We start from the raw sequence: 55,820 nt of genomic DNA on the forward strand, positions 1-55,820 counted from the left end.
ACCACCGGCCCCACTCAGCAATCGGGAAGCAGGCACCCATCACCAGGTTGGACAACCTGGCTGGGCATCACACCTAGAAGTCCGGTCAGGCCGGCGGCGGCGGGCCGGCGTGCACCTCGTCCAGCGACCTGAGGATGCAGAACTCGTTGCCCTCCGGGTCGGCCAGGACCACCCAGCCGGTACCGGGGCCGTACTTCCCGCGCATGTCGCCGACCTGGCGCGCGCCCAGGGCGAGCACCCGCTCGAGCTCCTCGTCGCGACTGCCCTCGCGGGGGCGTACGTCGAAGTGGATCCGCTTGGCGGGGAGCTCCTCGTCGGGCACCTCGATGAAGAGGATGCGATGACCCGACTCCGGGTCGCGGATCAGGCACTCCTCGTGCCCCGGCTCGTTGGGGTCACCGTCGATGTCGACGTAGCCGAGCAGCGCCTTCCACCACTCGGAGAGCTCGTAGGCGTTGCGGCAGTCGACGGTGGTGTGAGCGATGAAGGAGGTCATGGCGCCACGCTGGCAAGGTCTGCGCGTGGCCGCAAGCCGAATTGTCGGTCAGACCGTGCCGTGGCGGCGTACGAAGTCGACGATCGCCTCGGCCAGCTCGGGCCGGCACACGATGAGGTCGGGCAGCGACGTGTCGTCCTCGTTGTAGACGATCGGCGAGCCGTCGACGCGGCTGCAGTAGAGGCCAGCGGCGCGGGCCACTACGACAGGGGCCGCGTTGTCCCACTGGTACTGGCCGCCGGCGTGGACGTACGCGTCGGCGACGTCGCGCACCACGCTCATCACCTTGACGCCGGCGCTGCCCATCGGCACGAGCTCGGCGTCGAGCTCGGCGGCCAGCGCCTCGACGAACGCGGGCGGGCGGCTGCGCGAGACGGCGATGCGCGGACGCGTCGACGTACGCGCGGGCAGCACGCTGGGCCGGCCGGTGCTGAAGGTCTCGCCGAGGGCGGGCTGCGCGACGGCGCCGGCGACGAGGTCGCCGTCCTCCCACAGCGCGACGTGGACGGCCCAGTCGTCGCGCGGCGGCTCGGAGAACTCACGGGTGCCGTCGAGCGGGTCGATGATCCAGACGCGGCGGGCGGTGAGGCGCGACTTGTCGTCGGCGGCCTCCTCGGAGAGCACGGAGTCGCCGGGCCGGTGCTGGGTCAGGATCCGGTCGAGCTCGGCCTGCGCGGCGGCATCGCCGGCGTCCTTGAGGGCCTTGCCCTCGAGGCCGTTGGCCTCGGCCCCGGCGCGTACGTCGAGCAGGACCGTGCCGGCGCGCTCGGCCGCCCAGACGGCGAAGGCGTGGTCGTCGAGCGTGGTGGGATCCATCATGGCGCCAGCCTATCGACGCCCCGGGTCACGAGTTGAAGCGCTGCTGGGTCTTCTCGAGGCCGTCGGTGATGAGCGACTCGATCGCGTCGGCCGCGTCGCCGACCTGGAACGGCAGCTCCTTGCGCTCGACGGTGGAGTAGTTGGACAGCACGAAGTCGGCGACGTCCTGACGACCGGGCGGGCGACCGATCCCGGCGCGGACGCGGTAGAAGTCGCCCGTGCCGAGCGAGGACCGCATCGACTTGAGCCCGTTGTGGCCGTTGTCGCCGCCACCGAGCTTGATCCGCAGCGTGCCGAACGCGATGTCGAGCTCGTCGTGGATGGCGACGATGTGGTCGGGGGCGACCTTGTAGAACGTCGCGAGCGCCTTGACCGGTCCGCCCGACTCGTTCATGTAGCCGCGACCGCGGGCCAGCACGACGCGAGGACCGCCGAGCGCGAGCCGGCCCTCGACGACGTCGGCGCGTCCGGTCTTGTGCGACCGGAAGCCCGACCCCATCCGCGAGGCCAGCTCGTCGGCGACGAGGTAGCCGATGTTGTGGCGGTGCCCGGCATAGCCCGGTCCGGGGTTGCCGAGGCCGACCACCAGCCAGACGTCGGAGGTGGGGGCGTCGCTCACGGCGTACATCCTTCCATTGGTGACCGGGCGACTCCTCGCGCTGAAATGGGCTGACCGGGCGATTCCTCGCGGTGCAGCGCGAGGAATCGCCCGGTCGGTGCGCCCCAGGGCGAGGAATCGCCCGCTGAGCGTGGTGCGGTCACTCGGAGTCAGTGGACTCCTGGTCGCCGGACTCGATGGCAGCGTCCACGGCAGCGGCCTCGACCTGCGCGTCGGCGATCTCGGCGTCGGAGACGTCGTGCTCGATGCCGGCCTCGGCCTCGGCCTCCTCCAGCTCGGCCTCGAGGGCCTCGGCGGAGATCTGCTCGGTCACGTTGACGATGAGGAGCTCCTCGTCGGCGAGCAGCGTCGTGCCCGACGGGAGGTTGAGGTCCTTGGCGTGGATCATGGTGCCGGCGGGGGCGCCCTCGACGGAGACCTCGAAGAACTCCGGGATGTGCGTGGCCTCGGCCTCGACGGAGACGACCGAGTTCTCGGTGACGACGAGCGTGTCCGGACCGGCCTCGCCCACGACGTGGATCGGGACGTCGACGGTGACCTTCTCGCCGCGGCGGACGGCGACGAAGTCGAGGTGCTCGATGACGCGGCGGATCGGGTCGACCTGGACGTCCTTGGTCAGCGCGAGCTGCTCGGTGCCGTCGAGGTCGAGCGCCAGGAGCGCGTTGGCGCCACCGTGCTTGAGGGCCATCATCGTCTGGTGGCCGGGCAGGATCACGTGGATCGGGTCGTTGCCGTGGCCGTAGATGACGGCGGGGATCTTGTTGTCGCGGCGGATCCGGCGGGCAGCGCCCTTGCCGAACTCGGTGCGCGTCTCGGTGGCGATCTTCTCGGGGGCAGACATGTGTACTCCTCAGTCGGTTTCTCTGCAGGCTGTGCGTTGTCGGTGGGGCCTGGCGCTCCGGAGACGACGAACGCCGCGCTCCGGATCGTGAGCGCGGCGCAGGGGAACTGACCGGCCCAGTCGATCACGGAGTCCCGATTCGTTCGTGGCTCCCTCGCCGAGGCAACCCGGGAACTCTACGCCGGGGCGGGCGGTGGGGTCGAATCCCGGGTGAGCGGGTCGCGGCCCTCCCCCTAGGGTGGCCGGGTGCCCCTGATGCTCCCCGAGGCGCGCGAGCGCGCCCTCCTGCTGACCGACGTCCACACCGTGCTCCACCTCGACCTCACCTCGACCGAGGACTTCGGCGTCGAGGCGACGATCTCCTTCCGCTGCACCGAGCCGGGCTCCTCGAGCTTCCTCGAGCTCAACGGCGGTACGGACGTGACGCTCGACGGGCAGCCGGCGCCTTACGCCGACGGGCGCATCGCGCTGACCGACCTGGCCGAGACCAACGAGGTCCGGGTGACCGCGCGGATGCCGTACGTCCATGACGGCGACGGGATGACGGAGACGATCGACCCCGCCGACGGCGAGCGCTACGTCTGCGCGCACACCTCGATGGACATCACCCAGAAGGTGATCCCCTGTTTCGACCAGCCCGACATCAAGACGACGTTCTCCCTGTCGGTGACGGCGCCGTCGCACTGGACGGTCGTCGCCAACGGCCAACTGGACTCGCGTACGTCGGGTGACGGGGCGGACACCTGGACGTTCGGGAAGACCCCGCCCTTCTCGTCGTACCTCTTCACCCTCGTCGGCGGCCCGTGGGTGTCGGTGACGTGGGACGAGCCGTACGCCCCGGCACCGGGCGGCACCCTGCCCTTCGGCTGGCACGCCCGGGCGTCGCAGGGCCGCGAGCTGGAGCGCGACGCCGAGGAGCTGCAGCGGATCACCAGCTCCTGCTTCCAGCACTACACCAAGATCTTCGAGCCGGAGTACCCCTACGCCGACTACCAGCAGGTCTTCGCGCCCGGGCTCAACTGGGGCGCGATGGAGTTCCCCGGCTGCGTGGTCTTCCGCGACTCCTACCTCACCCAAGGCGCACCGACCGAGCTCGAGAAGGAATGGGTGGCCTCGACGATCGCCCACGAGATGGCCCACATGTGGTTCGGCGACCTCGTCACGATGAAGTGGTGGGAGGACTCGTGGCTCAACGAGTCGTTCGCCGACTTCATGGGCTTCGACGTCGCCGGGGTCGCCGCGGGCTACACCGATGCGTGGACGTCGGCCGCGATCACCCGCAAGCCGACCGGCTACCGCGCCGACCGCCGTCGCTCGACGCACCCGATCGCCGAGGACACCGACAAGATCGTCGACGTCGACACGGCCTTCGCGAACTTCGACATGATCACCTACGCCAAGGGCAACGCCACGCTCGCCCAGCTCGGCCACTGGCTCGGCGAGGAGGACTTCCTCGCCGGCGTGAACCGCCACCTCACCGCGCACGCCTTCGGCAATGCCGACCTGGCCGACTTCCTCGACTCGCTCGACTCCGCGACCGAGCACGACGTACGAGCGTGGGCGGAGGCGTGGCTGCGCACGACCGGCTTCGACACCCTGGTCGTGACGCGGGACGGGGACATCCCAGTCCTCACCCGCGAGGGTTCGCGTCTGCACCGCCTCACCGTGTCGGCGTACGACGACGCGATGCGGCTCGTCGGCTCCCGCGACGTGCAGCTCGGCGACGAGCCCGTCCGGCTGGAGGAGTTCGCCGGCCGGGTCGTGGTGCCCAACTCCGGCGACGAGACCTTCGCCGTCATCCGTCCCGACGAGCAGTCGTGGGCGGCGATCACGGCCGGCCTGTCGTCGGTGGAGTCCCAGCTGACCCGGGCCCTGCTGTGGTGGACGGCGATCGACCTCTGCGAGTCGCAGGTGATCGGCGTCGACGAGCTCATCGCCCTGGCCGACCAGCACCTGCGGCCGGAGACGCACCCGCTGGTGTTCGAGGGCGTGATGCGCAACCTCCAGGCGATCACCCGCCGCTACGCCGCTCCCGGCGAGGTGGCCGACCACCTCGCGGTCATCGCCGACATCGCCCGGGGCGCGACCGAGGGCGACCCGCGGCTGGCGCCCGGCGCCTCACGGGTGCTGGCCCGGCTCAGCTCCGACCGCGACCACCTCGTCGACTGGCTGGCCCAGGACGACGTCGACCCGAGCGTGCGCTGGGCGGCCGTCCAGCGGCTCGCCGAGCTCGGCGACCCCTCGCACATCGACGTCGAGTCCCAGCGCGACCAGTCGGTGTCGGGCCACCACGCCGCCCTCACTGCGCAGGCCCTGGTGCCGACCGAGGCCGCCAAGGCCGAGATCTGGGAGCGGCTGATGGGTGGCGAGCTGGGCAGCCACGAGTACGACGCCGTCGCTGCCGGGTTCTGGGGCTGGGAGCAGGCCGACCTGCTGCGGCCCTACCTCGACCGCTACGTCACCGACGGCCTTGCCCTGGCCCGCCGGTCAGGTCAGGCGATGGCCGACGTGATCGGCGACGCCTTCCCGCGGCTGCCGCTCAGCCCGGCCGTACGCCGCGAGCTGCGCGCCGCCGTCGCGTCCGCGCTCGAGGCCGGCGAGGTGCCGACGGTCCTGGCGCGAGCCTGGAACGACGCCCTCGACGACCTCGACCGGACGCTGTAGGACTTGGCCTACTCGCGTGGGAGTCACCGCCTAAGCGGTGACTCATGCGCGGATCGGCTGAAGTCTCGGCACATCCGCGCGGTGGTCAGCGGTTCGCACCCGGAGGCCGCGGCTCGGCAGCCCGGACGCAGCCCCCTCCGGGTAGTCCACCGGGATACGGCTGTCCAGAGGCTGCCGCAACGACCAGAACCCGGTGGACTACCGACCAGAACCCGGTGGACTACCGACCAGAACCCGGTGGACTACCCCGGGAGTGGGAGCCGCCGCCCCCACGTCCTCAATGGCGGCAACTGCACCCACTTCGACACGTCTGAGAGGCGCTGCACAAGGTCGCGGCCGAGGTGGCGCGCCGCCCCTCGTCGTCCACCAGGCCGAGCCATGGTGGCGCCAGCAGCTGGAGCTCCGGCGCTCGGGTCACGCTTGAGTGATCCCACGCGGATCTCGATACGCCCGTCATCGCTTCGCAGGCTCAGCGGTGGGGCTACTCGATCTCCCGCGACGCGGCACCCGGCTCGTTCCTCGCAGGGTGACTACGCGTGACCGTCGAACATCGAGGTGACCGACCCGTCCTCGAAGACCTCGCGGATCGCGCGGCCGAGGAGCGGGGCGATCGACAGCACAGTAAGCTTGTCGAACTGCTTGTCCTGCGCGATCGGGAGCGTGTTGGTGACCACGACCTCCATCGCGGTGGAGTTCTTCAGCCGGTCGACGGCGGGGTCGGAGAGGATCGCGTGGGTCGCGGCGATGATCACGCCCGCGGCGCCGGCGTCCATGCACGCCTCGGCGGCCTTCACGATGGTGCCGCCGGTGTCGATCATGTCGTCGGTGAGGATGCAGATCTTCCCGGCGACGTCACCCACGACGCGGTTCGCGACGACCTCGTTGGCCACGTCGGTGCGACGGGTCTTGTGGATGAAGGCCAGCGGCGCACCGCCGAGACGGGCGGACCAGCGCTCGGCGACCTTGATCCGGCCGGCGTCCGGGGAGACGACGGCGAGCTGCTGGTCGCCGTACTTGCGCTTGACGTACTCCGTGAGGATCGGCAGCGCCATCAGGTGGTCGACGGGGCCGTCGAAGAAGCCCTGGATCTGGTCGGCGTGCAGGTCGACGGTGATTAGCCGGTCGGCGCCGGCGGTCTTGAACAGGTCGGCCATCAGCCGGGCGGAGATCGGCTCGCGGCCGCGGTGCTTCTTGTCCTGACGGGCGTAGCCGTAGAACGGCATGACCACCGTGATCCGCTTCGCCGAGGCGCGCTTGAGCGCGTCGACCATGATCAGGTGCTCCATGATCCACTCGTTGATCGGAGCCGTGTGGCTCTGGATCACGAAGGCGTCGCACCCCCGCACGGACTCCTCGTAGCGGACGTAGAGCTCGCCGTTGGCGAAGGCCCGTGCGACCTGGGGCACGAGGCCGCACTCGAGGAGCTCGACGACCTCCTCGGCGAGCTCGGGATAGGCCCGGCCACTGAAGACCATCAGGTTCTTCTCGGTCGTCCGCTTCATTCCGGTCACGCGACGCGACTCCTCTTGTGCTGGTCGGCCTCGGGGGTGGCTCGTTCGGAGGTGCTGCACAGGATTCTCACCCACGACGGGCTCATCCCCAACCCCGGGTCACCCCTCGGTCTTCTCCTGCTGTTCACGAGCCTCGCGGGCCGCCTCGCCCTGGGCGGTGCCGGACCGCTTCGACTCCGTCCAGCCCTCCAGGTTGCGCTGCGGGGCGCTGCTCACGGCGAGCGCGCCGGCCGGCACGTTGCGGCGTACGACGGTGCCGCCCGCGGTGCCCGCGCCGTCCCCGATCGTGACCGGCGCGACGAAGGTGTTGTTCGAGCCGGTCTTGGCGTGGCGACCGATGACGGTGCGGTGCTTGGCGACGCCGTCGTAGTTGGCGAAGATCGTGCCGGCGCCGATGTTGGTGCCCTCGCCGATCTCGGCGTCACCGACGTACGACAGGTGCGGCACCTTGGCGCCGTCGCCGATCTGGGCGTTCTTGGTCTCGACGAACGTGCCGATCTTGCCGCCGACACCGAGCTGGGTGCCGGGCCGGAGGTAGGCGAACGGGCCGACGGTCGCGCCGTCACCGATGACGGCGAGCTCGCCGTGGGTGCGTACGACGCGGGCGCCGGCGCCGACCTCGCAGTCCTTCAGCGTGGTGTCGGGGCCGATGACGGCGTCCTCGCGCACGACGGTCGCGCCGAGGAGCTGGGTGCCGGGGAGGATCGTGGCGTCGGGCTCGATCACCACGTCGGCCTCGATCCACGTGGTGGCCGGGTCCATGACGGTCACGCCGTCCTTCATCCAGCGGGTCACGATGCGGCGGTTGAGCTCCTTGCCGAGCTCGGCGAGCTGGGCGCGGTCGTTGGCGCCCTCGGTCTGCGCGACGTCGTCGATCAGGTGGGCGCCGACGGTGAGGCCGTCCTGGCGAGCGAGGTGGACGGCGTCGGTGAGGTAGTACTCGCCCTTCGCGTTGTCGTTGGTGATCCGCGGCAGCGCGGAGACCAGGAACTCGGCGTCGAAGGCGAGGATGCCGGAGTTGATCTCGTCGATCGCCTGCTGCTCCGGGGTCGCCTCCTTCTCCTCCACGATCGCCTCGACGTCACCCTCGTCGTTGCGGATGATCCGGCCGTAGCCGAAGGGGTTCGCCACCCGCCCGCTGAGGATGCTCACCGCGCGCTGCGCCGCCTCGTGCTCGGTGGCGAACGCCAGCAGCGACTCACCCTCCAGCAGCGGGGTGTCGCCGGCGGCGACGATGACGGTGCCGGTGGTGGTGCCGACCGCCTCCATCGCGATGCGTACGGCGTGGCCGGTGCCCTCCTGCTTCTCCTGGACGGCCAGCACCGCGTCGGGCAGCAGCGCGATGATGTGCGGGCCGACCTGCTCGCGCTGGTGGCCTACCACCGCGACCACGGCGGTGGGCTCGACGGCCTGTACGGCGCGGAGGACGTGGCCGATCATGGAGCGCCCGGCGATCGGGTGGAGCACCTTCATGGTCTTCGACTTCATGCGGGTGCCGCCGCCGGCAGCGAGGACGATGACGGTGAGGTTCTCCATGGGTCGCAGTCTGTCACTGCCGGCGCCGGCCCAAACCTGCGCGCCCCTGTGGTCGAATGGCGGCGTGAGCGGGCGCAGCTACGGCGGGGAGTCGGCGACCGACCGCCTCGCCCGTCGGCGCCGGCAGCTGCTCGACGCCGGCCTGGAGCTCTTCGGGACCACGGGCTACCGCGCGACGACGGTGCGCCAGCTCTGCCGCGAGGCGAAGGTCAGCGATCGCTACTTCTACGAGCAGTTCGACTCCACCGAGGACCTGCTGCTGGCGGTGTACGACGAGTGCACCGCCCGGCTCGAGGAGGCCGCCGTCGCCGCCCTCGGCGACCCGGGCGACGCCGTGCAGGACCTGGCTCGCCGCGGCCTCGATGCCTTCCTGTCCGTCGTGGAGTCGGACCCGCGCCTGGCCCGGGTGGTGTGGTTCGAGGTGCTCGGCGTGAGCCCCCGCGTCGAGACGGCGTACCTCGCCCGGATGCAGTCCTTCGGCCACCTCATGGTCGCGGTCGTCGCCGGCCGGGCCGAGGCCGAGGACGTGCCCGAGGTGACCCGCGAGCTGATGGCCACCACGGCCGTCGGAGCGGTCAGCTACACCGTGATGACCTGGGCCAACGCCGCCTTCTCCCCCGCGCGCGACGAGGTCGCCGAGACGCTGGCCCGATTCCTGGCCGGGGCGGCGACGGCCGTGCTGGAGTCGCCCCGGTCGACGTGACCTGCGTCACGCACCGATGCGGAATCGACTGTCATCACTCTAATGTGATGACAACAGATTCCAGATTGGAGGAACGATGGACACCACGACCGTGCTGATCATCGGCAGCGGCTTCGGCGGCCAGGTGACGGCGATCAACCTGCTGCGCCGCGGCATCACCGACTTCCGCATCCTCGAGCGCCGCGACTTCATGGGCGGCACCTGGTGCCAGAACTCCTACCCCGGCGCCGCGGTCGACGTCCCGTCGCCGCTCTACTCGATCGCCTCCGAGCCCTACCCCTGGACCCGGATGTACGCCGAGCAGGCCGAGCTGCGCGACTACACCGAGCACGTCGTCGACCGCCACCGGCTCCGCGAGCGCACCGTGCTCGGTGCCGAGGTCGTGGCCGCCGAGTGGGACGGCGAGGCCTGGGACGTGCGGACCAGTGACGGCGAGACGCACCGTGGCCAGTTCCTGGTCAACGCTTCCGGCCCGCTCAGCACCCCCGTCGTACCTCCCTTCCCCGGCCTCGACGACTTCGAGGGCCACGCCTTCCACACCAACGGCTGGGACCACGACGTCGACCTGGCCGGCAAGCGCGTGGCCGTCATCGGCTCGGGCGCGAGCGCCGCGCAGGTGATCCCCGCGATCCAGCCCGAGGTGGACGCGCTGCACGTCTTCCAGCGCAGCCCCCACTGGGTGCTGCCCCGCCCCGACCGGGTCTTCACCCGGCTCCAACGGCGCGCGCTGCGGCTGCGTCCCCTGCAGCGGGCCCTGCGCACCGCGATCTACTGGAAGCTCGAGACCCGGGTCATCGGGTTCAAGCACAGCCGCTGGCTGCTGAAGCGCATCGCCCAGCGCGAGGCGCTCGGCCACATCGCCGCGCAGGTGCCGGACGCCGACCTGCGCGCGAAGCTCACCCCCGACTACACGATCGGGTGCAAGCGGATCATCCTGTCCGACACGCTCTACCCCGCCCTGGGATCGCCCAACGCGACGCTCCACGACCGCCACGACGGCATCGACCACTTCGACGCGACCGGCATCGTCACCGCGAGCGGTGAGCACCTCGACCTCGACGTCGTCGTCTTCTCGACCGGCTACGACGCGACCGACGGCGTCATCGCGTACGACGTCCGCGGGCGCGACGGCGTCGCACTGGCGGACGTCTGGGACGACTTCCCCCGCGCCTACCTCGGCACGACCGTCCCCGGGTTCCCCAACTTCTTCGTCGTGACGGGCCCCAACACCGGCATCGGCCACACCAGCGCGATCTTCGTGATCGAGGCGCAGATGGAGTACCTGATGCGGGCGATCGGCACCGTGCTCGACACCGACGCGACCAGCATCGAGGTGCGCGCCGACGCCGAGGCGGCGTACACCGACTGGGTCCATGAGGAGATGGCGAAGACGGTGTGGCACGACGGCGGGTGCACGTCCTGGTACCGCTCGCGCTCGGGCCGCGTCGTCGCGATGTTCCCCGGCTTCTCGTTCTCCTTCCGCCGGCTCGCCCGGCGCTTCCGGCCCGAGCACCACGTGCTGGAGCCGCTCCCGACCACCACGCCCGTTCCCGAGAGGATCTCCGCATGAAGCACCTGGATGAGAAGGTCGCCGCCGTCACGGGGGCCGGCTCCGGCATCGGCCGCGCGCTCGCCCTGCGCCTCGCCGACCACGGCTGCCGCCTCGCGCTCTCCGACGTCGATGCGACCGGACTGGCCGAGACCGAGCGCCTCCTCGAGGGTCGCGCCCGCGCCGTCACCACGGCCGTCGTCGACGTGGCCGACGAGGCCGCCGTGCTGGCCTGGGCAGACGCGGTGGTGGCCGACCACGGCCGCGCCAACCTCGTCGTCAACAACGCCGGCGTCGCCCTGTCCGGCACCGTCGGGTCGCTCTCGACCGAGGACTACCGCTGGATCATGGGCATCAACTTCTGGGGCGTCGTCCACGGCACCAAGGCGTTCCTCCCCCACCTCGAAGCCTCCGGCGAGGGCCACGTCGTCAACATCTCCAGCGTCTTCGGGCTCACGGCCCAGCCGCTGATGAGCGGTTACAACGCCAGCAAGTACGCCGTCCGCGGCTTCACCGAGTCGCTGCGCCAGGACCTCGAGCTCACCCGGTCGTGCGTGAGCGCGACGTGCATCCACCCGGGCGGCATCAAGACCAACATCGCGCGGTCGGCGCGGTTGGACTCCAGCGTCGCCACGGCCACCGGCAAGCCCACGGAGGTCGCCAACAAGGAGTTCGAGAAGTCCTTCATCACCTCCCCCGACAAGGCCGCCGCGGTCATCATCGACGCCGTGCGCAAGAACAAGCGCCGGGCGCTGATCGGGCCGGACGCCCGGGTCTTCGACGCGATGGTCCGCATCGCGCCGACGGGCTACCAGCGGCTCATCACCGGCGTCGTCCGCTCGCGGAGCGCTTCGTGAACCGGCGTACGGCGCTCGGCGCACGCGTGCTCGCGACCGCGACCCGCGCCGAGGCGAGGGCGTACGGCCTGCGCGAGCGCCGCGTCGACGCCGGCGACACGACCCTGGCCGTGCTCGAGGGCGGCCCGGCCGACGCGCCCGCCGTCGTCCTGCTGCACGGCTACACCGCCGACCGCGTCGTGTGGATGCGGTTCGCGAAGCACCTCGTGCGCGACCACCGGGTCGTCGTTCCCGAGCTCGCCGGCCACGGTGCGTCGGGGTTCACCAGCGGCACCGGCTTCTCGGCGCCCGCGCAGGCCGATCGCGTGGCAGCCGTGATGGACGCGCTCGGGATAAAGCGCGCCCACGTCGCCGGCAACTCGATGGGCGGCTTCGTGGCCGCGACGCTCGCGGTGGCGCACCCCGAACGCGTCGCCTCCCTGCTGCTCAGTGACGCGGTGGGTGTTGCGTCTCCGGAGCCGAGCGAGGCCGCGCTGCTGATCGAGCAGGGCATGAACCCGTTCTTCCTCGACGACGTGGCCGACTTCCCGGCGTTCTACGCGCTGACGATGGCCCGTCCGCCCTACGTCCCGGGCTTCGTCCGTGCGGCGATCGCCACGGACTACGTGGCCCGCCGCGACGACTACGAGGAGATCTTCACCGACCTCTTCGACGTCGCGACCCTCGACGAGCGACTCGGCGAGATCACCGCGCCGACCCTGGTGATGTGGGGCGAGCAGGACCGGCTCGTGCATCCCAGCACCGCGCAGGTGTGGGCCGACGGCATCGCCGGTGCCCGCATCGTGCGCTACCCCGACGCCGGCCACATGCCGATGCTCGAGCTGCCTGGTCGTACGGCCTCGGACTACCGATCGTTCCTGTCCCGCGTCACCGCGGACACGGTCACATCGGGGCGCTGAGGACGACCTCGGCCCGCTCCCGTGGCCGCTCCGCGCGCTCGTAGTCGTGGCCCTCGGGGATCCACTTGGTGTCCCAGAGGTCCAGCTCCGCCTGGTCGTCGCCCTGCAGCAGGTTGCGGGCCTTGGCCCGCTCCCCCGCCGTCTCCGGGTCGAGGTCGATCCACACCGCCAGGTCGAACCAGTCCCGCGTGCGGTCGTTGAACAGCCGGATGCCCTCGACGATCAGCACCGCCGGCATCGGGTGGTCCTCGACGCCCGTCTCGCCCGACCACCAGCGGTAGCCGTAGCGCAGCCGCTCCGGCTTCGGCACCGCGCGAACGCCCGTCACGACCGCCTCGAGCAGCGCCCAGTCGCACTGCTCCCACAGGCCCGCCTCCGGCCCGCACGTCACGGCGTAGAACGCGTCGGTCGCGACGACCTGCTCGGGCGCGAGGCCCAGGTCCGCCGCCAGCCGCTCGGCGAGCGTCGACTTGCCCGCCCCGCCGTGTCCGCTGACCCCGACGACCGGCGCCCGGTCCTCGGTGGTCGCGACCAGGTCGCGCACCCGCGCCAGCAGGTCGTCGTACGTGAGTCTCATGGCTCCCCGGGATGGAGTCGAACCATCGTCGCTAGTCCTGATTCAAAGTCAGGCGGGCCCTGCCGGCAGACCAACCGGGGATTGTGGGACAAGCCTAGAGCCCCGTCCGGGACGTGTGACGAAGCGGCGGCCCGGACGACCGCTTCGCAACACGTCCGGGTGGAGACAACCGACACGGACGTGGTGTTCCATCGACGAGGTGAAGGGACCCGTCGTGGCCGCAGTGGCGTCCTTCGCCCTCGCCCTCGCGCTCGTGGCCTGGGTGACCATCCAGACCGAGATCACCGGTGAGAACCCGCTGGGACACACCGAGCCAGGCGAGCGGTCGCGGGTCTACCACCTCGACAGGGGCGACTGCTTCGACGCCGGACCCGCGTACGACGAGCGGAGCGATGTCACGGTGCTCGACTGCGACGAGCCGCACGACTCGGAGGTCGTCTGGAGCGACAAGTTCGATGCGTACGTCGACCTGCTCCCCGCGGGATCGGACGTGGAGCTGCGGGCGTACCTGGATGGCGGCATCAGCAAGATGCGGGACTTCGGCGCGGACGAGGAGAAGTGGACCGTGGCGTGCGTCGCGTGGAGCGGCTGACCTTCACCACACCTCCACACGCCTCGGGGGCATCCCTGATGCAGGAGGTCGGTCCGGGCCGCTAGCGTGGCGGGCGTGACGGGGGAACAGATGGGTCGACCACCGGTGATCACGACCGCGGGCCTGACCAAGCACTACGGCGCGGTGCACGCGCTGACCGACCTGACGGTCGCGGTCGGCGCGGGCGTGACCGGCCTGGTCGGCGCCAATGGTGCCGGCAAGTCGACGCTGATCAAGATCCTGCTCGGCCTGCTCGAACCGACCGGTGGGCACGCCCACGTCCTCGGTCACGACATCGAGCACGAGGGCCAGGAGATCCGCCGCGTCGTCGGCTACATGCCCGAGCACGACTGCCTGCCGCCCGACGTGAGCGCGAGCGACTTCGTGGTGCACATGGCCCGGATGTCCGGGCTCGGCGCGTCGGCCGCGCGCGAGCGGTCGGCCGACGTACTCCGCCACGTCGGGCTCGACGAGGAGCGCTACCGGCCGATGGGCGGCTACTCGACCGGCATGAAGCAGCGCGCCAAGCTCGCCCAGGCGCTCGCCCACGACCCCCAGCTGGTCTTCCTCGACGAGCCGACCAACGGCCTCGACCCGGCCGCGCGCAACGACATGCTGAGCCTCGTCCAGCGCATCGGCAGCGAGTTCGGCATCGCCGTGCTCGTCACCTCCCACCTGCTCGGCGAGCTCGAGCAGGTCAGTGACCACGTGATCGTGCTCGACGGCGGCCACCTGCTCCGCTCCAGCGCCACCGGCGACTTCCTCGAGCAGACCGGCAGCCTGCTGGTCGAGGTGGTCGGCACCGAGGCCGAGCGTGACCGGCTCGGCGAGGCGCTCGCACTGCGCGGCCTCACCTGCCGCCCGCGCGGCGCGATGGTCGCGATCGACCCGCCACCGCCCGAGCTGGCCCACGAGGGCGCCGCCCACGACCTGATCCGCGACGTCGCCGCCGAGCTCGGCCTGGGCCTGATGCGGCTGCAGCCCGACCGCCGCCACCTCGAGGACGTCTTCCTGGACGGAGATGCCCGTGTCTGACCTCAGCCGCCCGGGCGTGATCCACGACCTCGGCTACCGCCACTTCGACGGCGTACGCGAGGGCACCGGCACCATCGCGCGCACCCTCTTCGTCACCGGCCTGCGCCACGTCTTCGGCCTCGGACGGTCCGGCAAGTCGAAGATCATGCCGTTCGTCCTGCTGGCGATGTCGGTGCTGCCGGCGCTGATCGTCGTCGGTGTCGTGGTCCTCACCGGGCTCGACAGCCTTCCGGTCTCGTACGCCGACTACACCAACCAGACCCAGCTGCTCGTCAGCCTCTTCGCCGCCTCGCAGGCGCCCGTGCTCTTCTCCCGCGACCTGCGCCACCGCTCGATCGTGCTCTACCTCGCCCGCCCGCTCCCCGGCGCGGTCTTCGCGCTGGTGAGGTGGGTCTCGCTGACGGTCGCCCTCTGGCTCTTCATGGCGGTCCCGACGATCCTGCTGTTCGCCGGCGCGATGCTCTCGGGCCTCGACAAGAGCGACCAGGTCACCGCCGTGCTCAAGGCGGTGGTGCTCCAGGCGCTGCTCGCCATGATGCTCGCCGGTATCGCCGGTCTCATCTCGTCGGTGTCGTTGCGCCGTGGGTTCGCCGTCGTGGGCTCGGTGATGGCGCTGATCGTCCTCGCGGGCGTGGTCACTGCCGTCCAGGCGATCTCGGCCGATCAGGACGCCGACTCTGTCTCCGTCGCGGCCGGCCTCTTCTCCCCCTGGACCCTCTACAGCGGCATCGCCGACGCCTGGGACGCCGGGATCGACGAGCTCGTCCCGGTCGACGGCGCCTGGCCGCTGGCGTACGTCCTGGTGGCGCTGCTGCTGGTCGCGGGCTGTCTCCTGGGCCTGGTCGCCCGCTTCCGGAAGGTGGGCTCGCGATGAGCAACCTCGTCCTCGACTCGGCCTCGCGCTGGTTCGGCAACGTCGTCGCCGTCAACGACGTCTCGCTCAACATCGGGCCCGGCGTCACCGGCCTACTCGGACCCAACGGGGCGGGCAAGACGACGCTCATGGCGATGATGGCGGGCTTCCTCGCGCCGTCCGCCGGGCACGTCACCCTCGACGGCAGGCCGGTCTGGCGCAACACCGAGATCTACCGCCAGATCGGGCTGGTGCCCGAGCGCGAGCTGAGCTTCGGCTACCTCACCGGCCGCCAGTTCGTCCGCGCCAACGCCGACCTGCACCGGCTGCCCGACGCGGCCCAGGCGACCGAGCGGATCCTGGCCGAGGTCGACATGGTCGAGCCGGCCGCGCGCCGTCTCGACACGTACTCCAAGGGCATGCGGCAGCGCGTGAAGATCGCGGCGGCGCTGGTCCACGAGCCGTCGGTGCTGCTGCTCGACGAGCCGTTCAACGGCGTCGACCCCCGGCAGCGGATGCACCTGATGGACCTGCTGCGCCGCCTCGGCGACGACGGCCGCACGGTGCTCTTCAGCTCCCACATCCTCGAGGAGGTCGAGCGGCTGGCCCGCCACATCGAGGTCGTGGTCTCGGGCCGGCATGCCGCCTCGGGCGACTTCGGCGCGATCCGCCGGCTGATGACCGACCGGCCGGTGCGCTACGCCGTCCAGTCGAGCGACAACCGCACCCTCGGCGCCGCGCTGATGGCGCAGGACTCCGTACGCTCGGTCAGCCTGCGCGGTGACCACCTCGACGTCCAGGTCGACGACCTGGGCAGCTTCGCGGTGAGCCTGCCCGGACTGGCCAAGCAGCACGACGTGACCCTCTTCGAGCTCTCCCCCAGCGACGAGTCGCTGGAGAGCGTCTTCGCCTACCTGGTGGCCCGATGATGAACACCACAATCGCCAAGCTCGCCCTCCAGGCACTCCTGGGACGCCGGCGCTTCTACCTCCTGCTGGCCTTCCCCGTGCTCCTGATCGGCCTGGTAGGGCTGGTCACCGCGCTCGCCGACGGCGACGCCGCGTGGGAGATCGTGCCCGGCCTGGGCTACACGCTGGTCCTGCCACTGGTCGCGATCCTCTCCACCTCGTCGGTGCTCGGCCCGGAGGTCGACGACGGCTCGATCGTCTACCTGCTGTCCAAGCCGGTCAGCCGCTACGGCATCGCGATCAGCAAGTGGGTCGTGGCGCTCGGCGCGACTCTCGCCGCCGGCTCGTTGCCGATCCTCGTCGCGGCGCTCATCACCGGCGACAGCACCCGTGCGCTCGCACTCTTCGTCGGCGCTGCCGTCGCGGGGACGACGTACTCCGCGCTCTTCCTCGCGATCTCCGCCGTCACCCGCCACGCGGTCATCGCGTCGCTGATGTTCGTGCTGATCTGGGAGAGCCTGCTCGGCAACCTCTTCTCCGGCATCGCCTGGCTGAGCATCAGCCAGTGGGGCATCCGGATCGGCCACGAGATCTCCGACCAGCTGCCCGACCCCGCCAACCTGGGGTGGGCGATCGGCGCCAGCCTGGTCGTGACGGCGGTCGGTGTGTGGTTCGCCGGCGACCGGCTGCGGTCGTTCTCCCTGCGCGGCGAGGACTGAGCGCAGCAGGACTAGGATTTGGGTGTGGACCTCCCCGTGATGCCGCCCGTGCAGCCGATGCTCGCCAAGAGCGTCAGCGGGGTGCCGGACCCGGCGAAGCACGGAGGGCTGAGCTTCGAGCCCAAGTGGGACGGATTCCGCTGCCTGGTCTTCAAGGACGGCGACGAGGTCGAGCTCGCGAGCCGCAACACCAAGCCGCTCACCCGCTACTTCCCCGAGGTCGTCGAGGCCTGCCGCCGCCAGCTGCCCGACCGCATCGTGCTCGACGGGGAGATCTTCGTCGGCCTCCAGGGCGCCGAGGGCTGGCGGCTGGAGTTCGAGACGCTGCAGGAGCGGATCCACCCCGCGGCCAGTCGTGTCGACAAGCTGTCGGTCGAGACGCCGGCCGGCTTTGTCGCCTTCGACCTGCTCGCGCTCGGTGACGAGTCCTTCATGGACCGTCCGCTCTCCGAGCGGCGGGCCGCGCTCGTCGAGGCGCTCGGCCACCTCGACGGCACCGGGCCCTGCTTCCTGACCCGCACCACCGAGGACCCGGCCGAGGCCGAGCGGTGGTTCGAGGCGTTCGAGGGCGCCGGGCTGGACGGTGTCGTCGCGAAGCCTCTCGGGGCGGCGTACGAGCCCAACAAGCGCACGATGCTCAAGATCAAGCACGAGCGCACCGCCGACGTCGTGCTCGCCGGCTACCGCGAGCACAAGACGTCGACGCCGGAGGAGCCGCTGATCGGCTCGCTGCTGCTCGGCCTGTACGACGACGACGGCGAGCTCCAGCACATCGGCGTCTCGGCCAGCTTCACCGCGGCGAAGCGCGCCGAGCTGTGGCACGAGCTGCAGCCGCTGGTCTGCGACATCGCCGACCACCCGTGGGGCCGGTGGAACGAGTTCCTCACCGCCAACCCCGACCGCGTCCCCGGCACCCAGAGCCGGTGGAGCGCCGGCAAGGACCTCGGGTTCACCGCCCTGCGTCCCGAGCGCGTGCTGGAGGTGAAGTACGACCACATGGAGGGCCGTCGCTTCCGGCACACCGCGCACTTCAAACGGTGGCGTGGCGACCGTGACCCCGAGAGCTGCGGATACGGTCAGCTCTACGAGCCGGCCGGCTACGACCTCACCCGAATCCTGAGCACCGACACCGGAGGCGCATCATGAGCGAGACCCCCACCCCGACCGACGACTCCATCCACGACGGGCGGGGCACGTACGACGTGGTGCTGCTCGTCGAGCAGGCCCTGACCTCCGTCGACGCCGAACAGGTGCGGTCCCTGCACTCCGAGATCGAGGACCGGGTCGTCTACCACGTGCTGATCCCGCTCGAGGACGCCGCGGCCCGCATCGAGGCCTCCCTCGGCACCCTGGGCGCCGGCGACCTGATGGCCGCCCCGGCGCTCGCGATGAACGACGTCGACATCGAGGCGCTGCGCCGCGAGTGCGAGGAGAACTCCTCCTCCGAGCTCCAGCACACCCTCGCCGCGATCAAGGCCGCCGGCGGCGAGGCGACAGGCAAGGTCACCTCCGAGCCGCCCGTCGACGCCCTCGCCGCGCTCGTCTCGGCGGTCGACGCACGCGAGGCCATCATCCTCACCCGCCCGCACGTGGTCGCCGAGTTCTTCCACGTCGACTGGACCTCGCGCGCCCGCCGCAAGCTCGGCGTACCCGTCCTCCACCTGATCGAGCACGAGAACTTCGACGAGCAGGCCGGTGCCGGCGAGGGCGTCAGCGGCCTCTGAGCCCGAGCCCCGCAGGGGTTGTCAGGCTCTCGCTGAGGAGCGTCAGCGGCGGGTGACGCGGCGTACGACGGCGCGACGCAGGATCGCGGCCGCCTCGCGACCGCCGACGGCGGGCGCGTCGGACGGGCTGCTTCGGCGGGCGTCGGCCAGGTCGCGGCGGAGCTGCTGGAGCGTGCCGCGCTGGGCGTCGCGGGCCTCGCGCGCGGCGAGCGTCGACTCGGCCTTCGTGTGGTCGAAGGTGAGCGCGACCGCCTCGGCGTAGCGGGCGCGGTAGTCGTCGTGGATGCGGTCGAGGGCTGCGAGCGTGTCGGCGTCCTGCGGCTTCTCGGTGAGGACGCCCAGGAGCTGCCAGACCTCCTCGGCGACCTCGCGCAGCCAGTCGGGCGTACGCACGTCGTCCCACGTGAGCTGCGACTTGCGCATGGACGGCTCGATGAAGTCGTCGACCGCGTGGTGATCACGAGACGTCAGGTCGGTGTTGAAGTCGAGCTCGAGCTGCTCCTGCACCGGGCCGAGGGCGGCGCGCCAGTCGCCGAGGAGGTCGGTGTAGCGCACGAAGGAGCGCTTGCGGCCGCGGCCGGCCCGCTCGGTGAGCAGCGCTGCGTGCACCCAGCCAGCGACGTTGGACGTCTCCTTGGTGAGCCGCAGGTCGTCGGACTGGCTGGAGAGGTAGGCGATGTCGCGCGACCCGACGACCTCGGCCGGGTGACGCAGCGCGGTGAGCCACCGGAGGTCGGCGCCGAGCTCCGCGCTGACCGACTCCCAGACCTCCGCGAACCAGAACGCGTGCGGGTCCTTGACGACGATCTGGTCGGCGTCGAGCTCGGGCGCCGTGAGCTGCCCGGACAGCCACTCGCGCAGCTCGGCGGTGGGCTTCCCGGAGGCGACGTACGCGGCGACCAGGTCGACCGCCGCGGGTCGGCTGTCGATGTTGAAGACCGCGAGCTCGGTGAGGTGCCGCTTGTGGAAGTCGATGACCCACTTCGGCTCGTAGAAGCCGCGCGGGTTGGTCTCCGACGCCTCGACCTCGGGTTGCGGCACGTGGAGGCCGAGCCGCTTGAGGCTCCCCGCCAGCGAGCTGGTGCCGCTGCGACCGGAGCCGGAGACGAGGACCAGCGGGGTGGTGGGCGTCGGCATGGAGGTCACCCTATAAGCCGCGCGCCCTCCCCCTCAGGGCGTGTCCCTCGACTCCATGGCCTGCTGCGCGCGACGGCCGAGAGTCGAGAGACACGCCCTAGGATCGTGCCGACGGCTCCGCGAGACAGGACTGAGGCGCACGTGGCTCTGGGCGACAAGGTGAGGTCGGCGATGCGGCGTGCTCGCCGCGACGGTCCGCTCGACATCGTCTTCGTCCTCTTCAACGCCGACGGGATGGGTGGCACGGCGCGCTCGGGCATCGAGCAGGCCAACGCGATCGTCCGGCTCGGCGAGGGCCACCGGGTCCGGATCCTCAGCGTCACGCGGAGCGGTGCGTCGACCCACTACCCGCTGGTCGACGGGCTCGAGGTCACCTACCTCGTCGACGTACGCGGCGCGCGGGCCACCGCGGTCGGCGGCGGGCACGCCGACGAGCTGGCCGAGCGGGAGTCGGTGATCGTCCCCCGCAGCTGGGACGCCCTCTACAACGGCCTCACCGACGCCACCATGCGCGAGGCGCTCGGCGACCTCGAGGCCGACGTGCTGGTGACCACGACCCCCGAGCTGCTCGCCGTCGTCGCCCAGCTCGCGCCGGCCGACGTGGCGCTCGTGCACCAGGAGCACCGCGCGTCCTCCGCGCGAGTCAACGACCTCGGCGCGCTGCTGGAGTTCGCGCCCCGGGCCGACATCGTGGTGTCGCTCACCGAGTCGATGTCGCGGTGGCTCGCCGGTCGCCTCGGCGGCGCCGCACCCGAGCTGCTGGTGATCCCGAACCCACTACCCGGCACCCCGCAGGCGCGCTCGCCGCTCGACCAGAAGAGCTTCGTCACCGCGGGCCGGCTTGCGCCGGAGAAGCAGTTCGAGCACGTCGTCGACGCCTTCTGGCGCATCCACGAGCAGCTGCCCGGCTGGACGCTGACGATCTGGGGCGACGGGCCGCGCGCCGAGAACCTGGCCGCCCAGGTGCGCAAGCTCGGCCTCGAGGACCGGGTGCTGCTCCCCGGCAGCACCGCTGACCTCGCCGCCGAGTGGGCGCGGGCGAGCGTGGCCGTGCTCGCCTCGCGCGGCGAGGGCTACCCGCTCGTACTGCAGGAGGCGATGTCGGCCGGCGTGCCGCCGGTGTCGTACGACTGCCCCTCCGGCCCGCGCGAGATGATCACCCACGACGTCGACGGGCTGCTCGTGCCGCCGGCCTCGAAGGCCGCCCTGGCCGCTTCGATGCTGCGCATCGCCACCGATGACGACCTCCGCGAGCGCCTCGGCGCAGCCGCGCTGGCGCGCTCCGAGCGCTGGGACGGCCAGCGGCTGGCCCGACAGTGGGTCGGGACGTTCCGCCACGCCGTCGAGCGCCGGGCCGACCCGCTCGCGCCCCGCCGGGTGCTGCACGGCCTACGTCCGGGGCCGCTGGGCGACCTGCCCGAGAACTCGTCGGCTGCCGGCACCACCCCGGCCGAGGCGCGTAGGACCACCCTGCAGGCACTCACCTCCGCGGCCGCGTCGACTGGGGACGGCTGGTTCGTGCTGCCCGCCCGCGGCCTCGACCCGCACCCGGTGGTCGTCGTGCCGTCGTCGCGCCGCGCCGACTTCCTGACCGCCCTCGCGGGTGGCCACGTGCCCGACTGGCTGTCGGTGCGCGACCCCGCCGAACGCGGGTGGCACGAGCGCCGCGGCACCGTCGCGGCGATGACCGACGAGCTGTCGCGCACCCGCACCGCCTCGCTCTTCCTCGAGCCGTGGCCGATGCGCGGCGGGCACGAAGGCGTGCTCGGCGAAGGCGTCACGGTGGGCGTGCAGTTCTGGGAGGAGTCACCCGAGGGCGACCTGCTCGCACCCGGCCTCAACCGCTTCGGCGACCGCGTGCCGGCCGGCACGCCGCGTACGACCATCGAGGTCGACGGCGTCGAGGTGCCGACGCTCGAGGTGATGGCCCTGCCGACCGCCGACGACGTCCGCTTCGACATCGACGTCGTCTACACCTGGGTCGACGGCGACGACGAAGACTGGCTCGCCGCCCGTGACACCCGGACCACCGAGCTCGGCGGCGTCCCGAGCGAGCGCGCCGCCGGCGCGCAGCGCTACAAGAGCCGCGACGAGCTCCGCTACTCGATGCGCAGCCTCCACCTCTTCGCGCCCTGGGTGCGCCGGATCCACCTCGTCACCGCCGGCCAGGTGCCGTCGTGGCTCGACACCTCCCACGACCGGATCCGGGTCGTCGACCACCGCGACATCCTCCCGGCGTCCGCGCTGCCGACCTTCAGCTCGCACGCGATCGAGACGCGCCTGCACGCCGTGCCCGACCTGGCCGACCACTTCGTCTACGTCAACGACGACGTCTTCCTCGGCCGGCCGCGGCGACCCGAGCACTTCTTCTCACCCGGTGGCCAGTACGCCGCGTTCGTCGCCGACCACCGCGCCGTCGGCCTCCCCGGCACCGACGACCGCCCGTACCTCACAGCCGCGCAGAACAACCGCCGCGTGCTCGCCGACGCCTTCGGCGTCGCGCTGACCAACACGATGATGCACAGCCCGCACCCGCAGCGTCGTACGACCCTGGAGGAGATCGCGGCCCGCTTCCCGTCCGAGGTGTCGCGCACCACCGAGGCGCCGTTCCGCTCGGCGAGCGACCTGTCGCTGCTGTCGTCATTCGCGCAGAACTACGGACTCATCACCGGCCAGGCCTTCCGCGCGAGCGCCCACCACGGCTACGTCGACCTCGGGCACCAGCAGCTCCCGGTCCAGCTGCGGCAGATGCTCAAGCGCGACCGCGACTTCTTCTGCGTCGCCGACAACCTCGTCTCCGCCTTCGACGACGAGCAGGCCGACGGGCTCCTCCACGACTTCCTGGAGGAGTACTTCCCGATCCCCGCGCCCTGGGAGCTCGACTGAGCAGTGCCCTCGGAGCGGTGGTCCAGCCACATTCCCGGGCCGTGGAGTGTGGCTGGACCACCGCTCTCGGAGCTCGACTGAGCGGTGGGTGAGGGGGATTCTGCGCGGCTCGAATCCGCCTGGACCACCGCCCTCACGCGTGTCGGCGTACGACGCGCCGGTGGGCGGTGCGGGAGGAGGATTCGCGGGCCGCGGAATACCCCTCACTCACCGCCCGAGGAGGAGGTCCGCTCAGTCGGGGATGCGGTTGCCGTCGGAGTCCCAGTGGGACTCGACCTTCTTCGACGGTTGTACGCGCGGGGGCTCGCCGGGCATCTTCGGGTGGTCGGGCGGGTAGTTGAGCTCGACGGGGTGCTCGTCCCACAGGTCCAGCAGCGGCTGGAGCGAATGGTGGACGTCGTCGATGGTGTCCCAGGGGTCGCCGTCGGCGGCCAGGCGCTCGGGCACGGTGAAGAGGTTGAGCCCGGCGGGTGAGTCGAGGGAGGCCAGCTCCTCCCACGCGAGCGGCGTCGAGACCGGCGCGCCGGCGATCGGGCGCAGCGAGTACGCCGACGCGATCGTGCGGTCGCGGGTGTTCTGGTTGAAGTCGACGAAGATCCGCTCCCCCCGCTCCTCCTTCCACCACGCAGTGGTCACGCCGTCGTCACGCTTCTCCAGCTCGCGGCCGAAGGCGATCGCCGCGTGGCGTACGTCGGCGAACTCCCATCGCGGCTCGATGCGTACGTAGACATGGATGCCGCGGTTGCCGGAGGTCTTGGCGTAGCCGATAATCCCGAGGTCGGCGAGCAGCTCGCGGGCGACCCCGGCGACGCGGACGGCGTCGCCGAACGTCGTTCCGGGCTGGGGGTCGAGGTCGATCCGCAGCTCGTCGGGATGGTCCACGTCTGATCGGCGTACGGGCCAGGGGTGAAACGTCAGCGTGCCCATGTGCGCGCACCAGACCGGCACCGCGATCTCGGTCGGGCAGATCTCGTCGGCCGTCCGGCCGGACGGGAAGGTGATCGTGGCGGTCTCGAGGTAGTCGGGAGCGCCCTTCGGCACGCGCTTCTGGTAGAACGCGTCGGCGTTGCGGTCCTGCGGCCCGGTCGCCAGCTTCATCCCGGGACGTACGCCGGACGTCCACCACTCGAGCGCCGTGGGCCGGTCGCGCAGGGCGCGCATGAGGCCGTCCTCGACGGAGGCGAAGTACTCCGCGACCATCAGCTTGGTGACCTCTGCGGTGGAGTCCGTCGCCTCGTAGATCACCCGGTCGGGCGAGGAGACGCGAACCTCCCGGTCACCGGCCTGCACCATCACCGGCTTCGCGGCAGCCATCAGAGAGCACGCACCCGGTTGTTGCGCGCCTCGTGCTCGAGCTCGACCAGGCCGAGCGCCTCGAGCAGCGGCGGGAGGTACATGCCGAACCGGCCGCGATAGCCCTTGCGCTGGCCGTACCACCCGCCCGCGGGATTGTCCGCCGAGCGGCCCCACGCCTCGACGGTGCCCTCGGCGGGCTCCTTCTTCTCGTCAGCGGCGCCCAGCGGCATCCAGTCGCCGTGCTCGCGCAGCATCGCGTGCAGGTCGTCGATCGCCGACGCGAGATAGGTGAGCCTCGTGGTGCCGACCTGGCAGACCAGGAACCCGGCCTCGTCGTCGCGGTGCATCGTGTACGCGGACGTCCCGGGCGCCGTCGTCAGCTGCCAGGGATCCTCGGATGTTCCGGTTCCGGTCATGACTCGCAACCTAGTCGTTCGGACCGACGCGGTCAGCCCACCGGCTGGAGGTTCGACTCCACGACGACCACGCCCTCGCCGTACACCTGGTCGGCCCAGCGCTGGATGCTGCTGTCGTCGTGGAACACCACGATCTCCAGCTGGTTGTCGAGGTTGCCGCCGACCTGCGACATGCCCGGGACCTCGGCCTCGATCACCTCTCCCTGCATCTGCTCGAAGTCGTCATCGGTGCGCTCGACCTCGGTCACGCAGAGCATCCCGCCCCACACCTCGCGAATCGCTGCCTCGGCGGCGGCCGGGTCACCGACCACGTAGAGCGAGAAGACGGTCTGGGCAGGATCGTCAGGTCCGGGCTCGCCGTCGGGCGTGCTCACCGCCCCTGACGCGAATCCGGGAAGTCCGCTGGCCGTGTTCATCGCCGCACCGAGGTCGTCCTGGGTCGAGCGCGCCGGATCCTCGACCTGCCAGCCGCCGTCGGGGGTCGGACACAGGATCTCGAAGTCCCACTCGTCCGGCTCGGGGTCAGGCTGGCTCACCTCCTCGACGGCGAAGGTCGTGCCGTCGAACGTCCCGGTCAGGACGTACGACCCCCATCGCTGGCCGCCGTCCTCGGACACGTCACCGACCGCCGACCAGTCCCAGCCGGTGACGGGTGCGCCCGAGCAGCTGGGCGGGTCGCCGAACGAGATCCCGCCGAAGCACAGCATCGGCCCGGACCCGTCGTCGGAGACGACCACAGGCTCCGTGGACCTCACCAGACCCTCGGCGCCCGGAACCTCCGTCGGGAGGGCCGCGGGGTCCTCCGGCGTACGCCGCTCGGGTGCCGACGACGCCTCCCCGCACCCGGTCGCGAGCGCGAGCAGCACGCCGATGACCAGCCATCTCCCCGTCATGCCGACACGGTGCCGCAGACCGGGGCGCACGACGAGGAGTGTGCACGAATCGTGACCTTCCGTCGCCTCGTACGCTGGTCCCATGGCCTACGACGTGCAGAAGACCGATGAGCAGTGGCGCGAGGAGCTGAGCCCCGAGGAGTACGCCGTCCTGCGGCAGGCGGGCACCGAACGCGCCTTCACCGGCGAGTACACCGACACCGAGACCGAGGGCACCTACTCCTGCAAGGCGTGCGGCTCGGAGCTGTTCACCAGCGACACGAAGTTCCACTCCGGCTGCGGCTGGCCGAGCTTCTACCAGCCGATGACCGACACGGTGGAGTACATCGAGGACAACTCCGCAGGCATGAAGCGCGTCGAGGTCCGCTGCGCGAAATGTGGCTCGCACCTCGGCCACGTCTTCCCCGACGGGTTTGGCACGCCCACCGGCGACCGCTACTGCATCAACTCCGTGAGCATCAAGCTCAACGACAAGTGAGCTACCTAGGGACGTTCTGGTAGGTCATCGGGCGCTTCCGCCCACCATTTCGTCCCTAGGTACCAGGGGTCAGGACGAGACCGGCTCGAGCGCCGAGCTGATCCGTACGAGCCCCTCGCCCCACGTGCCGTCGGCCCACTCCTGGATCGACCCGTCGTCGAAGACGACCTGGGCGTCGAGCGAGTCGGGCGACGTCGAGCCGCTGGTCAGGAGCTGGTCGCCCAGCGCCACCTGGAGCGCCTGGTTGATGACGTTGAGCTCGACGTCGGTGCGCTCGACGGTGGTGACGCACAGCAGTCCGCCCCAGGTCTTGCGGAGCTCGGCCTCGGCGCCCTCGGGGTCCTCGGTCACGGCGACGCTGATGGTGCCGTTGCTCAGCCACGCGGTGGCGTACGTCGGCAGCGCGGAGGCCGCGGCGAGGGTGGCGTCCAGGTCCTCGGGCGTCGCCATCTCGGCGTCGGTCGCGACCGCGTCGTCGCAGGCGGGCTCCAGCCCACCGGCCTCGGGCTCCGCCATCGCGTCGTAGAGCGCAGCCGGGATGGAGTCGGTGACGGTGAAGGTCGTGCCGTCGTAGGTGCCGGTGACGGAGTACTGGCCCCACGTCACCCCGGAGGCCGTCTCCGCCCCCACGTCGCCGAAGTCGAAGTCGACGAGCGCCGGGCCACCGCACTGGGGCGGGTACGACTCGGCGATCGCACCGAGGCACAGCTCGGGTCCCTCACCGGCGTCGAGCACGGTCACGAGGCCGTGCGTACGGACTTGGCCGTCGGGCACCGGCGTGGGTGCGGCGCCGGGCGAGGTCGCGGACGGCGAGTCGGACGCCGCCGGATCGACGGCGCGGGTGTCGCCCTCGTTGCCGCAGGCGGAGAGCGCGGTGACGGACAGGACGAGCGCGAAGGCCAGGCGTGGGTACGTCATGGTGGTCTGACGCTACTGCCCGGCACCGCGTTCCCGGCCGACCCACGACGGCCGGGAACGGTTCAGGACCTGTCTCGCGGGCAGGCGGTCGGCAGGTGCGCCCCACGCCAGGCCTTGAAGCCACCGACGACGTCGGTCGCGTCGAGGCCCAGGCTCCGCAGCGCGTCGGCGGCCAGGCTGGAGGTGAAGCCCTCCTGGCACAGCACCAGGATGCGCGCGTCGTACGACGCCTCCGGCAGGCACGCCTCGGAGCGCGGGTCGAACCGCCACTCGAGCACGTTGCGCTCGATCACCATCGGGTGCAGGCCGGGGCTGACCTCGCCCTCGGCGGCGCGCTGGGCTGCGGGGCGGATGTCGACGAGGAAGGCACCGTCGAGCGTCTCGCGGTAGGCGGCCTCCACGTCGATGCGGTCGAGGCGCGAGCGCGCATCGGCGAGCATCGCGTCGATGCCGTCGTGGCGGACCGGGCTGCTCACGGCGCTCACCACGTCTCGCCCCGCTGCTCGACGCTCGTGACCTGGAGCCGGCCGCGGACCAGCTCGTAGCGGGTCATCGCGGCGAGCGAGGGAGCGTACGCGTGCAGCGAGACCGCGGTGCGCGTGCCGTGGTTGACGACGTCGTGGATGTGGCTGCCGTCGAACTCCTGCACGCCCGGCGACGCCAGGGTGGTGGCGGTGGCGACGCCGGTCCAGACGTACTCGGTGAGGGCGCCCTCGAGCACCACGAAGGCGCCGCTGGCGGACCCGTGGTCGTGCCAGCCGGTGCTGGAGCCGACGGGCCAGGTGATCAGCCAGATGTCGGCGTCGACGCCCTGCTCGACCCGCACCCAGGTGCGCTCGGGAAAGGTGAGGTCGACGTCCTGGAGGGGGTCGCGACGGGCGAGGTACTGCGCGAGCGCTGCGCGGGCGGTCTGCGGACCGGGGCGGCGCTGGCGAAGCGCAGGAGCGGTGGAGGTGAGGCGGCTGGACGTGGGGAAGGTGGCGGTCATGGCATCTCCTGTAGAACAATGTTGAGTGACTTACTCTACATTGCTCCGGGGCGAGATCCCGCCATCTCGCGCCACGTGTTGCCGGGCGCGGGTGACAGGTCAGGGCAGGCGGGCGATGAGCTCCGTCGGGGTGACGCGGGCGCCGGTGTAGAACGGCACCTCCTCGCGCACGTGCATCCGGGCGTCGGAGGCCCGCAGGTCGCGCATCAGGTCGACGATCCGGTGCAGCTCGTCGGCCTCGAATGCCAGCATCCACTCGTAGTCGCCGAGGGCGAACGACGCGACCGTGTTGGCCCGGACGTCGGCATAGCCGCGCGCCTGCTGGCCGTGCTGGGCCAGCATCCGGCGGCGCTCGCCGTCCTCGAGGAGGTACCACTCGTACGACCGCACGAACGGGTAGACGCAGATGTGCGCGCGCGGCTCCTCGTCGGCGAGGAAGGCCGGGATGTGCGACTTGTTGAACTCCGCCGGGCGGTGCAGCGCCATCTGCGACCACACCGGCTCGAGGCGGTAGCCGAAGGACGTACGACGGAAGGCGTTGTACGCCGCCTGGAGCTGCTCGGAGTCGGCGGCGTGCCACCACACCATGAGGTCGGCGTCGGCGCGCAGGCCGCTGACGTCGTAGAGCCCGCGGACGACGACGTCCTGCTCGCGGAGCACCTCGAAGAGTGCCTCCACGTCGGTCGCCTCGGCCGACCGGTCCGCGTCGCCGAGGACGTCGCGGAGCTTGAAGACCGACCACATCGTGTAGCGGATGGTGTCGTTGAGCTCCCGTGTGCGGGAGGCGTTGGTCTGCTCGCTCATGCCCTCAGTCTGCCTGCGTGAGCGAGGCCACAGCACGGCGGGCCGACCCGATCACCGCCGGCACGCCGACCCCGTCGTACGCCGCCCCGCACAGCGCGAGCCCCGGCAGGCGGGCGATCGAAGCGCGTACGCGGGCGACCCGGTCGAGGTGGCCGACGGCGTACTGCGGCAGCGCGCCGCCCCACCGCTGGACGTGGGTGTCGACGGGCCGGGCGGTGAGGCCGGACATCGCCGTGAGGTCGGCGAGCGAGACCCGTACGAGGCCCTCGTCGGCGGCCTGCAGGGTCGCCTCCTCGCGGTGCCGGCCCAGCGAGGTCCGCAGGACGACGACGTCGGGGTCCAGGTCGCGGACCCACGCCCACTTGGCGAAGGAGAAGGTGGCCGCCTTGATCGCGCGCTGCTCGACCGGCGGCACGAGGAAGCCCGACCGCTCGAAGAGGGCGTCCGGCACGTCCTGCGCACGGAAGGCCAGGCTCACGACGGCCACGCTGGCCGACTCGATGACGGCGAGATCCGCAGCGGCCTCTGGCGAGACCTCGGCGAGCAGCCGGGCCGTCGGGGCGGAAGGCGTGGCCAGCACGACTTCCGTGGCCTCGATGGTCTCGGGGTGCGTGGTCGGGCCGACCGTGACCGCCCAGCCGGACGGCGACCCGGCTGATCCGAGGTGGCGCAGCGCGCGGACCGTCGCGGAGGTCCGTACGTCGAAGCCGCCGGCGTCGCGGACCAGGCCGGGCAGCGTGCCCATCCCGCCGGCGAGGGTGGCGAAGACGGGCGCGGTGGAGACGGGCACGGTGGCGGCCTGCTCGAGGAGGCTGCCGCGCCGGGCCATGGCGAGCAGCTGGGGCACGGCCGCGGCGGCGGAGATCCGGCGGGCGTGGCCGGCGTACACCCCACCGAGCAGCGGCTCGACGAGCCGCTCGACGACCTCGTCGCCGAGGCGAGCCGCCACCAGCTCGCCGACCGAGACGTCGTCGGTCACCTCGGTGGCGGTCTCCGCCGTGGCCCGGGCGAGACCATCGGGGCTGAGCACGCCGCTCGCCGCGAGCTGGTCGAGGTCGAGCGGCACGCCCATCAGCGAGCGCGGGAGCGCGCGCAGGGCACCGCGCGACCAGACCCCCGACGTCGCGGGAGTGGGGTGGAGCACCTCGGCGCCGAGCTCTGCTGCCAGGTCGAGGCCCTCCGGCCGGCGGGCGAGCATCGCCTCGGCGCCGACGTCGACGGGGAGCCCGGCGACCTCGGCGGTACGGAGCTTGCCGCCGAGCAGCGGCGAGGCCTCGAGCAGCAGGACGTCGCGTCCGGTGGCGGCGAGCCCGCGGGCCGCGACCAGACCGGCGATCCCCCCACCGACGACCACCACGTCCCACGCCACGGCCTCAGCCTAGGCTGCACGTGTGGACGCCAACCTGAGCTCTGACCGGATCGCCGTGCTGATCGACGGAGAGAACACGAGGGCGGCGTACGCCGACGAGGTGCTGAGCGAGGTCGCGAAGTACGGCAACCCGACGATCAAGCGCGTCTACGGTGACTGGACGAACTCGCACCTGTCGCCCTGGGCGCGCCGGCTCAACAGCCTCGGCCTCCGCGCGATGCACCAGAACGCGTTCACCAAGAGCAAGAACTCCTCCGACCTCGCGCTGGTGATCGACGCGATGGACCTGCTCTACGACGACAACGTCGAGGCCTTCGCGCTCGTGACCAGCGACAGCGACTTCACCAGCCTCGCCCACCGGCTGCGCGAGTCGGGCAAGACGGTCTACGTGCTGGGCGAGAAGAAGGCCCCCGACGCCCTCAAGAACGCCTGCGACAAGTTCATCGACCTCGAGGTCGTGCAGGACGGGAAGAAGTCCGACGTCGACGAGCCCGCGGCCGAGGACGACAGCGACGACGCACCCGCCCCGACGATCAACCTCCAGAGTGCGCTCACGCGCGCCTTGAACGCGGTCGCCGACGACGACGGCTGGGCCAGCCTCGCCCAGCTCGGCAAGCAGCTGAACCGGACGTACCCGTCCTTCGACGCGCGCTCGTTCGGCGACAGCGGCACCCGACTGAGCACCCTGGTCGCCGACCAGCCCTACCTCGAGACGTCGGGCTCCGGCAACGCGATGCGCGTACGCCGCAAGGGCGCGGCGAAGGAGGCCGCCAAGGAGGCGGCCAAGGCCACGCAGGCGCCCAAGGCCACGCAGTCACCCAAGGCCACGCAGTCACCCAAGGCGGCGCAGGCACCCAAGGCGGCGCAGCCGACCAAGGCGGCGAAGGAGCCCCGGGCGCCTCGGGCGAGCAAGGCACAGAAGGCGACGAAGGCGGCCGCGACCGCCGAGGCCACCCCCGAGAAGCCCGCCGTCCCCCAGGTCACCACCACGACCCGCGCAGCGCGGAAGGCGTCGAGCACCAAGGCCGCGGCCAAGAAGCCCTGACGCATCACAGTTCAGTCACGGGCGGAACCGGGTCGGTCACGCGTCGCGTCGGACCGGCATGACCACTCGCACCCGCGCCGCCGGCGTCCTCACCGCCTTCACCATGACGGTCTTCCTGGCCGCCTGCTCCTCCGGCGCCAGCGACGGCGGCGGCGACGCGTCGTCCGAGGCCATGAACGACCTGTCTGCCGGTGACTCCGGCGGCGCCACCAGCCGTGAGTTCGCCGCCGCCGAGGACGCGACCTCGTCCTTGTCCGAGTCCGGGTCCGGGTCCGCACCGGCCTCGGGCTCGGGCGCGAAGGTGGCCACCACGCCCCAGATGGAGCGCGCGGTGATCTTCAGCGGCACGGTCTCGCTGTCGAGCAAGGACGTCACGGAGACCCGCCAGGAGGTGCAGCGGATCGTCGACGCGCAGGGCGGTGACGTGACCGAGGAGAACACCGAGACCGACGAGGACGGCGACACGTCGTACTCGCGCTTCGTGATCCGGGTGCCGAGTGCGAAGTTCAGCGCAGCCATGTCGGCCCTCGAGGCGGTCGACGGGGTCGTCGCCTCCAACCGCGGCTCGGAGGACGTCACCACGCAGGTCATCGACAACGACGTCCGGGTGCGGGCGCAGGAGGCGAGCCTCAAGCGCGTCGAGCTGCTGCTGGCCGAGGCGACGTCGCTCAAGAACCTCATCTGGATCGAGTCGCAGCTCACCACCCGCCAGGCCGAGCTCGACTCGCTGAAGTCGCAGCAGTCGTGGCTGACCGACCAGACCTCCCTGTCGACGATCACGGTCGACATCTCGGCCAAGCACACCAAGGCCGTCGAGAAGAAGAAGGACGACCCCGCCGGCTTCCTCACGGGCCTCTCCGGAGGGATGAAGGCGCTGTCGGGCACGCTGCTCGCCCTTGCCACCGTCCTCGGCGCGCTGCTCCCCTTCGCGGTGCTGGCGCTCGTGATCGGCCTGCCGGCCTGGCTCGTCGTACGCCGTCGCCGGGCCACGCCCGCGCAGGCCGAGACCCCGACCGCGTAGGCTCAGACGGTGACGCGTTCGCGCGAGTCCGGCTCGATCGCCCGGTCCTCGCGGTCGAGACCGCGGCCTCGCGTCTCGGGCAGGAAGTGCGCGCAGGTGAGCGAGATCGCGGCGACCGCCACGTTGTAGCCCGCGACCCACCACAGGGTGCCGTCGCCCTTCGTCACCAGCCACGCCGCGATGAGCGGGGTGAGGCCGGAGGCCAGGATGCCGGAGACCTGGTAGAGCGTGCTAAGCGCGGTGTAGCGGTAGCGCGTGTCGAACAGCTCGGACCAGAACGCCGCCAGCGGGCCGTAGACGATGCCGTAGATCGCACCGAGCCCGACGATGAAGACCAGCGAGATCGCCCACCGGTCCTCGGTCTGGACCAGCCACGCCGCCGGGAACGCGAACAGCAGGCCGAGCCAGGCACCGACGCGGTAGACCGGCTTGCGGCCGACCCGGTCGGACAGTGCGCCGGCCATCGGCACCAGGACGACGCCGAGCGCGGCACCGACGATGATCGCGTCGAGCGCCCAGGCGCGCGGCAGCTCGAGGTTGGTGGCGACGTAGGCGAGCAGGTAGACCGAGAACAGGTTGAAGGTGAAGCCCTCGATGAACCGCGTGCCCATGCCCAGCAGGAGCGGCCGCGGCTGCTCGGCCAGCAGGTCGCGCAGCGGGAGCCGCGAGATCTCCTTGCGCTCCTGCACCTCGGCGAACTCCGGGGTCTCCATGACGGAGAGCCGGATGTACGCGCCGATGCCGAGCAGCACGATGCTGACGAGGAAGCACACCCGCCAGCCCCAGGCCAGGAAGTCCTCCTCGGGGAGCTGGCCGGCGATCGCGAAGGCGCTGGCCGCGAGGACCAGGCCACCGGGTACGCCGATGTGGGCGAAGCTGCCGTAGAAGCCGCGGCGCTCGGCCGGGGCGTACTCGACGGCCAGCAGCACGGCGCCGCCGTACTCGCCGCCGACGCCGATGCCCTGCAGCACCCGGAGCACCACCAGCGCGATCGGCGCCCAGACCCCGATCTGGTCGTACGTCGGGAGCAGGCCGATGAGGGCCGTGCCGATGCCCATGACGACGAGCGTCAGCAGCAGCATCTGCTTGCGGCCGATGCGGTCGCCGAAGTGGCCGAAGATCAGTCCGCCGATCGGGCGGGCGAAGAAGCCCACGGCGAAGGTCGCGAAGGCGGCGAACTGCGCCGCCGGTCCGTCGAGGCCGTTGAAGTAGAGCTTGTCGAAGACGACGGCCGCGGCCGTGCCGTAGAGGAAGAAGTCGTACCACTCGATGGTGGCGCCGACGGCCGAGGCGAGGGCGACCCGGCGCGGGGTGGGCGGCGTGGCCGATGACAAACGGCCGTCGGGGGTCTCGGGGTCCCCGCGGCGTTGTTCGACGGAGGAGCGAAGCGGAGGAGGAGAAGAACGTCGTGGGGTGAGTTTCATGCGGCGTCCTCCTTGTTCTGGTCGGACGCCTCGGCGGGCGTCTCGGCCGGCGGGCGCTGGTCGTCGCGGTCCACCTCGGCGCCGTTGATCCGGCCGTCGAGGCGGGAGGGGTCGAGGTCGTCGCGGTGCAGCTTGGCGAAGGTCGACCGGTGGAAGACGAGCGGGTGCTCGCCGTCGCCGCCGCCGACCTCGTGGACCTGGAGGAGCACGATCACGTGGTCGCCGGCGACGACCTCCTCGTGGACCGAGCAGTCGTAGGTCGCGACGGCCTCGTCGAGCAGCACGGCGCCGTTCTCGGTGACCCGGAAGGGCAGACCGGCGAAGCGCTCCTCACGCGGACCGGCGAGCTGGCGGCAGACCGCGTCGTGGTGGTCGGCCAGCACGCTGATGCCGAGGCGGTCGGCCTCGCGGAGCAGCGGCCAGGTGGAGCTCGTGGTCGAGATCGAGAACGACACCAGCGGCGGGTCGATGCTCACCGAGGTGAACGACGACGCCGCAATGCCGGTGAGCTGGCCCTTGACCGAGGCGGCCACGGCGACGACGCCGGAGGGGAACGCCCCGAAGGCGTCACGGAGCGTGCGCGGGTCGAGGACGGGATCGGAGGTCTGGGCGTGCAGGGTCATGCGGACACCGCCTGGGTGTGATGGGGGCTGGCTGCGGGGACGGCCTGGACGGGCAGGAGCTCCCGGGCAGTGGCGAACCACGCGTCGTACGGCGCCGCGTCGGCGTGCTGCGAGTCGAGCACGAAGAGGCCGCGGGTCGGCACCGTCGCACCGAGCTCGACGAGCAGCGGTCGCAGCGTGTGCTCGACGGCGAGCGCGTGGGTGTCGGCCGCTCCGAGCATCAGCGGGATGGCGGTCACGCCGCCGAGGCCCTGGTGGGGGAAGCGGTCGAGGAAGACCTTGAGCAGGCCGGTGTACGTGGCCTTGTACGTCGGGCTGGCCACAATGACCACCTCGCTGGCGGCCACCTCCTCGACCAGCTCGGTCACGGTCGTCGAGCCCCAGTTGAAGAGATCGCCGGTGTGGTCGGCCAGGTCCACGACCAGGTCGGCCCCACCCAGCCGCTCGGCCAGGGTGAGCGCGGCCTCGTACGTGCGCGAGATGGGCTTGGGGTTGCCGACGACGACGGCGACGCGGGCGCTCACTGCGCGGCCCGCTGCCCACCGAAGGGCACCGAGGCGGAGCCGCGGACGGGGGCGGGGTTGGTCCACAGGCCACGCTTCTCCAGCACGGGGAGCACGCCCTCGCCGAAGTGGTAGGCGCCCTCGAGGTGCGGGTAGGCGGAGAGCACGAACTCGCTGATCCCGACCGCGGCGTACTGCTCGATGAGGTCGGCGACCTCCTCGTGGCTGCCGACGAGCGCCGTACCGGCACCGCCGCGGACCAGGCCGACGCCGGCCCAGAGGTTCGGGTGGATCTCGAGGCCGTCGCGGCTGCCCTCGTTGAGGGCGAGCATGTTCTTCTGGCCGACAGACTCCGAGCGCTTGAGGCCCTCCTGCACGCGACGGATGTCGTCGTCGGAGATTCCCTCGAGCAGGCGGTCGGCCTCGGCCCACGCCTCCTCGGAGGTGTCGCGCGAGATGGTGTGCAGGCGGATGCCGTACGTCAGCTCGCGGCCCTTCTGCTCGGCCAGGTCCTTGATCCACTGGACCTTCTCGGCGACCGCGGCCGGCGGCTCGCCCCACGTCAGGTAGACGTCGGCGTGCTCGGCGGCGACCTGCCCCGCAGCGGGCGAGGACCCGCCGAAGTAGATCTCCGGGATCGGGTCGGGCAGCTGCTGGAGACGAGCCCCTTCGACGCGCAGGTGCTTGCCCGCGAAGGTGACCTCCTCCCCCGCCCACAGGCGGCGCACGATCGAGAGGAACTCGCCGCAGCGCTCGTAGCGGCCGTCCTTGTCGAGGAAGTCGCCGTAGGCGCGCTGCTCGTGGGACTCGCCGCCGGTGACGACGTTGAGGAGCAGCCGTCCATCGGTGAGGTTCTGGAAGGTGGCGGCCATCTGGGCGGCCAACGTCGGCGAGGTGAGTCCAGGGCGGAACGCCACGAGGAACTTCAGCCGCTCGGACAGCGGGGCGAGCATCGCGGTCGTCAGCCAGGCGTCCTCGCACCACGCGCCGGTCGGAGTCAGCGCGGCCTCGAAGCCGAGCTGCTCGGCGCTGCGCGCGATCTGGCCCAGGTAGGGCACGCTCGCGGGCCGGCCGGCGGCGCCGTGCTCGACGCCGTGGCCGCCGCTGACGACCTGGCGGCCGTCGCCGCCGTTGGTGGGCAGGAACCAGTGGAACTTCATGGGAGTCCTTTCGGGGGTGGACATCAGAGCTGGCCGTGGTTGGGCGGCGGGGTGCCGTCGACGACGTAGCGGCCGAGGTGCTGGACCTTCCACGACGCGGGGTCGTGGAGGGTGTGGGTGCGCGCGTTGCGCCAGTGCCGGTTGAGGTTGAGGGTGTCGAGGGCCGAGCGGGTGCCGGCGACCTCGAAGAGCCGGCTCGACACGTCGACGGCGACCCGGGCCGACAGGGCGCGCACGGCGGCGACGGCGAGGCTGGCCGCGGCCGCGGAGCCCGCGGCCAGGTCGGCGTCGGCGTCGTCGACGGCCCGCCCGGCCTCGCGCAGCAGCGCCTCCGCGGCGCGTACGTCGACCTCCATCTGACCGAGTGCCTGCACCACGAGCGGATCGTCGGCGGCGCGCTCGACCTCGGCGTCGGGATAGGGACGCGAGGACGTACGCACGAAGTCGGCCGCGTCGCGCAGGGCGGCGCGGGCGATGCCGACGTCGAGGGCCGCGTGCAGCACCTGCGCGAAGGCGCCATAGGTCTGGGGACCCTCGAAGGTCAGGTGGTAGGGCGTGATCCGGTCGGCGGCGACGTCGACGTCGCGCAGCTCGACGGTGCCGCTGGCGGTCGTACGCTGCCCCATCCCGGCCCAGTCGTCGGTGACGCGTACGCCGGGGGCGCGGCGCTCGACCCACGCGACGCGCAGAGGTCCGGTGCCCGGCGCGGCGAGCGTGTCCTGCCGCGCCAGCACCGGGATCCAGTCGGCGAAGAGCGCGCCGGTGCTGTAGCCCTTGGTGCCGGTGAGGGTCCACCGGCCGCGGCCGGCGGGGGTCAGCGTGGTGCGGATGTCGCGCACGTGCTTCGTGCCGATCTCCGACTGCGCGTTGCCGAACCGCTTGCCGGCGAGCACCTCGCCGAAGAAGAAGTGCTGCTGCTCGGGGGTGCCCTGGTGGCGCAGCGCGTTGACGTAGACGAAGTGGCTGTGCGGCACCTGGGCCACGCTGGGGTCGCCGGCGGCGAGGATCCGGAAGACCTCGACGAGCGTCTCGACCGACAGCCCGGCGCCACTGTGGCGCGTCGGGACGGTGACCGCGAGCAGCCCCGACGACGAGAGCCGGTCGACCTCGGCCTCGGGCAGGATCCGGTCGCGGTCGCGGTCAGCGGACGACGCATCGAGGTCGGCGGCGACCTCGTGGGCCACCGCGATCGCCTCGTCGGCGCTCAGCACGGGGACGCGGGCAGGCGTGTACGTCGACGCGGGCGCGGCGGCGGTGGCGCCGGTGGTGTCGGTGCTCATGCGGCGCTCTTGCGCTCGGCGGCCTCGAGCTCGCGGACGATCGGCAGCACGTGCTGGCCGAAGTGCTCGACCTCCTCCTGGAAGTGCAGGAATCCCAGGAGGAACAGGTCGACCCCGCGGCGCTTGAACTCGAGCATCCGGTGGGCGACCTGCTCAGGCGTGCCGACCAGGCCGGTGCGGAAGCCGTCGTTGTACTGGACGAGGTCGCGGAAGTCGGAGTCCTGCCACATCCCCTTCTTGTCACCGGTGGACTGGCCGGCCTGCTTCACGGCGTCGCCGAAGCCCTGCACCGCCTCGGGGTTGGCCTTGGCGATGATCTCCTCGAGGGTGGCGTGGGCCTCGGCCTCGGTGTCGCGGGCGACCATGAAGCCGTTGACGCCGATCTTCACGGTGCGCCCGGCCGCAGCGGCGGAGGAGCCGACGCCGGCGATCTGCTCGGCGATGCCGTCCGGGGTGTTGCCGTTGGCGAAGTACCAGTCGCTCACACGGCCGGCCATGCCCTGCGCCACCGCGGAGTTGCCGCCCTGGAAGATCTCGGGCAGCGGACGCCCGGGGAGGTCGAGGGGCTTCGGCTTCATGTCGAAGTCGCGCAGCTGGAAGAAGTCCCCCCGGAACTGGGCGTCGTCCGCGGTCCAGATCTCGCGGACGTAGGCGATGAACTCCTCGGCCATCCGGTAGCGCTCGCCGTGCTCGAGCCAGCGCACGCCCATGTTGGTCGCCTCGTCCTTGAACCAGCCGGACACGACGTTGATGGCCGCGCGCCCGTTGCTGAGGTGGTCGGCGGTGGCGATGAACTTGGCGAGGACGCCCGGGTGCCACATGTAGGGGTGCACGGCGGAGATGACCTTGAGCCGCTCGGTGGCCAGCAGGAGCGCGAGGCTGAAGCTGGTCGCCTCGTGCTGGTAGGCCGCGCCGTACGACGCGGTGTAGCGCACCTGCGTCAGCGCGTAGTCGAAGCCGTTGGCCTCCGCGGTCTGCGCGAGGCGCTTGTTGTAGTCGTAGTCCCAACCGGTGCGCTGCTCGATGTCCGAGATCACGAGGCCGCCGGACACGTTGGGCACCCAGTAGGCGAACTGCAGGGGCTCGGTGGTGCGGGCCGGGTTCGTGCTCATGGGATCTCCTCGGGACGGAGCGGATGGATCGGGTTGCTACTTAATCTCTATCAATCTTGTAGACAAAAGTACCAGTCGACGAGGCCGTCCCCGCGTACGTCCGGCACCGGGGATGTCGAGGGGGTGACAGGCAGTGCCTTGCAGGTGAAGCCGGTCAGCGCGCACGCGCGCTGCCCATCACCCCCTCGGGAGCCGGTGCGTGACCGGTCAGTCCCGATCGCCCGGGCGGGCGTCCGCCCAGTCCTGGCGCCGGCGGGTCGCGCCGATCGACCAGGCGTACGGCGGCGGCGTGCCGTTGACGGCGTGGGCGCCCACGACGCGGGCCTTGAGGATCCGCGGGTTGTGCGAGGCGACCGTACGGGCGTTGCGCCAGTGGCGGTCGAGCGCCAGCGGCCGGGCCGTGGCCGAGGCGCCGAGCGCGTCGAAGATGTCGGAGGTGGCCCGCAGGACCAGCTCCGAGACCACGACCTGTGCGGTCGACGACTCGATCTCGCTGGCCTCGACCAGCGCGGCGACCTCGTCGTCACCCGCCAGTGCGGCGTCGGCCGCTGCCTGGACGCTCGCAGCCACCCGCAGGGTCACGGCCTCGGCGGCGTACACCGCGGCGGCGATCTCGCCCACGCGGGCCAGCACCTGGGCGTCGTCGCGCACGCGCGGCGCGTTGGCGTGGGAGAAGTTGCGGGTGCGCTTCTGGACGGCGTCGACCACGTCGGCGAGCGCGGCGCGGGCGATGCCGGTCAGCGTGGCGAGGAGGTTGAGCTGGTAGAACGCCGTCTGGTGCGGGAAGCGCTCCTCGAACGGGAGCACGTGGTCGGCCGGGACGCCGACGTTGTCGAAGGTCGTGGTGCCGCTGCCGGTGCCCTTCTGGCCGAAGCCGTTCCAGTCGTCCGTGACCCGCACGCCGGGGTCGCGGGTGTCGACCAGCGCGATCGCGGTGGGTTCCTCGACCTCGTCGGGGTGGCCGGGGCGGGCGACCCGCACGTGCACGTCGGCCCACTCGGCGAAGATCGTGCCGGTCGTGTAGTACTTCGTGCCGTCGAGGCGGAAGGACCCGTCGGCGCGCTCCCGGATCACGGTGCGCGGCAGGTCGATGTCGGAGCCGACCTCGGACCAGGCGTTGCCGGCCATCTCGCCCGCCACGAAGCGGTCGAACCAGACGCGCTGGTCGCTCGACCGCGCGTGGTGCCACAGCCGGTCCTCGACGAGCGCGAAGTGGCCGCGGAACGCCTGCGGCAGGTTGGCGTCGACCGCGGCGAGCTCGATCCAGAGCCGGGCGAGCTCGACGAGGTCGAGGCCGCTGCCGCCGAACGCGGTCGGCACGCGCAGCGCGCCGAACCCCTCCGACTTGAGCAGGCGCACGGCCTCGACGGGCAGCTCGCCGTCGATCTCGCGCTGGAGGGCGCCCTCACGGATGGCGGCGAGGACCGGCGCCCACTCGGCGACGAGGGACTCGACCGAGGCTCGCGTCCGGCCGTCGTGGGTGCGGGTGCTGGTGGCGCGGCCGTCAGGGGTGGCGACGGAGCGGTCGTCCCGGCGGCTGGTGGGCCGGACACGCAGGGTGGTCATGGGTGGGTTCCTCCCGTTTTGTATAGTTACTTAGTAGACTTTAGTGAACCGGAGTCCCGAACCACGACTTCCCGGCAACAGGTTTTGCCGACCACCTCACGAGGCGGGCGGACATGCGCGACACAGCGAGAGCAGGAGCAACAGGTGCGGATCGAACAACTGGAGTACCTCGCGGCGGTGACCGAGCACGGGTCGTTGCGCCGGGCGAGCGAGGCCATGCACATCTCCCAGCCCGCGTTGAGCGAGGCGGTGACCAAGCTCGAGAAGGAGCTGGGCGCCACGCTCCTCGACCGTCGCCGGACCGGCTCGCGGATCAGCCGCCAGGGCCTCGACCTGCTGCAGAACATGACCGAGGTCCTGGAGGCCGTCGACCGGCTGCGCCTGGCAGCGGGCCAGCAGTCCGTACGCCGCCGCGACCTGCGGATCGGCACCGTCAACACCGCCTCGTCGACCCTGCTGGCGCCGGCCCTGCGCGACCTCCACGCCCAGCACGGGTCAGGGGGCGTCGAGGTCGTCAACGCCCGACAGGCCGACATCCAGCAGGGCCTCGCCGAGGGCTCCCTCGACCTGGGCCTGGTCAACGTGCTGCCGGGCGACGAGATCCCGACCACGATCGTCGCCGACAAGCTCATCGAGGGCACGCCCGTGGCGTGCCTGCGGGCCGACCACCCGCTGGCCGCCCAGGAGCGGGTCACGGTGGAGGACCTCCGCGCCGAGCCGCACGTCCTGATGCGGCCGGGGTTCGTCATGCACCGCTATGCCCACCGGCTCTTCGCCGGCGCCCTGCCGGAGACGACGTACGCCACCGACGGGGCCGAGATGGGCAAGGCCATGGTCGCGGCCGGGCTCGGCATCTCGATCCTGCCCGACTTCTCGATCACCGGTGACCCGCTCGTCCGCGCCGGCGTCCTCACGACCCGGCCGATCCTCACGGGCCTGGAGCTGACGACGGTGACGCTGCTGATGCTGCGCCGACGCGCCGAGCGCACCTCGGAGCCCGTACGCGACCTGCAGACCGCACTGGTGCGCCAGGCGCGTTCCTACCTCGCGTCGCTGGAGCTGCCGGCGACGGTGACCGCCATCAGTAGTCGTGCACGAACTCTGTGAGCCGCTGCAGCTGATCGGGGTTCGTCGACGGGATGACCCCGTGGCCGAGGTTGAAGATGTGGCCCTTCGCCGCGCGGCCCGCATCGACGATCTCGGCCGCCCGCTTCGTCATCACCTCGGTCGGGGCGAAGACGAGCGTCGGGTCGAGGTTGCCCTGCACCACGCGGTCGCCCACGAGCGGGATCGCCAGCTCCATCGGCGTACGCCAGTCGACGCCCACGACGTCGGCGCCGGCCTCGCCCATCAGGCCGAGGAGGTTGGTGGTGCCGACGCCGAAGTGGATGCGCGGCACGCCGAGCTCGCCCGCCGCCGCCAGCACCCGCTGTGAGTGGGGCATCACCGAGGCGCGGTAGTCGGCCGGGGTGAGCGCACCCGCCCAGGAGTCGAAGAGCTGCACGGCTGAGGCGCCGGCCTCGACCTGGATGCGGAGGTAGGCCGCGGCGATGCCGGCGATCTTGTGCATCAGCGCGTCCCACACGTCGGGCGCGCCGAACATCATCGCCTTGGTCTTCGCGTGCTCCTTGGACGGGCCGCCCTCGACCAGGTAGGACGCGACCGTGAAGGGGGCACCGGCGAAGCCGATGAGGGGAGTCGCGCCGAGCTCGGCCACCAGCTGGCGGACCGCCTGCGAGATGAAGGGGACGTGGTCCGGCGTGAGGTCGGGGATCGCCGCGACGTCCTCGAGGGTGCGCACCGGGGACGCGACGACCGGGCCGACGCCGGGCACGATGTCGAGGTCGACGCCGACGGCCTTGAGCGGCAGCACAATGTCGGAGAAGAAGATCGCCGCGTCCACGCCGTAGCGGCGTACGGGCTGGAGGGTGATCTCGGTGACGAGGTCGGCGTCCATGCAGGACTCGAGCATCCCGACGCCCTCGCGGATCTTGAGGTACTCCGGCAGCGAGCGGCCGGCCTGCCGCATGAACCAGACAGGGGTGTGCGACGGGGTGCCGCCTCGCGCGGCCACCAGGAACGGGCTCTCGGACAGTCCGGGGTGGGGAGCAGTGGCGGCGTCGATCACTGCGGAATCTTCGCAGGTCAGGCGGCGTGGCGGCACATCGGCAAGACCGACCGCTGGCCTACTCTGGACGAATGGTGGCCCGTCACGAGACCCACCCGGGCAGTGCTGCCGCGGCTGGGCCCGCGGAGTTCCGCGCGGCAGTGGAGTCGATGCGACACGCGACGTTGCGCCCGGAGGTCTTCTGCGAGGAGATGCCCGCCCCGCAGCGGATCGCCCCGTGGTCGTCGGCCCTCAGCGGCGACGTCACCGTCGACGACGAGGACCTCGGCACCGGCCGGCTGATCCTGCTGCACGACCCGGCGGGCAACGACGCCTGGGACGGCACCTACCGCTGCGTCGCGTACGCCCGGGCGGACCTCGACCCCGAGCTCGGCGCCGACCCGATGCTGGCCGCGGTCGGCTGGTCGTGGCTGACCGAGGCCCTCGAGGCCCACGGCGCCGCGTTCCACGCCGCCTCCGGCACCGTCACCTGCGTCACCACCGAGAGCTTCGGCGGGATGTCCGACGAGCCCGGCACGGCCCAGGTCGAGATCCGCGCGTCGTGGACGCCGACGGTCGGCGACGAGGGCCTTGACATGACCGCCCACGTCGAGGCGTGGGGCGAGCTGATGTGCACCGCCGTCGGCCTGCCGCCGGTGCCCGAGGGCGTCACGGCCATCCCCAGCCGGCGCGGTCAGCGCGGCACCTGACCGATGCCCCTCACCCCGGACACCGACCCCGCCACCGACCCGGACGACGAGCAGGCAGCCGCTGCCGCCGAGCCGGAGCCGCCCGAGGCACCCCCCGCACCCCTGCTCGTGCTCCGCGACGGGTTGCCCGAGGTGGTCGACACCGACGAGGGCCTGGCCGAGGCGTGCGCCGCCCTCGCGGCCGCGACCGGGCCCGTGGCCATCGACGCCGAGCGCGCCTCGGGCTACCGCTACTCCAACCGCGCCTACCTGATCCAGCTGCGCCGCGAGGGCGCGGGCACCTGGCTCGTCGACCCGATCACGATGACCACGCTCGCGCCGCTGCAGCAGGCACTCGAGGGCTCCGAGTGGATCCTGCACGCGGCGACCCAGGACCTGCCCTGCCTGCGCGAGGTGGGCCTGGTCCCGACGAGCCTCTTCGACACCGAGCTGGCCGGCCGGCTCCTGGGCTATCCCCGGGTCGGCCTCGCCACGCTCGTCGAGACGGTGCTCGGCCAGCGGATGCGCAAGGAGCACTCCGCGGCCGACTGGTCCACGCGACCACTCCCGACAGCCTGGCTCGACTACGCCGCGCTCGACGTCGAGGTGCTCCTCGAGCTGCGCGAGCACATGATCGCCGAGCTCGAGAAGGCCGACAAGACCGAGTGGGCGCGCCAGGAGTTCGAGAACCTGCTGGGCTTCGAGCCCGCCGTACGCGTCGACGCGTGGCGGCGTACGTCCGGCGTGCACCGCCTTCGCGGACGCCGGTCCCTCGGCGCGGCCCGCGCCCTGTGGGAGGCCCGCGACGCCATCGCCGCCGAGCGCGACGTGACCCCCGGGCGGATCCTGCCCGACTCCGCCATCGTCGTGGCCGCGACGGTCATGCCGACCGACCGCCGGGCCCTGCTCGCCACCCAGGGGTTCCACGGCCGCGGCGCCGGTCGCTACGCCGCGACCTGGGTGGAGGTCCTCGACCGGGTCCGCGAGATGGGCGAGGACGAGCTGCCCTCCCGCGCACCGCGCGGCGACGGCCCCCCGCACCCGCGCACGTGGGCCGACCGCGAGCCCGTCGCCGACCGCCGCTTCCGCGCCGCCCGCGAGGCGATGCTCAACCTCGCCGAGGTGCACCACCTGCCGGTCGAGAACCTGCTCACACCCGACTACCTCCGCCGGCTGATGTGGGCGCCACCGGAGACCCGCGACCCGGCCGACCTCGCGGACGCCGTACGCGCCCAGCTCACGTCGTACGGCGCTCGTCCCTGGCAGGCCGGGCTCGTCACCGGCGCGCTGGTCGGCGCGATCCTTGGCGCCGAGATCGAGCCCGAGGACCCCGAGGACCCCGAGGAGTAGTCGCCTGCTCCGTCTGCGCTCCACGTTGAGCGGTGGTGGAGCCACCTTCCCTGATCGCGGAAGGTGGGTGGACCACCGCTCGGGGGTCTGTCGGCGGGTCGCCGCCGTGCGCGGTGGTGGAGCCACATTCCCTGATCGCGGAAGGTGGGTGGACCACCGCTCGCGGAGGCGGCTACTCCGACGACTCGGAGGGCGACTCCGTCGGCGACTCGGTCTCCTCGGGGGGCGAGAGGATGGCCTGCGAGGCCTGGTCGATCTGCTCGGTGGTCAGGTCGAGGTCGAGGATCCCGGGCGCGGTCACGAGCCGCTCGAGCAGCGGCGTCACCGCCTCGGTGAGCTCCTCGCGCTGGTCGATGAACGGCGGCACCACCATGTAGCGGATGCTCGCGTTGAAGACCGCGCTGTTGGCCGGCTCGTCGTCGGGCGCCAGGAACTCGTCCGACGCGGCGACCTGCGTGTTGGCCGGCACGATGTAGCCGGTGGCGGAGACCGTGGCGATCGCGGCGTCGGAGACGGCGTACGCGATGAAGTCGGCGGCGTCGCCCTCCACCTCGGAGTCGGCCGAGATGCAGAGCCCGCTGATGTCACCGACGGTGGCACGGGTGTCGATGATCGGCATCGGGAGCACGTCGAAGTCGAGGTCATCGGCGTCGCGCAGCTGCGGCACGAGGTTGCGGAAGCCCGCGATCATCGCGAGCTCGCCGCGCTTGAACAGCTGCACCGGCGTCGCGCGAGCGAGCTGGGCGTTGGTCGGCGTGATCGTCGCGTTGCGCAGGATCGCCAGCGTCTGGTCGAGCGCCTCGCGCGTGGAGTCGTCGGAGAAGGCCAGCGATGTGGGCTCGCGATCGTCGTCGAAGACCTCGCCGTCCCCTGAGTAGATGAACGGCGCCAGGCCCTGCAGCGTCGGGTCGATCCAGACCCCGCGCCGGTCCCCGCGGCGGGAGGCGAACTCCGCGGCGGCACCGAACTCCGCGAGCGTCCATCGGTCGCGTACGCCGTTCTCGTCCGCGGTCGGCACGTCGTACTGGCGGCGCTCCATCTTGTCGAAGTCGACGAGGTCGGTGTTGTAGTAGACGACCATCGGGGACACGGAGTACGCCATGCACTGCAGCTCGTCGTCCATTGCGAAGGCGTCGACCGCGTCGCGCGAGAAGCGGTCGCCGAAGTCCACGCCGCGTTCGTCGAGCAGCAGGCTCACCGGCTGCAGGGCCTCGGCATCGACGAGCTGGCCGAGGTCGATGCGCGAGGTGAGGAACGCGTCCGGGGCGTCGCCCGCGAGCACGTCGGCGAGCGCGGACTCGTGGTCCGGCCAGGACTTGAGGGTGACCTGACGGGTCGCCGAGGTGGCGTTGAAGGAGTCGACCACGCTCTGGAACGCCGCGACCTCCTCGTCGGAGCCGTAGGCACCGAAGACGATCTTGCGCGGCTTCTCGGGCGGCTTGCTCGAGGGGCTCGGCGACGACGTCGGGCTCGACGCGGGGTCGGCGTCCCCGGTGCACGCAGCGAGCGACAGCGCCACCGTCGCCGCACAGGCGATCAGGGCGCCGCGACGCAGGGAGGAAGGGCGTACGAGCACGGAGGAACCCTAACGGTCGAGTCCACGCCAGGCTTCGGCCACGTCGCGGAAGATCGTCTCCTCCAACGCCGCACCCTCGCGGCGGATGGCGGCGCGCTCGAGGCGGATCAGCCGGTCGAGCCGGACCTCGCTGGGGCGACCCTGCGGGTCCCAGCCGCCGGCGCCGACGTCCATCCAGTGGCGACCGTGGCGGGCCTCGTCCTCGGCGTCGCGGTCGTGGTCCTGGCTGCTGAGCATCAGGCCGACCCACCCGTCGCCGTCGGTGTCGAGCAGCAGCACTGGCCGGTCCTTGCCCTGGCTCGGGTCGTCCTCGTAGGCCACCCACGCCCACACGACCTCGCCCGGATCGGGCTCGCCGTCGGCCTCGGGGGCGTAGCGGCCCGGGGCGTCAGGGGCCGTCGCGCCGACGGCCGGGCTGGACGTGCCGAGGAACCGGGCGACGCGGCGGCGCAGGCAATTCATGCATCGACCCTAGCCACGCAGCGACGAAGTTGATGAGTGCGCCGGACCGGGAGCGCCTCACGGCGCGTGGCCGCTCGTAGCGGCTGATTTCGGGACCCGGGGCTGCCACAGCCCGACGCACTCAGGCTCCAGTGTAGGACCTCACCCCAGCGAGTGCTCGATTTCCACGTGCCCGGCGGCCTCGAGCTGCTCGGACAGGGCGAGCATCCGGGAGATCTCCTCGTGGGTGGACTCGCCCAACGCGGCGCGCCCCGCGGCGACGATGCGCGCGAAGGCGGCGGCCCGGAACAGGGTCACCGCGAAGTCGCCGCGCGCGATCCCGCGCAGCACGTCGTCGACCATCCGGCGCAGCTCGTCGGGTCCGGGCGGGTCGGCGACGCCGGCGACGACCCGCGCCACGTCGGCCCGGCGCTGCCCGGCCTCGTAGTCGGACGCGACCCGCTCGGGGTCGGCGTACACCCACGAGCGCAGCAGGAAGAGCCTCCAGAGGCTGCCCGCGAGGGTGTCGGACGGCGCGCCCGACCAGACCTCGGCCAGGGTCTCGAGGCCCTCGGTCTCGGCCAGGTGGACGATGCGCTCGGCGATCTGGGGGTCGTCGGACGCGCGGGCGCCCCGCACCAGGATCGTCGCGGCGAGATCGCCCGCCTCTCGTACGTGCGCGGGGTCGGCGCCGCCGACGATGTCGGCGAAGAAGCCGTCGCCCGGTGTCATCGGACGGTGGTGGATGCGGCCGGTCACGGCGACCACACTAGGACGAGGTGCCCATCACCTTGCGGATGCGCTGGTCGCTGACCTTGTCGCGGGTGCCGAGCTGCTGGGCGAAGAGCGAGACGCGGTACTCCTCGAGCAGCCACCCCGCCTCGCGCAGGTGCTGCGGCACCGGCTGGCCCTCGGGCAGCGCGGCGACGGCGTGCAGCCACGCCTCCTGCAGGCCGGAGAGCTGGTCCTGGAGGCCACGGTCGCGGGCGACTGCGGCGTCGAGGCGCTCACGGCGGTGGGTGACCGCGGCGAGGTAGCGGGGATAGTCGCGCAGCCGCCTCGTTCCGGCGCGGCCGACGAAGCCCGGCTCCATCAGCCGTCCCACCTGCGCGCGCATGTCCGTCATCGCGGGCAGCGTCATCAGGTCGGCGCGTCCGGAGATCGCGCGGTCCGTCGCGCGCCAGGCCTCGAGCACCCGCATCACGTCGTGGACGGCCGCGCTCGTGCCCTCGGCCACGGCGTCGCGGGCGGCCGCGACCACGGCGTCGTACGCCGCCTCGTCCCGGACCGTCGGGCGGGAGTCGACGACCTCGCCGACGATCGCGGCGCGCACGTCGGCGAGCAGGTCGCCGACCGAGGCGTACGGCGAGCCGACGAGCGCGAGCTTGGCGCGTTGGTCGAGCCCCGCGGCCGCGAGCACGTCGTCGACCGGGGTGGGCGGGCCGAGCGCGACCAGCACGAGACGGCGTACGCCGAGCCGGTGGTGCGCGGCCGCGACGTCGGCGGTGGCGAGCACCTGCAGGCCGACCGTCGTGCCCTCGTCGACCAGCGCCGGGAACCCCCGCACCTCGTGGCCCGCACGCCGCTGGACGAAGGACTCGTCGATCGTCCCGAAGGTCCACGCGGTCTGGCCCGTCGCGGTGACGCCCGAGTCCGCGGCGACATCGGCCATCGCCCGTTCGAACGTGGGCCGCAGCGGCTCCTTGAGCGCGTCGAGGTCCTTGCCGCGACCGGCCTCCACGCCCTCCTCGGTGACCACACGATAGGTCGGCTGGAGGTGGGTCGGCACCTTGGCCCAGTCCCACGCCTCCCGGTCGATGACCAGGCTGCGGGTGCTGCGGGCGAAGCGCTCGAGGGCGTCGAGGATCGGCTCGGTGCCGGGCGGGGTCGCGGCGAGGAACTCCCGCGCGGTGTTGGGCGCGGGCACCATCGCGACGCGCAGGTGCTTGGGCAACGAGCGGATCAGCTCGGTCACCAGCTCCTCGCGCAGGCCCGGCACGAGCCACGAGAAGTCGTCGGCGTCGATGCGGTTGAGGGTGGCGACGGGCACGTCGATGGTGAGGCCGTCGTCGGTGGAGCCGGGCTCGAAGTGATAGCTGATCGGGAAGGTCAGCCCGGCCTCGTCGCTGTCGTGCCACTGCGTCGGGAAGTCGTGCGCGCGCACCTCGCCGGCGGTGTCGTGGGTGAGCATCTCGGGGTCGAAGGTGAGCAGGTCGGGCCGCTTCTGGCGGGCGCGCTTCCACCACTGGTCGAAGTGCTGGCCGCTGACCACGTCCTCGCCGACGCGGGCGTCGTAGAACTCGAAGAGCGTTTCCTCGTCGACGACGATGTCGCGGCGCCGCGCGCGGTGCTCGAGCTCCTCGGCCTCCTCGAGCAGGCGGGCGTTCTCGGCGAGGAACTTGTGGCGGGAGTCCCACTCCCCCTGCACCAGCGCGTGGCGGATGAAGAGCTCGCGGGCGAGCGGGGCATCGATGCGGCCGTACTGCACCAGGCGGTCGGCGACGAGCGGTACGCCGTACAAGGTGACGCGCTCGCGCGCCATCACGGCCGCGCGCTTGCGCGACCAGTGGGGCTCGGAGTAGGTCCGCTTGACCAGGTGCTCACCGAGGCGTTCGGCCCACTCGGGGTTGATCGCGGCGTTCTGCCGGGCCCAGAGGCGGGAGGTCTCGACGAGCTCGGCGCTCATCAGGAAGCCGGGGTTGCGCCCCTTGAGCACGCTGCCGGGGAAGACCGCGAAGCGGGCGTTGCGGGCGCCGACGTACTCCCGCAGCGGGCGTCGCTCCCCTGGCTTGGCCTTCTCCCGCTCCTCCAGCGCACCGATGTGGCTCAGCAGCCCGGACAGCAGCGCCTGGTGGATGCCGTCCTCGTCGGGGGTGTCGGACGGGTGGCCGACCTCGAGCTTCATTTCCTTGGCCACCTGGCGCAGCTGGGACTCGTAGTCCTGCCACTCGCGGATCCGCATGTAGTTGAGGTGCTCGCGCTTGCACATCCGGCGGAAGGCGCTGGACGAGAGCTCCTTCTGCTGCTGCTTGATGTGGCGCCACAGGTTGAGCCAGGTGAGGAAGTCGCTCGACTCGTGCTTGAAGCGGGCGTGCTGCTGGTCGGCCTGCGCGCGCTGCTCCTCCGGCCGCTCACGCGGGTCCTGGATCGAGAGCGCGGCAGCGATGACGAGGACGTCGCGTACGCACCCGAGGCGCTCGGCCTCGAGGATCATCCGGCCGAGCCGCGGGTCGATCGGCAGCCGGGCCAGGCGCTTGCCGACGGCGGTGAGGCGTACGCCGGGCTGGGACGTGCTGCGATGCGGCGGTTCGGACCGCCGGTTCGCCACACGTTGCGGGGCGGCCTCGGCGGTGATCGCGCCGAGCTCCTCGAGCAGGTCGGTCCCTGCCTTGATGTTGCGGCGGTCAGGCGGCTCGACGAAGGGGAAGCGGGCGATGTCGCCGAGGCGCAGGGAGGCCATCTGGAGGATGACGCTCGCGAGGTTGGTGCGAAGGATCTCCGGGTCGGTGAACTCGGGGCGTCCCTCGAAGTCCTCTTGCGAGTAGAGCCGGATCGCGATGCCGTCGGACACGCGCCCGCAGCGACCGGACCGCTGGTTGGCCGAGGCCTGGCTGATCGGCTCGATCGGCAGCCGCTGCACCTTGGTGCGTACGGAGTAGCGGCTGATCCGCGCGACGCCCGTGTCGACGACGTATGCGATGCCGGGGACGGTCAGCGACGTCTCGGCGACGTTGGTGGCGAGGACGACGCGGCGCACCGTGGACGGGTGGCTGGAGAACACCTTGTGCTGGTCGGCGGCGCTGAGGCGGGAGTAGAGCGGGACGATCTCGAGGCGGTCACTCTTCAGCGCGTCGAAGGCGTCGGCGGTGTCGCGGATCTCGCGCTCGCCGGGGAGGAAGACGAGCACGTCCCCGGGGCCTTCGGCCGACAGCTCGCGTACGGCGTCGACGATCGCCTCGGTCTGGTCGCGCTGGACCGGCTCGCCGTCCTCGTCGTCCTCCGGCAGCTCGAGCAGCGGGCGGTAGCGGACCTCGACCGGGAACGTACGCCCCGACACCTCGACCACGGGCGCAGCGAAGTGGGCGGCGAACCGGTCGACGTCGATCGTCGCGCTGGTGATGATCACCTTGAGGTCGGGCCGGCGCGGGAGCAGTCGCTTGAGGTAGCCGAGGAGGAAGTCGATGTTGAGGCTGCGCTCGTGGGCCTCGTCGATGATGAGCGTGTCGTACTTGCGGAGGTCGCGGTCGCGCTGGAGCTCCGCGAGCAGGATGCCGTCGGTCATCAGCTTGACCCGGCTGGCCTTCGACGTGCGGTCGATGAACCGCACCTGGTAGCCGATGACGTCACCGAGCTCGGTGCCGAGCTCCTCAGCGATCCGCTCCGCCACGGAGCGGGCGGCGATCCGGCGCGGCTGGGTGTGGCCGATCAGCTTCCCGCCCTCGGCCGGGCCTGCCCCGCGACCGAGCTCGAGGCAGATCTTCGGCAGCTGGGTGGTCTTCCCCGACCCGGTCTCGCCGGCGACGATGACGACCTGGTGGTCGCGGATCGCCGCGGCGATGTCGTCGCGGCGCGCGGAGACCGGAAGGTCCGGCGGGTAGGAGATCTTCACAACGGGCGCCATTCTCGCCCACTGCGGCAACCGGGTTTCGCGCCGGGATCCTGCTGACGCGGTTCGCTCAGCTGGTGGAGCTGTCGTCGTCCTCCGGCGGAGTGGTCGGCGGGAGCTGACCGGGTACGCCGTGGGGGCCGCCGTGCATGCCGTCGCGCCCGGGACCCCGGTCGTCCGCGTCGCGCTGCTGCATCCAGCCGCCGCGGTCCCGACCACCGTCGTCACCGATGGCGTGCACGGCCGCGAAGCCGAGGCCGCCGACGATGATCCCCGCCAGCGCGGAGGCGATCAGGGCCGCAAGCCCGAAGGTGCGGCTGCCGTCCGAGCTGCGCAGGCTGCGGAAGCGCTCGCCGAAGCCGCGACGCCCGGTCGTCACGGGCGCAGGCGCGACCGGCTCTGCGGTGGTCGCCGCGGGAGCAGCCGGCTCGGATGCCGGGGCCGGCGGCAGAGTCGCGGCGCCCTCGGGGCGTACGGGCTGGGTCTCGTCGTCGGGCTGGGTCTCGTCGTCGGGCCGGAGCTTGTCGTCGGTCATGGCAGGAGCGTGCGCCCGCTGCCTGTGGGCGACCTGTGAACGCGCCCTGAGATTCATGGGACTGCGATGTCGAGAACCACGGTGCGGCTCCGTCCCCGGAGTGGATGCGGCCACAATGGCCGCACCGGACAAGGAGAACCGAGATGCCGAAGTACCTGATCCTCAAGCACTACCGCGGCACCCCCGCCACCGTGAACGACGTCCCGATGGACCGCTGGACCCCCGAGGAGGTCGACGCCCACCTGAAGTTCATGGACGACTTCGGGAAGCGGCTGGAGGCCGACGGCGAGTTCGTCGACGGCCAGGCGCTGTCGCCCGAGGGCGCCTTCGTCCGCGCCGACGACCAAGGCAAGGGCCCGATCACCGACGGGCCGTTCGCGGAGACCAAGGACCTCATCGCCGGCTGGTACATCGTCGACGTCGACGGCTGGGACCGCGCGGTCGCCCTGGCCGGCGAGCTCTCGCTGGCCCCGGGGGCCGGCGGCAGGCCGATCCACGAGTGGCTCGAGGTGCGCCCGTTCTACGGCTCGCCGACCGGCACCGAGGACTGACATCCCGAGCCCGATGGATCCGTTCGACGGGACGACGCTGCGACCGCTCGTCCCAGCAGTGATCGGTGTCCTCGTCCGCCGCGGAGCCGACTTCGCGGCGGCCGAGGACGCCGTCCAGGACGCGCTCGTCGAGGCGTGGCGCACCTTCGGCGCCGGCGACGACGCGGCACCGCGCGACCTCAAGGGCTGGCTGGTCACCGTGGCGTGGCGGCGGTTCCTGGACGGCGTACGGTCCGGGTCGGCGCGGCAGCGCCGCGAGGTCGTGGTCGACGCAGAGCCGGGCGCGGGTCCGACCGAGGTCGCCGACGACACCCTGCGGGTCTTCTTCCTCTGCGCGCACCCGGCCCTCACCCCGGCGTCGGCGGTCGCGCTGACGCTGCGGGCGGTGGCGGGCCTCACCACGCGCCAGGTCGCCGAGGCCTACCTGGTGCCCGAGGCGACGATGGCGCAGCGGATCAGCCGTGCGAAGCGGACGATCTCGGGCGAGTCGTTCGACCGGCCGGGCGACCTCGCCACGGTGCGGCGGGTGCTCTACCTGGTCTTCAACGAGGGCTACTCCGGCGACGTGGACCTCGCTGCCGAGGCGATCCGGCTCACCCGGCAGCTCGCGTCGCTGCGGGCCAACCCCGAGACCGACGGGCTGCTCGCCCTGACGCTGCTCCACCACGCGCGTCGCCCGGCCCGGCTGCGGCCGGACGGCACCCTGGTCCCGCTCGTCGACCAGGACCGCAGCCGCTGGGACGGCGCCCTGATCGAGGAGGGCGTCCGGATCCTGCAGCGCGCCCTCGCTCTCGAGCAGCGCGGCGAGTTCCAACTGCAGGCGGCGATCGCGGCGCTCCACGCCGACGCGCGTACGACGGAGGAGACGGACTGGGTGCAGGTCGTGCAGTGGTACGACGAGCTGCTGGCCCTGACCGGCAGCCCCGTCGTACGCCTCAACCGGGCCGTCGCCGTGGGCGAGGCCGACGGACCTCGCGCTGGGCTCGCCGCACTCGCCGAGGTCGACCCCGACCTGCCGCGCCACCGGGCCGTGTCGGCGTACCTCCACGAGAGGGACGGCGACCTCGCGACCGCCGCCGGGCTCTACGCCGAGGCGGCCGCGCTCGCCACGAACATGCCCGAGCGAACCCACCTGACCAAGCAGGCCGCACGGCTCAACCAGCACTCCCCGGTGGTCGAGTAGCCGAGCGAGGCGTGTCGAGACCGACAGGCGCGTCACAGGAACTCCACAGGAACCGACGGCAGGATGCTGCCCATGCAGCAGCTCACCCGACCCGACGGCTCCCCCGTGCGCGTCCTCGTGGTCGACGACGAGGTCAACATCGCCGAGCTCTTGGCGATGGCCCTGCGCTACGAGGGGTGGGACCTGCGGGTGGCCCACACGGGCACCGATGCGGTCGCCACGGCGCGTGACTTCCGGCCCGACGCTGTCGTGCTCGACATCATGCTCCCGGACTTCGACGGCCTCGAGGTGCTGCGCCGGATGCGCGCCGACGGCAACGACGTGCCCGTCCTCTTCCTCACCGCCAAGGACGCCGTCGAGGACCGGATCGCCGGCCTCACGGCGGGTGGCGACGACTACGTCACCAAGCCGTTCTCGCTCGAGGAGGTTGTGGCGCGGCTGCGCGGTCTGATCCGACGCGGCGGGACGGCCGCCCAGGCCGACGCCGGCAACGTGCTCGCCGTCGGCGACCTCACCCTCGACGAGGACAGCCACGAGGTGCACCGCGCCGGCGAGGAGATCAGCCTGACCGCGACCGAGTTCGAGCTGCTGCGCTTCCTGATGCGCAACCCGCGGCGCGTGCTGAGCAAGGCGCAGATCCTCGACCGCGTCTGGCAGTACGACTTCGGCGGGCAGGCCAACGTCGTCGAGCTCTACATCTCCTACCTGCGCAAGAAGATCGACGCCGGGCGCGACCCGATGATCCACACCATGCGCGGCGCCGGCTACGTCCTGAAGCCGGCGTGATGCGTCGTCCCTTGACCCTCACGACGCGCTTGGTCGCGCTGGTCGTGCTGCTCGTCGCGGTGACCGCCGCGGTCATCGGGACTGCGACGACGCTGGTGATGCGCGGCTACTTCACCGACCGGCTCGACGACCAGGTGCGCAGCTCGCTGACCCGTGCGTACGGTCCCCCGATGGACTTCCGCGGCCCGGGCCGCGATGACGACGACGGGCGCGGACCGGGCGGGCAGAGCATCGGCACGCTGACCGCTCTCGTCGACCCCGACTCGGGCACCTCGACCGGCACCGTCCTGGAGGACGATTCCACCGGCGAGGCCAAGGAGAAGCCGCTGTCGGCGGCAGTGCTCGACCGCATCGCCGACGTCCCGGCCGACGGGAAGGTGCACGAGGTCACCCTGCGGGGACTCGGCGAGTACCGGGTGATCGCGAACGACGCCTACAACGTCGTCTCGGTCGCCGGTCTCCCGACCAAGGAGGTCGACGACGCGCTCGCCTGGCTGGTCACCATCGTCGTGGTCGTGAGCGGCGCCGCCGTCGCGATCGCCGGTGGCGCCGGCACCTTCGTCGTACGCCGCCAGCTGGCGCCGCTGCGCGAGGTGTCCGGCACCGCCCACCGCGTCGCCGAGCTCCCCCTCGCCTCCGGCGAGATCGACCTGTCCGAGCGGGTGCCCGCGCGCCTCACCGACGAGCGCACCGAGGTCGGCCAGGTCGGCGCAGCGTTGAACGCGATGCTCGACCACGTCGAGGCGTCCCTCGACCAGCGGCACCGCAGCGAGCAGCAGGTGCGCCAGTTCGTCGCCGACGCCTCCCACGAGCTGCGGACGCCACTGGCCACGATCGCCGGCTACACCGAGCTGGCGCGCAACCGCCCGGAGACCACCCCCACCGCGCTCGCCAAGGTCGAGACCGAGTCGGCGCGGATGACCGGGCTCGTCGAGGACCTGCTCCTGCTCGCCCGGCTCGACTCCGGCCGACCTCTCGAGCGCGAGCCCGTCGACCTGTCCCGGCTCCTGCTGGAGGCGGTCAACGACGCCCGCGTCGTGGACGCCGACCGGCAGTGGCGGCTGTCCCTCCCGGACGCGCCGGTGAGCGTCGTCGGCGACGCCGCCCGCCTGCACCAGGTGGTGACCAACCTGCTCGCCAACGCCAGCAAGTACACGCCCGCGGGCACCACCATCACCGTCACCGGCTCGGCCGACGGCTTCACGGTGCACGACGACGGTCCCGGCTTCTCCCCCGAGCTCGCCCCCCGCGCGTTCGAGCGGTTCACCCGCGGCGACGCCGCCCGCACCCGCGCCGGCGGCGCCGGTCTCGGCCTCTCGATGGTCCAGGCGATCGTGGCCGCCCACGGCGGCTCGGTCGAGCTGACCAGCAACCCCGGCGCCACCACCTTCACCGTCCACCTCCCCCGCTGACCGGGCACTTCCTCGCGCTACAGGGCGCTGACCGGGCACTTCCTCGCGCTACAGGGCGCTGACCGGGCACTTCCTCGCGCTACAGGGCGCTGACCAGCGCGAGGAACCGCCCGGTCGGCTGGTCTCAGCGCGAGGAACCGCCCGGTCGGCTGGTCTCAGCGCGAGGAATCGCCCGGTCGCTAGGTTGGTCGCATGGAGCCCGGGACCCCGATCCGCTGCGAGATGACGAAGTGGGGCGACCGCCCGCACTGGGAGTTCGACGGGGTCTACCTGGGCGCCGATGAGCACGGCGAGTGGCTCGGCTTCCCACAGGGGACGCTCAACAGCCGCCCCGGTCTGCAGATGGTCTCCGAGGTCGACTGCGTGACGCTCGTGCCGCCGGGAGGCTGGTACGCCGCGACCTTCCACGCGCCCGGGATCTGGTGCGACCTCTACGTCGACCTCGCCACCCCGGGCGAGTGGGACGGCACCGTGCTGCGGGCCGTCGACCTCGACCTCGACGTGATCCGGAGGTCCGCGACGCCACCGACCTCCACCAGGTCGGGACCGCAGAACATGGATGCCGGCCCGGGCGAGGTCTTCGTCGACGACGAGGACGAGTTCGCCGAGCACCAGGTCGCGTACGGCTATCCGGCCGACGTGGTCGCGCGAGCGCAGGCCAGCTGCGATGCGGTCCTCGCGGCCGCCCGCGCCGGCCTGCCGCCGTACGACGGCACGCACCAGCGGTGGCTCGCGGAACTCACTCGCCTGACTTCCTGAGCGC

General features: G+C 71.9%; 54 protein-coding genes and 1 tRNA gene (1 of these 55 running past the window's edge). 24 read left to right on the top strand and 31 right to left on the bottom strand.

Features of this window, described 5'->3' with window-relative positions:
• Positions 1–85 precede the first annotated feature (85 nt).
• The 4 genes from EUA94_RS12725 to EUA94_RS12740 all read right to left on the bottom strand — a co-directional run bounded on the left by EUA94_RS12725 (position 86) and on the right by EUA94_RS12740 (position 2,775).
• Entirely contained in the window at positions 86–496 is a 411-nt protein-coding gene (locus tag EUA94_RS12725) for a VOC family protein (protein WP_129427261.1), read from the bottom strand.
• 48 nt (positions 497–544) lie between these two features.
• Positions 545–1,315, bottom strand: coding sequence for a 3'(2'),5'-bisphosphate nucleotidase CysQ (locus tag EUA94_RS12730; RefSeq protein WP_129427262.1), 771 nt, complete (start codon positions 1,313–1,315; stop codon positions 545–547).
• Between the two features lie 25 nt (positions 1,316–1,340).
• Positions 1,341–1,934 (bottom strand): aminoacyl-tRNA hydrolase, encoded by a 594-nt coding sequence (gene pth, locus EUA94_RS12735; protein WP_207210533.1) that lies wholly within the window; start codon positions 1,932–1,934, stop codon positions 1,341–1,343.
• Between the two features lie 139 nt (positions 1,935–2,073).
• Positions 2,074–2,775: a 50S ribosomal protein L25/general stress protein Ctc gene (locus tag EUA94_RS12740; RefSeq protein ID WP_129427264.1), complete on the bottom strand. Its 702-nt coding sequence runs from the start codon at positions 2,773–2,775 to the stop codon at positions 2,074–2,076.
• 255 nt (positions 2,776–3,030) lie between these two features.
• Between EUA94_RS12740 and pepN the strand changes: the two genes are divergently transcribed.
• On the top strand, positions 3,031–5,439 hold the full coding sequence (gene pepN, locus EUA94_RS12745) for an aminopeptidase N (protein WP_242494858.1): 2,409 nt from the start codon (positions 3,031–3,033) through the stop codon (positions 5,437–5,439).
• 530 nt (positions 5,440–5,969) lie between these two features.
• On the opposite strand, the gene EUA94_RS12750 is transcribed toward pepN, so the two are convergent.
• Together EUA94_RS12750 and glmU are read right to left on the bottom strand one after the other, a co-directional pair.
• Entirely contained in the window at positions 5,970–6,941 is a 972-nt protein-coding gene (locus EUA94_RS12750) for a ribose-phosphate diphosphokinase (protein WP_129427375.1), read from the bottom strand.
• Between the two features lie 108 nt (positions 6,942–7,049).
• Complete coding sequence (gene glmU, locus EUA94_RS12755) at positions 7,050–8,486, bottom strand: bifunctional UDP-N-acetylglucosamine diphosphorylase/glucosamine-1-phosphate N-acetyltransferase GlmU (protein WP_129427266.1); 1,437 nt, start codon at positions 8,484–8,486, stop codon at positions 7,050–7,052.
• A 64-nt stretch (positions 8,487–8,550) separates the two neighbouring features.
• On the opposite strand from glmU, the gene EUA94_RS12760 reads away from it, so the two are divergent.
• The 4 genes from EUA94_RS12760 to EUA94_RS12775 all read left to right on the top strand — a co-directional run bounded on the left by EUA94_RS12760 (position 8,551) and on the right by EUA94_RS12775 (position 12,494).
• Entirely contained in the window at positions 8,551–9,189 is a 639-nt protein-coding gene (locus EUA94_RS12760) for a TetR/AcrR family transcriptional regulator (protein WP_165356883.1), read from the top strand.
• Positions 9,190–9,265: 76 nt separating this feature from the next.
• Positions 9,266–10,759 carry a flavin-containing monooxygenase gene (locus EUA94_RS12765; RefSeq protein ID WP_129427268.1) on the top strand — a complete coding sequence of 498 codons (1,494 nt, stop codon included), beginning with the start codon at positions 9,266–9,268 and terminating at the stop codon, positions 10,757–10,759.
• Positions 10,756–11,595 (top strand): SDR family NAD(P)-dependent oxidoreductase, encoded by an 840-nt coding sequence (locus EUA94_RS12770; protein WP_129427269.1) that lies wholly within the window; start codon positions 10,756–10,758, stop codon positions 11,593–11,595. The genes EUA94_RS12765 and EUA94_RS12770 overlap by 4 nt, the downstream gene beginning before the upstream one ends.
• A complete protein-coding gene (locus EUA94_RS12775) occupies positions 11,592–12,494 on the top strand; it encodes an alpha/beta fold hydrolase (RefSeq protein WP_129427270.1) in 903 nt (300 codons plus the stop codon). The genes EUA94_RS12770 and EUA94_RS12775 overlap by 4 nt, the downstream gene beginning before the upstream one ends.
• On the opposite strand, the gene EUA94_RS12780 is transcribed toward EUA94_RS12775, so the two are convergent.
• Both EUA94_RS12780 and EUA94_RS12785 read right to left on the bottom strand, forming a co-directional pair.
• Positions 12,478–13,071 (bottom strand): nucleoside/nucleotide kinase family protein, encoded by a 594-nt coding sequence (locus EUA94_RS12780; protein ID WP_129427271.1) that lies wholly within the window; start codon positions 13,069–13,071, stop codon positions 12,478–12,480. The two genes, EUA94_RS12775 and EUA94_RS12780, sit on opposite strands and share 17 nt — an antisense overlap.
• A tRNA-Gln gene (locus EUA94_RS12785) sits at positions 13,071–13,152 on the bottom strand. Before EUA94_RS12785 ends, EUA94_RS12780 begins: the two co-directional genes overlap by 1 nt.
• Positions 13,153–13,270: 118 nt before the next feature.
• Here EUA94_RS12785 and EUA94_RS12790 point away from each other — a divergent pair.
• The 7 genes from EUA94_RS12790 to EUA94_RS12820 all read left to right on the top strand — a co-directional run bounded on the left by EUA94_RS12790 (position 13,271) and on the right by EUA94_RS12820 (position 18,902).
• Positions 13,271–13,663, top strand: a complete 393-nt coding sequence (locus EUA94_RS12790; protein WP_129427272.1) for a hypothetical protein — start codon at positions 13,271–13,273, stop codon at positions 13,661–13,663.
• A 75-nt stretch (positions 13,664–13,738) separates the two neighbouring features.
• Positions 13,739–14,698, top strand: coding sequence for an ABC transporter ATP-binding protein (locus EUA94_RS12795; protein WP_242494846.1), 960 nt, complete (start codon positions 13,739–13,741; stop codon positions 14,696–14,698).
• Positions 14,691–15,572, top strand: coding sequence for an ABC transporter permease (locus EUA94_RS12800; RefSeq protein WP_129427273.1), 882 nt, complete (start codon positions 14,691–14,693; stop codon positions 15,570–15,572). The genes EUA94_RS12795 and EUA94_RS12800 overlap by 8 nt, the downstream gene beginning before the upstream one ends.
• Positions 15,569–16,480, top strand: a complete 912-nt coding sequence (locus tag EUA94_RS12805) for an ABC transporter ATP-binding protein (protein ID WP_129427274.1) — start codon at positions 15,569–15,571, stop codon at positions 16,478–16,480. Before EUA94_RS12800 ends, EUA94_RS12805 begins: the two co-directional genes overlap by 4 nt.
• Positions 16,477–17,178: an ABC transporter permease gene (locus tag EUA94_RS12810; RefSeq protein WP_129427275.1), complete on the top strand. Its 702-nt coding sequence runs from the start codon at positions 16,477–16,479 to the stop codon at positions 17,176–17,178. The genes EUA94_RS12805 and EUA94_RS12810 overlap by 4 nt, the downstream gene beginning before the upstream one ends.
• A 24-nt stretch (positions 17,179–17,202) precedes the next feature.
• On the top strand, positions 17,203–18,324 hold the full coding sequence (locus EUA94_RS12815) for an ATP-dependent DNA ligase (protein ID WP_129427276.1): 1,122 nt from the start codon (positions 17,203–17,205) through the stop codon (positions 18,322–18,324).
• Complete coding sequence (locus EUA94_RS12820) at positions 18,321–18,902, top strand: hypothetical protein (RefSeq protein WP_129427277.1); 582 nt, start codon at positions 18,321–18,323, stop codon at positions 18,900–18,902. Before EUA94_RS12815 ends, EUA94_RS12820 begins: the two co-directional genes overlap by 4 nt.
• A gap of 42 nt (positions 18,903–18,944) precedes the next feature.
• On the opposite strand, the gene EUA94_RS12825 is transcribed toward EUA94_RS12820, so the two are convergent.
• Complete coding sequence (locus EUA94_RS12825) at positions 18,945–20,039, bottom strand: sulfotransferase family protein (RefSeq protein WP_129427278.1); 1,095 nt, start codon at positions 20,037–20,039, stop codon at positions 18,945–18,947.
• Between the two features lie 141 nt (positions 20,040–20,180).
• Here EUA94_RS12825 and EUA94_RS12830 point away from each other — a divergent pair, with 141 nt between their 5' ends.
• The gene (locus EUA94_RS12830; protein WP_129427279.1) at positions 20,181–22,925 is read left to right on the top strand and encodes a stealth conserved region 3 domain-containing protein; all 2,745 of its coding nucleotides are present in this window, start codon (positions 20,181–20,183) and stop codon (positions 22,923–22,925) included.
• Positions 22,926–23,156: 231 nt separating this feature from the next.
• On the opposite strand, the gene EUA94_RS12835 is transcribed toward EUA94_RS12830, so the two are convergent.
• From EUA94_RS12835 to EUA94_RS12845, 3 genes are read right to left on the bottom strand one after another with little or no spacing between them, the layout of a single operon-like run.
• Positions 23,157–24,239, bottom strand: coding sequence for a DNA polymerase domain-containing protein (locus EUA94_RS12835; protein ID WP_129427280.1), 1,083 nt, complete (start codon positions 24,237–24,239; stop codon positions 23,157–23,159).
• Positions 24,239–24,637, bottom strand: coding sequence for a DUF6855 family protein (locus EUA94_RS12840; RefSeq protein ID WP_129427281.1), 399 nt, complete (start codon positions 24,635–24,637; stop codon positions 24,239–24,241). Before EUA94_RS12840 ends, EUA94_RS12835 begins: the two co-directional genes overlap by 1 nt.
• Before the next feature lie 32 nt (positions 24,638–24,669).
• Positions 24,670–25,530: a chromosomal replication initiator protein DnaA gene (locus tag EUA94_RS12845; RefSeq protein WP_129427282.1), complete on the bottom strand. Its 861-nt coding sequence runs from the start codon at positions 25,528–25,530 to the stop codon at positions 24,670–24,672.
• 82 nt (positions 25,531–25,612) lie between these two features.
• Between EUA94_RS12845 and msrB the strand changes: the two genes are divergently transcribed.
• Complete coding sequence (msrB, locus tag EUA94_RS12850) at positions 25,613–26,008, top strand: peptide-methionine (R)-S-oxide reductase MsrB (protein WP_129427283.1); 396 nt, start codon at positions 25,613–25,615, stop codon at positions 26,006–26,008.
• A 69-nt stretch (positions 26,009–26,077) separates the two neighbouring features.
• Here msrB and EUA94_RS12855 read toward each other — a convergent pair whose 3' ends face one another.
• The 5 genes from EUA94_RS12855 to hemG all read right to left on the bottom strand — a co-directional run bounded on the left by EUA94_RS12855 (position 26,078) and on the right by hemG (position 30,087).
• A complete protein-coding gene (locus EUA94_RS12855) occupies positions 26,078–26,926 on the bottom strand; it encodes a hypothetical protein (RefSeq protein ID WP_129427284.1) in 849 nt (282 codons plus the stop codon).
• A 62-nt stretch (positions 26,927–26,988) separates the two neighbouring features.
• Positions 26,989–27,402 (bottom strand): rhodanese-like domain-containing protein, encoded by a 414-nt coding sequence (locus tag EUA94_RS12860; protein ID WP_242494847.1) that lies wholly within the window; start codon positions 27,400–27,402, stop codon positions 26,989–26,991.
• Between the two features lie 5 nt (positions 27,403–27,407).
• Positions 27,408–27,914 (bottom strand): cysteine dioxygenase, encoded by a 507-nt coding sequence (locus EUA94_RS12865; protein ID WP_129427285.1) that lies wholly within the window; start codon positions 27,912–27,914, stop codon positions 27,408–27,410.
• A gap of 99 nt (positions 27,915–28,013) precedes the next feature.
• Complete coding sequence (gene hemQ, locus EUA94_RS12870; RefSeq protein ID WP_129427286.1) at positions 28,014–28,718, bottom strand: hydrogen peroxide-dependent heme synthase; 705 nt, start codon at positions 28,716–28,718, stop codon at positions 28,014–28,016.
• 4 nt (positions 28,719–28,722) lie between these two features.
• A complete protein-coding gene (gene hemG / locus EUA94_RS12875; protein ID WP_242494848.1) occupies positions 28,723–30,087 on the bottom strand; it encodes a protoporphyrinogen oxidase in 1,365 nt (454 codons plus the stop codon).
• A 22-nt stretch (positions 30,088–30,109) separates the two neighbouring features.
• Here hemG and EUA94_RS12880 point away from each other — a divergent pair, with 22 nt between their 5' ends.
• Both EUA94_RS12880 and EUA94_RS12885 read left to right on the top strand, forming a co-directional pair.
• Positions 30,110–31,132, top strand: coding sequence for an NYN domain-containing protein (locus tag EUA94_RS12880; protein WP_129427287.1), 1,023 nt, complete (start codon positions 30,110–30,112; stop codon positions 31,130–31,132).
• A 58-nt stretch (positions 31,133–31,190) separates the two neighbouring features.
• Positions 31,191–32,153 (top strand): DUF4349 domain-containing protein, encoded by a 963-nt coding sequence (locus EUA94_RS12885; protein ID WP_129427288.1) that lies wholly within the window; start codon positions 31,191–31,193, stop codon positions 32,151–32,153.
• Between the two features lie 2 nt (positions 32,154–32,155).
• On the opposite strand, the gene EUA94_RS12890 is transcribed toward EUA94_RS12885, so the two are convergent.
• The 7 genes from EUA94_RS12890 to EUA94_RS12920 all read right to left on the bottom strand — a co-directional run bounded on the left by EUA94_RS12890 (position 32,156) and on the right by EUA94_RS12920 (position 39,821).
• Positions 32,156–33,577 carry an MFS transporter gene (locus EUA94_RS12890; protein WP_129427289.1) on the bottom strand — a complete coding sequence of 474 codons (1,422 nt, stop codon included), beginning with the start codon at positions 33,575–33,577 and terminating at the stop codon, positions 32,156–32,158.
• Positions 33,574–34,200 carry a flavin reductase family protein gene (locus tag EUA94_RS12895; protein ID WP_129427290.1) on the bottom strand — a complete coding sequence of 209 codons (627 nt, stop codon included), beginning with the start codon at positions 34,198–34,200 and terminating at the stop codon, positions 33,574–33,576. The genes EUA94_RS12890 and EUA94_RS12895 overlap by 4 nt, the downstream gene beginning before the upstream one ends.
• On the bottom strand, positions 34,197–34,724 hold the full coding sequence (locus tag EUA94_RS12900; RefSeq protein ID WP_129427291.1) for an NADPH-dependent FMN reductase: 528 nt from the start codon (positions 34,722–34,724) through the stop codon (positions 34,197–34,199). The genes EUA94_RS12895 and EUA94_RS12900 overlap by 4 nt, the downstream gene beginning before the upstream one ends.
• A complete protein-coding gene (locus EUA94_RS12905; RefSeq protein WP_129427292.1) occupies positions 34,721–35,863 on the bottom strand; it encodes an LLM class flavin-dependent oxidoreductase in 1,143 nt (380 codons plus the stop codon). The genes EUA94_RS12900 and EUA94_RS12905 overlap by 4 nt, the downstream gene beginning before the upstream one ends.
• Before the next feature lie 23 nt (positions 35,864–35,886).
• Positions 35,887–37,143 carry an SfnB family sulfur acquisition oxidoreductase gene (locus tag EUA94_RS12910; RefSeq protein ID WP_129427293.1) on the bottom strand — a complete coding sequence of 419 codons (1,257 nt, stop codon included), beginning with the start codon at positions 37,141–37,143 and terminating at the stop codon, positions 35,887–35,889.
• Positions 37,140–38,255 carry a dimethylsulfone monooxygenase SfnG gene (gene sfnG, locus EUA94_RS12915; RefSeq protein ID WP_129427294.1) on the bottom strand — a complete coding sequence of 372 codons (1,116 nt, stop codon included), beginning with the start codon at positions 38,253–38,255 and terminating at the stop codon, positions 37,140–37,142. The genes EUA94_RS12910 and sfnG overlap by 4 nt, the downstream gene beginning before the upstream one ends.
• Before the next feature lie 207 nt (positions 38,256–38,462).
• A complete protein-coding gene (locus EUA94_RS12920; protein WP_129427295.1) occupies positions 38,463–39,821 on the bottom strand; it encodes an acyl-CoA dehydrogenase family protein in 1,359 nt (452 codons plus the stop codon).
• Positions 39,822–39,965: 144 nt separating this feature from the next.
• On the opposite strand from EUA94_RS12920, the gene EUA94_RS12925 reads away from it, so the two are divergent.
• Complete coding sequence (locus tag EUA94_RS12925) at positions 39,966–40,928, top strand: LysR family transcriptional regulator (protein WP_129427296.1); 963 nt, start codon at positions 39,966–39,968, stop codon at positions 40,926–40,928.
• On the opposite strand, the gene hemE is transcribed toward EUA94_RS12925, so the two are convergent.
• The gene (gene hemE / locus EUA94_RS12930) at positions 40,903–41,949 is read right to left on the bottom strand and encodes a uroporphyrinogen decarboxylase (protein ID WP_242494849.1); all 1,047 of its coding nucleotides are present in this window, start codon (positions 41,947–41,949) and stop codon (positions 40,903–40,905) included. The genes EUA94_RS12925 and hemE overlap by 26 nt on opposite strands.
• Before the next feature lie 71 nt (positions 41,950–42,020).
• Between hemE and EUA94_RS12935 the strand changes: the two genes are divergently transcribed.
• Both EUA94_RS12935 and EUA94_RS12940 read left to right on the top strand, forming a co-directional pair.
• Positions 42,021–42,638, top strand: a complete 618-nt coding sequence (locus EUA94_RS12935) for a DUF3000 domain-containing protein (protein ID WP_129427298.1) — start codon at positions 42,021–42,023, stop codon at positions 42,636–42,638.
• Positions 42,639–42,641: 3 nt separating this feature from the next.
• Positions 42,642–43,967, top strand: a complete 1,326-nt coding sequence (locus tag EUA94_RS12940) for an HRDC domain-containing protein (RefSeq protein ID WP_129427299.1) — start codon at positions 42,642–42,644, stop codon at positions 43,965–43,967.
• Between the two features lie 172 nt (positions 43,968–44,139).
• On the opposite strand, the gene EUA94_RS12945 is transcribed toward EUA94_RS12940, so the two are convergent.
• From EUA94_RS12945 to EUA94_RS12965, 5 genes are all read right to left on the bottom strand, one after another.
• Positions 44,140–45,543, bottom strand: a complete 1,404-nt coding sequence (locus EUA94_RS12945; RefSeq protein WP_129427300.1) for an extracellular solute-binding protein — start codon at positions 45,541–45,543, stop codon at positions 44,140–44,142.
• A gap of 9 nt (positions 45,544–45,552) precedes the next feature.
• Complete coding sequence (locus EUA94_RS12950) at positions 45,553–46,005, bottom strand: type II toxin-antitoxin system PemK/MazF family toxin (protein ID WP_242494850.1); 453 nt, start codon at positions 46,003–46,005, stop codon at positions 45,553–45,555.
• Between the two features lie 141 nt (positions 46,006–46,146).
• Positions 46,147–46,743 (bottom strand): hypothetical protein, encoded by a 597-nt coding sequence (locus EUA94_RS12955; protein ID WP_242494851.1) that lies wholly within the window; start codon positions 46,741–46,743, stop codon positions 46,147–46,149.
• Between the two features lie 10 nt (positions 46,744–46,753).
• A complete protein-coding gene (gene hrpA, locus EUA94_RS12960) occupies positions 46,754–50,605 on the bottom strand; it encodes an ATP-dependent RNA helicase HrpA (protein ID WP_129427301.1) in 3,852 nt (1,283 codons plus the stop codon).
• 55 nt (positions 50,606–50,660) lie between these two features.
• On the bottom strand, positions 50,661–51,125 hold the full coding sequence (locus EUA94_RS12965; protein WP_129427302.1) for a hypothetical protein: 465 nt from the start codon (positions 51,123–51,125) through the stop codon (positions 50,661–50,663).
• A 143-nt stretch (positions 51,126–51,268) separates the two neighbouring features.
• On the opposite strand from EUA94_RS12965, the gene EUA94_RS12970 reads away from it, so the two are divergent.
• From EUA94_RS12970 to EUA94_RS12990, 5 genes are all read left to right on the top strand, one after another.
• Complete coding sequence (locus tag EUA94_RS12970; RefSeq protein ID WP_129427303.1) at positions 51,269–51,676, top strand: YciI family protein; 408 nt, start codon at positions 51,269–51,271, stop codon at positions 51,674–51,676.
• Positions 51,677–51,689: 13 nt separating this feature from the next.
• Entirely contained in the window at positions 51,690–52,859 is a 1,170-nt protein-coding gene (locus EUA94_RS12975; RefSeq protein WP_129427304.1) for an RNA polymerase sigma factor, read from the top strand.
• A 72-nt stretch (positions 52,860–52,931) separates the two neighbouring features.
• On the top strand, positions 52,932–53,645 hold the full coding sequence (locus EUA94_RS12980; protein ID WP_422879899.1) for a response regulator transcription factor: 714 nt from the start codon (positions 52,932–52,934) through the stop codon (positions 53,643–53,645).
• Between the two features lie 11 nt (positions 53,646–53,656).
• Positions 53,657–55,057: a sensor histidine kinase gene (locus EUA94_RS12985; RefSeq protein ID WP_242494852.1), complete on the top strand. Its 1,401-nt coding sequence runs from the start codon at positions 53,657–53,659 to the stop codon at positions 55,055–55,057.
• Positions 55,058–55,249: 192 nt separating this feature from the next.
• On the top strand, positions 55,250–55,816 hold the full coding sequence (locus EUA94_RS12990; protein ID WP_129427307.1) for a ribonuclease FAU-1 family protein: 567 nt from the start codon (positions 55,250–55,252) through the stop codon (positions 55,814–55,816).
• Here EUA94_RS12990 and EUA94_RS12995 read toward each other — a convergent pair.
• On the bottom strand, positions 55,797–55,820 hold the end of the coding sequence (locus tag EUA94_RS12995) for a threonine/serine exporter family protein (RefSeq protein WP_242494853.1). The gene runs 1,347 nt beyond the window's last position; only the last 24 of its 1,371 coding nucleotides appear in the window; its start codon lies beyond the right edge, outside the window; its stop codon occupies positions 55,797–55,799. The two genes, EUA94_RS12990 and EUA94_RS12995, sit on opposite strands and share 20 nt — an antisense overlap.

This window comes from Nocardioides zhouii (assembly GCF_004137345.1).
GTDB classification, from domain to species: domain Bacteria; phylum Actinomycetota; class Actinomycetes; order Propionibacteriales; family Nocardioidaceae; genus Nocardioides; species Nocardioides zhouii.

What these genes read in the sequence shown, in the direction of transcription:
- EUA94_RS12725 (WP_129427261.1), bottom strand. Translation starts at nt 496, where the DNA reads ATGACCTCCTTCATCGCTCACACCACCGTCGACTGCCGCAACGCCTAC.
- EUA94_RS12730 (WP_129427262.1), bottom strand. Translation starts at nt 1,315, where the DNA reads ATGATGGATCCCACCACGCTCGACGACCACGCCTTCGCCGTCTGGGCG.
- EUA94_RS12740 (WP_129427264.1), bottom strand. Translation starts at nt 2,775, where the DNA reads ATGTCTGCCCCCGAGAAGATCGCCACCGAGACGCGCACCGAGTTCGGC.
- pepN (WP_242494858.1), top strand. Translation starts at nt 3,031, where the DNA reads ATGCTCCCCGAGGCGCGCGAGCGCGCCCTCCTGCTGACCGACGTCCAC.
- EUA94_RS12750 (WP_129427375.1), bottom strand. Translation starts at nt 6,941, where the DNA reads ATGAAGCGGACGACCGAGAAGAACCTGATGGTCTTCAGTGGCCGGGCC.
- glmU (WP_129427266.1), bottom strand. Translation starts at nt 8,486, where the DNA reads ATGGAGAACCTCACCGTCATCGTCCTCGCTGCCGGCGGCGGCACCCGC.
- EUA94_RS12765 (WP_129427268.1), top strand. Translation starts at nt 9,266, where the DNA reads ATGGACACCACGACCGTGCTGATCATCGGCAGCGGCTTCGGCGGCCAG.
- EUA94_RS12770 (WP_129427269.1), top strand. Translation starts at nt 10,756, where the DNA reads ATGAAGCACCTGGATGAGAAGGTCGCCGCCGTCACGGGGGCCGGCTCC.
- EUA94_RS12780 (WP_129427271.1), bottom strand. Translation starts at nt 13,071, where the DNA reads ATGAGACTCACGTACGACGACCTGCTGGCGCGGGTGCGCGACCTGGTC.
- EUA94_RS12805 (WP_129427274.1), top strand. Translation starts at nt 15,569, where the DNA reads ATGAGCAACCTCGTCCTCGACTCGGCCTCGCGCTGGTTCGGCAACGTC.
- EUA94_RS12810 (WP_129427275.1), top strand. Translation starts at nt 16,477, where the DNA reads ATGATGAACACCACAATCGCCAAGCTCGCCCTCCAGGCACTCCTGGGA.
- EUA94_RS12820 (WP_129427277.1), top strand. Translation starts at nt 18,321, where the DNA reads ATGAGCGAGACCCCCACCCCGACCGACGACTCCATCCACGACGGGCGG.
- EUA94_RS12825 (WP_129427278.1), bottom strand. Translation starts at nt 20,039, where the DNA reads ATGCCGACGCCCACCACCCCGCTGGTCCTCGTCTCCGGCTCCGGTCGC.
- EUA94_RS12835 (WP_129427280.1), bottom strand. Translation starts at nt 24,239, where the DNA reads ATGGCTGCCGCGAAGCCGGTGATGGTGCAGGCCGGTGACCGGGAGGTT.
- EUA94_RS12840 (WP_129427281.1), bottom strand. Translation starts at nt 24,637, where the DNA reads ATGACCGGAACCGGAACATCCGAGGATCCCTGGCAGCTGACGACGGCG.
- EUA94_RS12845 (WP_129427282.1), bottom strand. Translation starts at nt 25,530, where the DNA reads ATGACGGGGAGATGGCTGGTCATCGGCGTGCTGCTCGCGCTCGCGACC.
- msrB (WP_129427283.1), top strand. Translation starts at nt 25,613, where the DNA reads ATGGCCTACGACGTGCAGAAGACCGATGAGCAGTGGCGCGAGGAGCTG.
- EUA94_RS12855 (WP_129427284.1), bottom strand. Translation starts at nt 26,926, where the DNA reads ATGACGTACCCACGCCTGGCCTTCGCGCTCGTCCTGTCCGTCACCGCG.
- EUA94_RS12865 (WP_129427285.1), bottom strand. Translation starts at nt 27,914, where the DNA reads ATGACCGCCACCTTCCCCACGTCCAGCCGCCTCACCTCCACCGCTCCT.
- hemQ (WP_129427286.1), bottom strand. Translation starts at nt 28,718, where the DNA reads ATGAGCGAGCAGACCAACGCCTCCCGCACACGGGAGCTCAACGACACC.
- EUA94_RS12885 (WP_129427288.1), top strand. Translation starts at nt 31,191, where the DNA reads ATGACCACTCGCACCCGCGCCGCCGGCGTCCTCACCGCCTTCACCATG.
- EUA94_RS12890 (WP_129427289.1), bottom strand. Translation starts at nt 33,577, where the DNA reads ATGAAACTCACCCCACGACGTTCTTCTCCTCCTCCGCTTCGCTCCTCC.
- EUA94_RS12895 (WP_129427290.1), bottom strand. Translation starts at nt 34,200, where the DNA reads ATGACCCTGCACGCCCAGACCTCCGATCCCGTCCTCGACCCGCGCACG.
- EUA94_RS12905 (WP_129427292.1), bottom strand. Translation starts at nt 35,863, where the DNA reads ATGAAGTTCCACTGGTTCCTGCCCACCAACGGCGGCGACGGCCGCCAG.
- EUA94_RS12910 (WP_129427293.1), bottom strand. Translation starts at nt 37,143, where the DNA reads ATGAGCACCGACACCACCGGCGCCACCGCCGCCGCGCCCGCGTCGACG.
- sfnG (WP_129427294.1), bottom strand. Translation starts at nt 38,255, where the DNA reads ATGAGCACGAACCCGGCCCGCACCACCGAGCCCCTGCAGTTCGCCTAC.
- EUA94_RS12920 (WP_129427295.1), bottom strand. Translation starts at nt 39,821, where the DNA reads ATGACCACCCTGCGTGTCCGGCCCACCAGCCGCCGGGACGACCGCTCC.
- EUA94_RS12935 (WP_129427298.1), top strand. Translation starts at nt 42,021, where the DNA reads ATGGTGGCCCGTCACGAGACCCACCCGGGCAGTGCTGCCGCGGCTGGG.
- EUA94_RS12940 (WP_129427299.1), top strand. Translation starts at nt 42,642, where the DNA reads ATGCCCCTCACCCCGGACACCGACCCCGCCACCGACCCGGACGACGAG.
- EUA94_RS12950 (WP_242494850.1), bottom strand. Translation starts at nt 46,005, where the DNA reads ATGAATTGCCTGCGCCGCCGCGTCGCCCGGTTCCTCGGCACGTCCAGC.
- hrpA (WP_129427301.1), bottom strand. Translation starts at nt 50,605, where the DNA reads ATGGCGCCCGTTGTGAAGATCTCCTACCCGCCGGACCTTCCGGTCTCC.
- EUA94_RS12965 (WP_129427302.1), bottom strand. Translation starts at nt 51,125, where the DNA reads ATGACCGACGACAAGCTCCGGCCCGACGACGAGACCCAGCCCGACGAC.
- EUA94_RS12970 (WP_129427303.1), top strand. Translation starts at nt 51,269, where the DNA reads ATGCCGAAGTACCTGATCCTCAAGCACTACCGCGGCACCCCCGCCACC.
- EUA94_RS12975 (WP_129427304.1), top strand. Translation starts at nt 51,690, where the DNA reads ATGGATCCGTTCGACGGGACGACGCTGCGACCGCTCGTCCCAGCAGTG.
- EUA94_RS12980 (WP_422879899.1), top strand. Translation starts at nt 52,932, where the DNA reads ATGCAGCAGCTCACCCGACCCGACGGCTCCCCCGTGCGCGTCCTCGTG.
- EUA94_RS12990 (WP_129427307.1), top strand. Translation starts at nt 55,250, where the DNA reads ATGGAGCCCGGGACCCCGATCCGCTGCGAGATGACGAAGTGGGGCGAC.